48 protein-coding genes (1 of these 48 running past the window's edge) are annotated in these 57671 nt (G+C 33.3%); 38 read left to right on the forward strand and 10 right to left on the reverse strand.

The features are described 5' to 3' along the window. The coding region (locus tag LY01_RS12410) for a transposase (protein WP_146080433.1) at positions 1 to 258 on the forward strand (258 nt) is incomplete at its 5' end. 418 nt (positions 259 to 676) lie between these two features. Here the strand turns inward: LY01_RS12410 and glyA are convergent. Continuing rightward, positions 677 to 1948: a serine hydroxymethyltransferase gene (gene glyA, locus LY01_RS12415; protein WP_104516182.1), complete on the reverse strand. Its 1272-nt coding sequence runs from the start codon at positions 1946 to 1948 to the stop codon at positions 677 to 679. Between the two features lie 98 nt (positions 1949 to 2046). Between glyA and fahA the strand changes: the two genes are divergently transcribed. The 7 genes from fahA (at position 2047) to LY01_RS12450 (ending at position 10778) form a co-directional block, all read left to right on the forward strand. Continuing rightward, positions 2047 to 3336: a fumarylacetoacetase gene (gene fahA, locus LY01_RS12420; RefSeq protein WP_104516183.1), complete on the forward strand. Its 1290-nt coding sequence runs from the start codon at positions 2047 to 2049 to the stop codon at positions 3334 to 3336. Then, positions 3337 to 4521 (forward strand): hypothetical protein, encoded by a 1185-nt coding sequence (locus LY01_RS12425; protein ID WP_104516184.1) that lies wholly within the window; start codon positions 3337 to 3339, stop codon positions 4519 to 4521. A gap of 112 nt (positions 4522 to 4633) precedes the next feature. Beyond that, positions 4634 to 6232 carry a bacillithiol biosynthesis cysteine-adding enzyme BshC gene (bshC, locus tag LY01_RS12430; protein ID WP_104516185.1) on the forward strand — a complete coding sequence of 533 codons (1599 nt, stop codon included), beginning with the start codon at positions 4634 to 4636 and terminating at the stop codon, positions 6230 to 6232. Positions 6233 to 6335: 103 nt separating this feature from the next. Continuing rightward, positions 6336 to 7868 carry a glutamine-hydrolyzing GMP synthase gene (gene guaA, locus LY01_RS12435; protein ID WP_104516186.1) on the forward strand — a complete coding sequence of 511 codons (1533 nt, stop codon included), beginning with the start codon at positions 6336 to 6338 and terminating at the stop codon, positions 7866 to 7868. A gap of 7 nt (positions 7869 to 7875) precedes the next feature. Then, positions 7876 to 9834, forward strand: coding sequence for a LysM peptidoglycan-binding domain-containing protein (locus tag LY01_RS12440; protein ID WP_245890725.1), 1959 nt, complete (start codon positions 7876 to 7878; stop codon positions 9832 to 9834). A gap of 2 nt (positions 9835 to 9836) precedes the next feature. Continuing rightward, a complete protein-coding gene (locus LY01_RS12445; protein WP_104516188.1) occupies positions 9837 to 10238 on the forward strand; it encodes an OsmC family protein in 402 nt (133 codons plus the stop codon). After that, a complete protein-coding gene (locus LY01_RS12450) occupies positions 10239 to 10778 on the forward strand; it encodes a DUF922 domain-containing protein (RefSeq protein WP_104516189.1) in 540 nt (179 codons plus the stop codon). Between the two features lie 5 nt (positions 10779 to 10783). Here the strand turns inward: LY01_RS12450 and LY01_RS12455 are convergent, their stop codons facing one another. Next, complete coding sequence (locus LY01_RS12455) at positions 10784 to 11299, reverse strand: hypothetical protein (RefSeq protein ID WP_104516190.1); 516 nt, start codon at positions 11297 to 11299, stop codon at positions 10784 to 10786. 151 nt (positions 11300 to 11450) lie between these two features. Here LY01_RS12455 and LY01_RS12460 point away from each other — a divergent pair, with 151 nt between their 5' ends. From LY01_RS12460 to yidC, 3 genes are all read left to right on the forward strand, one after another. Beyond that, entirely contained in the window at positions 11451 to 14180 is a 2730-nt protein-coding gene (locus LY01_RS12460; RefSeq protein WP_104516191.1) for a zinc-dependent metalloprotease, read from the forward strand. A 148-nt stretch (positions 14181 to 14328) separates the two neighbouring features. Continuing rightward, positions 14329 to 15951, forward strand: a complete 1623-nt coding sequence (locus tag LY01_RS12465; protein ID WP_104516192.1) for a CTP synthase — start codon at positions 14329 to 14331, stop codon at positions 15949 to 15951. Positions 15952 to 16026: 75 nt separating this feature from the next. Then, positions 16027 to 17841, forward strand: coding sequence for a membrane protein insertase YidC (yidC, locus tag LY01_RS12470; protein ID WP_104516193.1), 1815 nt, complete (start codon positions 16027 to 16029; stop codon positions 17839 to 17841). 241 nt (positions 17842 to 18082) lie between these two features. Here yidC and uvrA read toward each other — a convergent pair whose 3' ends face one another. After that, positions 18083 to 20914: an excinuclease ABC subunit UvrA gene (gene uvrA / locus LY01_RS12475; protein WP_104516194.1), complete on the reverse strand. Its 2832-nt coding sequence runs from the start codon at positions 20912 to 20914 to the stop codon at positions 18083 to 18085. 296 nt (positions 20915 to 21210) lie between these two features. On the opposite strand from uvrA, the gene LY01_RS12480 reads away from it, so the two are divergent. The 3 genes from LY01_RS12480 to LY01_RS12490 are packed head-to-tail and all read left to right on the forward strand — an operon-like array spanning position 21211 to position 22291. Continuing rightward, entirely contained in the window at positions 21211 to 21657 is a 447-nt protein-coding gene (locus tag LY01_RS12480) for a hypothetical protein (RefSeq protein ID WP_104516195.1), read from the forward strand. Next, on the forward strand, positions 21657 to 22091 hold the full coding sequence (locus tag LY01_RS12485) for a hypothetical protein (RefSeq protein WP_104516196.1): 435 nt from the start codon (positions 21657 to 21659) through the stop codon (positions 22089 to 22091). The genes LY01_RS12480 and LY01_RS12485 overlap by 1 nt, the downstream gene beginning before the upstream one ends. After that, a complete protein-coding gene (locus LY01_RS12490; protein ID WP_170034640.1) occupies positions 22091 to 22291 on the forward strand; it encodes a helix-turn-helix transcriptional regulator in 201 nt (66 codons plus the stop codon). The genes LY01_RS12485 and LY01_RS12490 overlap by 1 nt, the downstream gene beginning before the upstream one ends. Positions 22292 to 22819: 528 nt before the next feature. Here LY01_RS12490 and LY01_RS12495 read toward each other — a convergent pair. Beyond that, positions 22820 to 23527, reverse strand: coding sequence for a hypothetical protein (locus tag LY01_RS12495; RefSeq protein WP_245890726.1), 708 nt, complete (start codon positions 23525 to 23527; stop codon positions 22820 to 22822). A 64-nt stretch (positions 23528 to 23591) separates the two neighbouring features. Here LY01_RS12495 and LY01_RS12500 point away from each other — a divergent pair, with 64 nt between their 5' ends. Further along, the gene (locus LY01_RS12500) at positions 23592 to 24116 is read left to right on the forward strand and encodes a hypothetical protein (protein WP_104516197.1); all 525 of its coding nucleotides are present in this window, start codon (positions 23592 to 23594) and stop codon (positions 24114 to 24116) included. Between the two features lie 207 nt (positions 24117 to 24323). On the opposite strand, the gene LY01_RS12505 is transcribed toward LY01_RS12500, so the two are convergent. Beyond that, positions 24324 to 24863, reverse strand: a complete 540-nt coding sequence (locus tag LY01_RS12505; RefSeq protein ID WP_104516198.1) for an inorganic diphosphatase — start codon at positions 24861 to 24863, stop codon at positions 24324 to 24326. A 199-nt stretch (positions 24864 to 25062) separates the two neighbouring features. Between LY01_RS12505 and LY01_RS12510 the strand changes: the two genes are divergently transcribed. Further along, on the forward strand, positions 25063 to 26220 hold the full coding sequence (locus LY01_RS12510) for a vWA domain-containing protein (RefSeq protein WP_104516199.1): 1158 nt from the start codon (positions 25063 to 25065) through the stop codon (positions 26218 to 26220). A 9-nt stretch (positions 26221 to 26229) separates the two neighbouring features. Here LY01_RS12510 and LY01_RS12515 read toward each other — a convergent pair whose 3' ends face one another. Then, complete coding sequence (locus LY01_RS12515) at positions 26230 to 26565, reverse strand: hypothetical protein (RefSeq protein WP_104516200.1); 336 nt, start codon at positions 26563 to 26565, stop codon at positions 26230 to 26232. Between the two features lie 162 nt (positions 26566 to 26727). Between LY01_RS12515 and LY01_RS12520 the strand changes: the two genes are divergently transcribed. Beyond that, positions 26728 to 27318, forward strand: coding sequence for a porin family protein (locus tag LY01_RS12520; RefSeq protein ID WP_104516201.1), 591 nt, complete (start codon positions 26728 to 26730; stop codon positions 27316 to 27318). A gap of 95 nt (positions 27319 to 27413) precedes the next feature. Next, positions 27414 to 27821: a hypothetical protein gene (locus tag LY01_RS12525; RefSeq protein ID WP_104516202.1), complete on the forward strand. Its 408-nt coding sequence runs from the start codon at positions 27414 to 27416 to the stop codon at positions 27819 to 27821. A gap of 96 nt (positions 27822 to 27917) precedes the next feature. Here the strand turns inward: LY01_RS12525 and LY01_RS12530 are convergent, their stop codons facing one another. Further along, complete coding sequence (locus LY01_RS12530; RefSeq protein WP_104516203.1) at positions 27918 to 28559, reverse strand: hypothetical protein; 642 nt, start codon at positions 28557 to 28559, stop codon at positions 27918 to 27920. 4 nt (positions 28560 to 28563) lie between these two features. After that, a complete protein-coding gene (locus tag LY01_RS12535) occupies positions 28564 to 29058 on the reverse strand; it encodes an RNA polymerase sigma factor (RefSeq protein ID WP_104516204.1) in 495 nt (164 codons plus the stop codon). A gap of 122 nt (positions 29059 to 29180) precedes the next feature. On the opposite strand from LY01_RS12535, the gene LY01_RS12540 reads away from it, so the two are divergent. The 7 genes from LY01_RS12540 to LY01_RS12570 all read left to right on the forward strand — a co-directional run bounded on the left by LY01_RS12540 (position 29181) and on the right by LY01_RS12570 (position 41135). Continuing rightward, positions 29181 to 30476: an NAD(P)/FAD-dependent oxidoreductase gene (locus tag LY01_RS12540; RefSeq protein WP_104516205.1), complete on the forward strand. Its 1296-nt coding sequence runs from the start codon at positions 29181 to 29183 to the stop codon at positions 30474 to 30476. A gap of 160 nt (positions 30477 to 30636) precedes the next feature. Beyond that, positions 30637 to 32037: a dihydrolipoyl dehydrogenase gene (lpdA, locus tag LY01_RS12545; RefSeq protein ID WP_104516206.1), complete on the forward strand. Its 1401-nt coding sequence runs from the start codon at positions 30637 to 30639 to the stop codon at positions 32035 to 32037. Positions 32038 to 32164: 127 nt separating this feature from the next. Then, positions 32165 to 34414 (forward strand): TonB-dependent receptor, encoded by a 2250-nt coding sequence (locus LY01_RS12550; protein ID WP_104516207.1) that lies wholly within the window; start codon positions 32165 to 32167, stop codon positions 34412 to 34414. Positions 34415 to 34503: 89 nt separating this feature from the next. Beyond that, complete coding sequence (locus LY01_RS12555; RefSeq protein WP_104516208.1) at positions 34504 to 35820, forward strand: anthranilate synthase component I family protein; 1317 nt, start codon at positions 34504 to 34506, stop codon at positions 35818 to 35820. Between the two features lie 9 nt (positions 35821 to 35829). After that, entirely contained in the window at positions 35830 to 37158 is a 1329-nt protein-coding gene (tilS, locus tag LY01_RS12560; protein ID WP_104516209.1) for a tRNA lysidine(34) synthetase TilS, read from the forward strand. Further along, positions 37155 to 39230 (forward strand): protein-disulfide reductase DsbD family protein, encoded by a 2076-nt coding sequence (locus tag LY01_RS12565; protein WP_104516210.1) that lies wholly within the window; start codon positions 37155 to 37157, stop codon positions 39228 to 39230. The genes tilS and LY01_RS12565 overlap by 4 nt, the downstream gene beginning before the upstream one ends. Positions 39231 to 39317: 87 nt before the next feature. Continuing rightward, a complete protein-coding gene (locus LY01_RS12570; protein WP_104516211.1) occupies positions 39318 to 41135 on the forward strand; it encodes a DUF885 domain-containing protein in 1818 nt (605 codons plus the stop codon). A gap of 346 nt (positions 41136 to 41481) precedes the next feature. On the opposite strand, the gene LY01_RS15170 is transcribed toward LY01_RS12570, so the two are convergent. Both LY01_RS15170 and LY01_RS12575 read right to left on the reverse strand, forming a co-directional pair. Continuing rightward, entirely contained in the window at positions 41482 to 41622 is a 141-nt protein-coding gene (locus tag LY01_RS15170; RefSeq protein WP_170034637.1) for a hypothetical protein, read from the reverse strand. A 54-nt stretch (positions 41623 to 41676) separates the two neighbouring features. Further along, entirely contained in the window at positions 41677 to 42975 is a 1299-nt protein-coding gene (locus LY01_RS12575; protein ID WP_104516212.1) for an OmpA family protein, read from the reverse strand. Positions 42976 to 43233: 258 nt separating this feature from the next. Here LY01_RS12575 and rfbB point away from each other — a divergent pair, with 258 nt between their 5' ends. The 13 genes from rfbB to LY01_RS12640 all read left to right on the forward strand — a co-directional run. After that, a complete protein-coding gene (gene rfbB, locus LY01_RS12580; RefSeq protein ID WP_104516213.1) occupies positions 43234 to 44277 on the forward strand; it encodes a dTDP-glucose 4,6-dehydratase in 1044 nt (347 codons plus the stop codon). 2 nt (positions 44278 to 44279) lie between these two features. Further along, positions 44280 to 45161 (forward strand): glucose-1-phosphate thymidylyltransferase RfbA, encoded by an 882-nt coding sequence (gene rfbA / locus LY01_RS12585; RefSeq protein WP_104516214.1) that lies wholly within the window; start codon positions 44280 to 44282, stop codon positions 45159 to 45161. Between the two features lie 129 nt (positions 45162 to 45290). Beyond that, positions 45291 to 46685: a nucleotide sugar dehydrogenase gene (locus LY01_RS12590; protein WP_104516359.1), complete on the forward strand. Its 1395-nt coding sequence runs from the start codon at positions 45291 to 45293 to the stop codon at positions 46683 to 46685. A gap of 144 nt (positions 46686 to 46829) precedes the next feature. After that, positions 46830 to 47798, forward strand: a complete 969-nt coding sequence (locus LY01_RS12595; RefSeq protein WP_104516215.1) for an SDR family oxidoreductase — start codon at positions 46830 to 46832, stop codon at positions 47796 to 47798. 43 nt (positions 47799 to 47841) lie between these two features. Continuing rightward, on the forward strand, positions 47842 to 49122 hold the full coding sequence (locus tag LY01_RS12600) for a nucleotide sugar dehydrogenase (protein WP_282957302.1): 1281 nt from the start codon (positions 47842 to 47844) through the stop codon (positions 49120 to 49122). A gap of 36 nt (positions 49123 to 49158) precedes the next feature. Continuing rightward, a complete protein-coding gene (locus LY01_RS12605) occupies positions 49159 to 50568 on the forward strand; it encodes a lipopolysaccharide biosynthesis protein (RefSeq protein ID WP_104516217.1) in 1410 nt (469 codons plus the stop codon). Then, positions 50565 to 51560: a polysaccharide pyruvyl transferase family protein gene (locus LY01_RS12610; RefSeq protein ID WP_104516218.1), complete on the forward strand. Its 996-nt coding sequence runs from the start codon at positions 50565 to 50567 to the stop codon at positions 51558 to 51560. Before LY01_RS12605 ends, LY01_RS12610 begins: the two co-directional genes overlap by 4 nt. Next, positions 51560 to 52582 carry a glycosyltransferase family 2 protein gene (locus LY01_RS12615; protein ID WP_104516219.1) on the forward strand — a complete coding sequence of 341 codons (1023 nt, stop codon included), beginning with the start codon at positions 51560 to 51562 and terminating at the stop codon, positions 52580 to 52582. Before LY01_RS12610 ends, LY01_RS12615 begins: the two co-directional genes overlap by 1 nt. Next, a complete protein-coding gene (locus tag LY01_RS12620) occupies positions 52579 to 53607 on the forward strand; it encodes an EpsG family protein (RefSeq protein ID WP_104516220.1) in 1029 nt (342 codons plus the stop codon). Before LY01_RS12615 ends, LY01_RS12620 begins: the two co-directional genes overlap by 4 nt. 26 nt (positions 53608 to 53633) lie before the next feature. Then, positions 53634 to 54686: a glycosyltransferase family 4 protein gene (locus tag LY01_RS12625; RefSeq protein WP_170034642.1), complete on the forward strand. Its 1053-nt coding sequence runs from the start codon at positions 53634 to 53636 to the stop codon at positions 54684 to 54686. Continuing rightward, on the forward strand, positions 54683 to 55792 hold the full coding sequence (locus tag LY01_RS12630; protein WP_104516222.1) for a right-handed parallel beta-helix repeat-containing protein: 1110 nt from the start codon (positions 54683 to 54685) through the stop codon (positions 55790 to 55792). Before LY01_RS12625 ends, LY01_RS12630 begins: the two co-directional genes overlap by 4 nt. A gap of 283 nt (positions 55793 to 56075) precedes the next feature. After that, positions 56076 to 57212 (forward strand): glycosyltransferase family 4 protein, encoded by a 1137-nt coding sequence (locus tag LY01_RS12635; RefSeq protein WP_104516223.1) that lies wholly within the window; start codon positions 56076 to 56078, stop codon positions 57210 to 57212. Next, positions 57202 to 57671, forward strand: partial view of an NAD-dependent epimerase/dehydratase family protein gene (locus tag LY01_RS12640; protein WP_104516224.1) — the 5' portion only. Its footprint extends 463 nt past the window's final position; the window shows 470 of its 933 coding nt (coding positions 1-470); its start codon is at positions 57202 to 57204; the stop codon falls past the right edge of the window. Before LY01_RS12635 ends, LY01_RS12640 begins: the two co-directional genes overlap by 11 nt.

Below are 57671 nucleotides of genomic sequence, written 5' to 3' on the forward strand. Positions count from 1 at the left end.
GATGAGCTTACCGTGTTCTTTGAGTTCCCAATCGAGATCAGAAAAATCATCTATACAACAAACCTTATCGAAAATCTTAATGGAAAAATACGTAAATACACCAAAAACAAGTTGTCCTTCACGACAGATCAAGCTGTTATGAAATCTGTATATTTGGCAATCAGAGAAGCAACTAAGAAATGGTCTATGCCAGTAAGAAACTGGGGAATCATACTTAATCAGTTCTTAACTATATATGATAAAAGGGTTCAACTCTAAATATTAATTAAAGTCAAACCCAAGTTATTTTAACTTACACACTTTTCAGGATAGTGTCTTTTTTTGGTTACATTACTCATTACTCATTACTCAATTTGATAATAGAAATATTTTGTTTTTTTTGATTTCGTTATTTTGAGTAGATTACTAATCTATTCAAGAAGCTAGGATATTTTATTTCTTATTTAATGTGATTGGCTTTTGCCACTTAAGTTGTTCGGTATTTCACTTTCGCGAAAGCGATATTAAAAATTTAAACTATCAAATATTAATTTGGGGTTTATGGGTTGCTGTTATAGTTTGAGTATATATGAGCATAAAAAAAGCTCAAGTACGCCAGTGACGTTATTGAGCTTTGATTTACTACGATCATAATGCGAGCATTGCTTTTAATAATCGATGGAAAAATATTTTTTTACTAAGCTTTGAATAATGGTAATCCTTCAGTTAGGGTGTATACTTCGTCTTCTAGTTTAGATAAATTATCTGGATTACCTGTTAAACAACGATCTATTAGATCAACGATAGTTTTCATACTATCTTCTTTTAGACCTCTAGTCGTTATTGCTGCTGTACCAATACGAATTCCACTGGTTACAAATGGAGACTCTGTATCAAAAGGAACCATGTTTTTGTTTACAGTGATGTGTATTTGTCCTAGTAATGCCTCAGCTTCTTTACCGTTAATGTTTTTATTTCTTAGGTCTATAAGCATCATGTGATTATCTGTACCACCTGAAATAATATCATAACCTCTAGCAACAAATTCTGCTGCCATAACTTCTGCATTTTTCTTTACTTGAACCATGTAGTGTAAGAAATCTTCTGAAAGTGCCTCTTTAAACGCTACTGCTTTCGCTGCTATAATGTGTTCTAAAGGTCCACCTTGATTACCTGGAAATACCCCACTGTTTAGTAAGCTAGACATTTTCTTTAAGTTTCCATTTTTTAATTTCTGACCGAATGGATTTTCAAAATCTTTACCCATTATAATCATTCCTCCTCTAGGACCTCTCAAAGTTTTATGTGTAGTAGTTGTGCAAATGTGTGCATGAACTACTGCGTCCATCATGATTCCTTTGGCGATAAGACCTGCAGGATGTGCAATGTCTGCCATAAGAATTGCACCTACTTTGTCTGCGATATCTCTAAACCTTTTATAATCTATTTCTCTACTATAAGCTGAAGCACCAGCGATAATTAGTTTAGGCTGTTCTTTTACAGCTATTTCTTCTATTTTATCGTAGTCTAATCTACCAGTTTCTTTTTCAACACCGTAAAAGGCGTTTTTGTAGAGTTTACCTGAAAAGTTAACTGGTGAACCATGTGTTAGGTGACCTCCATGAGATAGATCAAAACCTAGAATTTTATCTCCAGGATTCAAACAGGCATGATATACAGCTGTGTTAGCCTGGCTACCAGAGTGTGGTTGCACATTTATATATTCTGCATTAAATAATTCTTTAGCTCTGTCGATAGCGATATTCTCTATTTCATCGACTACCTCGCATCCTCCATAATATCTTTTTCCAGGATATCCTTCGGCATATTTGTTAGTTAAAATAGAACCTGCAGCAGCAAGTACATCATCACTTACATAGTTTTCACTAGCAATTAATTCGATACCTTTTGTTTGACGGATTCTCTCATCTTCAATCAAGTTAAAGATTTCATTATCGTTGTAAGCCATTTTAAATATTTTGTTACAAAAATAAGCTACATATGCTATCAACCAATTCTTATATAATATATTTGAATACTACTTTTTAACAAGAAATCAAGATACAGATGCCTAATAAAACAAATGACCCAAAGAGAAGTTCATGGATAGGATATAATAGAGATACTCATTTCCCTATTCAAAATATACCATTCGGCGTTTTCCTTACTAGGGATAACGTTATTACTATAGGTACTAGAATAGGCGATTATGCCATAGATCTAGGTGCATTGCAGGAGATGGGTTACTTTGAGAGTGTGCCATTAACTGACGATATGTTTATGCAGGACACACTTAATGATTTTATTTCTGACGGGAAGAAAACGTGGCGTCTTGTGCGCAATAGAATAGGTGATATCTTTGATAAAGAAAATTCTGAATTACGTGATAATAAATCTGATAGAGACCGTATAATCTTTCCTATCGACGAAGTGGAGATGCAGTTACCTGTTTTAATAGGTGATTATACTGATTTCTATAGTAGTAAAGAGCATGCTACAAATGTAGGTACAATGTTTAGAGATCCTGATAATGCTCTTTTACCAAATTGGTTACACATGCCAGTAGCTTATCATGGTAGATCCAGTTCTGTTATACCTTCTAATATTTCTATACACCGACCACAAGGTCAGACTATGCCAGCAGGGTCAGAGCAACCAGTATTTGGTCCATCTAAATTAGTAGACTTTGAATTAGAAATGGCATTCATTACAACAGATGCTAATAATTTAGGACATCCAGTGCCTGTTAATGAGGCAGAGGATTATATTTTTGGTATGGTTATTCTTAACGACTGGAGCGCAAGAGATATTCAAAAGTGGGAATATGTGCCACTAGGACCATTTTTAGCAAAAAACTTTGCGAGTTCTATCTCTCCATGGATTGTAACGTTAGATGCATTAGAGCCTTTTAGAACTAATAGTCCTAAACGCGAGAAACCAGTTTTAGATTATCTAGATTCAAAAGAAGATAGCAGTTTTGATATTAATCTAGAGGTAGATATTACACCACAACAAGGAACACCTACCACAGTCTGTAAATCAAACTTTAAACATCTTTATTGGAATATTTCACAACAACTAGCGCATCATACGGTAAACGGTTGTTCTGTTAATAGTGGTGATTTAATGGGAAGCGGTACTATTTCAGGACCTACTAAGGATTCTTATGGTTCAATGTTAGAATTAAGCTGGAGAGGTGAAAAGCCTATCCAACTTAATGATGGTACAGAGCGTAAATTCATTCAAGATTATGATACCGTTACCATGAGAGGTTACTGTCATAAAGGAGAACTACGTATAGGGTTTGGAGAAGTATCTAATACTCTTCTACCTATTTATGAGCCTAAGAAAAAGTAAATGAAAAAAACTATAATTTACCTTCTGTTTACTGTCTTAATTATCTCGTGTAGTAGTTTAAAAGAAACAGAAACTGCTTTAAACCAAGGTAACTATGACCAAGCGATAGATATCGCTGTTAATAAATTAATAGAAGGTAAAACAGCCAAAAGAAATCAAGAATACATACCTCTTTTAAAGCAAGCCTATATGAAGGCAGTTGCTCAGGACCAAATTTTATTACAAAGGTGGCAGTTAGATAATAATCCTGCTGTACTAGAATCTATATATGAAACCTATGTAGGTATGGATCAACGACAGGATAAGATAAAACCTTTGTTGCCTTTAACCTTGATAAAAGAGAATGAAACAGTTGATTTTGACTTTGAAAATTACAATGCTAATATAATTGCATCTAAAAATGACCTTTCTGATTATTTACTTATTAATTCAAAAACGGCTCTGAGAACTGCAAATACTATAGAAGCAAGAAGTGTCTATAATGATTTGATTTATTTAGAAAAGATCAACCCTAATTTTAAAGATACTCGTGATTTAATGAAAAAAGCCCTAGAGAAAGGAACTCATTACATTATGGTAAATCTTAAAAATCAGTCACAAACAGTATTGCCACAATTGCTAGAAGAAGAATTACTTAATTTTTCTACCTATGGTATTAACGATCAGTGGACTCAATATCATAACAACGAGATAGTAGAGTTGGATTATGATTATGACATAGATATAATTATAGACCGCATTGTGATGTCTCCAGAACAAGTTTCTAAAAAAGAGTTGCATAAAGAAAGACTCGTACAAGATGGCTATATCTATGAATATGATGCTAATGGCAACGTTAAAAAGGACAGTTTAGGTAACGATATAAAAAGAGATAAATTTGTCACCATTAAGGCTAGCGTCGTTCAAAATACGCAATTTAAAGAATCAAACGTTAATGCAGTTGTTCAGTTAATTGATAATAGAACATCGCAAACAGTAGATCGTTTTCCTGTAGCTAGTAACTTTATTTTCACCTATATCTATGGTTCTGTTTATGGGGATAGAAGAGCTCTTGATGCAAATTATCTAGAAACTTTGAATCCTAGATCTGTGAACTTTCCGACAGATGAGCAAATGATTTACGACACCGGTGAAGACCTAAAGTATAAAATAAAACAGATTCTAAATAATCTTAATTATAATTAGATGGTGTGTTTCGCTTTCGCGAAAGCGAAACATGCATTAAGATCCTACTTACTTTAAAATCTTAGGATTTATTTCACAGTTCAACTCCTATATTTGAGGAGACTATAAATCTATGAGTTCAAAACACCAATCTTACACGTCTATTAGATATTTTTCAGATTTAATGTCTGATTATCTCGATCAAAAAGAACATGTAAAACCTTTATATCATCGATTTCCAAAATTAGACAATTTTAGAGATCAGATAGTTGAGAAAAAAAAGGAATGGGATCCACTACAGAATAGAAGAGAAGTCTTGCAAGACGTACTTGTGTCGCAGTACGAGAGTATAGAAGATAAAGATAAAACGCAATTAAACATTAATTTGCTGGGTAAACAACATACGTTTACCGTAACTACTGGGCACCAGCTCAATTTATTTACAGGACCATTATATTTTTTATATAAAATAATATCTACCATTAATTTATGTAAAACACTATCACATAAATATCCAGAGTATAATTTTGTTCCGGTATACTGGATGGCAACTGAAGATCATGATTTTGAAGAGATTCAATATTTTAATTACGGTGATAAAAAGGTAGTTTATAACCGTGATTCTTATGGTGGTGTAGGAAGGCTTTCTACAGATGGTCTAGAAGATGTTCTAGAAGTTTTTAAAAAACTGTTAGGTAAACATGATAATGCTCAAAAAGTAATAAGTCTTTTTGAAAAAGGGTATTTAAATAATTCTAACCTTGCAAATGCGACTAGAGTAATAGCGCATGAATTATTTAAAGAAGATGGCCTCGTAATTCTAGATGCAGATGATAGCAAATTAAAAGCACTTGCAATTCCTTATTTTAAAGAAGAATTAATCTCCCAGACTAGTTTTAAGGAGGTGAGTCATACCTTAGATAGCTGGCCACATGAATATAAAGTACAAGTTAATCCTCGAGAGATTAATTTATTCTACTTAACTGATTTTTATCGCAAACGTATAATAGAAAAAGATGGTTCTTATTCTATAGACGATACAGATATTAGATTTACAAAAGAAGAGATTCTTAAAGAATTACAAGATCATCCAGAAAGATTTTCACCTAATGTTATTATGAGGCCACTTTATCAAGAAGTGGTGCTTCCTAATTTGTGTTATATAGGTGGTGGTGGTGAGATGGCATACTGGTTAGAATTGAAGCAGTATTTTAATTCACAACAAGTAACATTCCCTATACTACTCATGCGCAACTCTGCTTTATTAGTTACCTCGAAGCAATTAGATAAAGTAAACAGGTTAAAATTAGAGATCTGGGATTTATTTAAAGAAGATCATGAGTTAACGACGCTCTTAACTAATAAAATAAGCGACATAGAGATAGATTTTACTACTCAAAAAGAACATCTTAAAAAGCAGTTTGAAGAACTTTTTAAAATTGCAAGTTTAACAGAGCAGTCTTTTGAAAATGCGGTAAAGGCTCAAGAGCATAAGCAAATTAAAGGTCTAGAACATCTAGAGTCTAGACTGCTCAAAGCGCAAAAGAGAAAACTTAAAGATCATTTAGATAGAGCACTGGAGCTTAAAAAAGAGTTGTTTCCTAATGATAGTCTACAAGAAAGGCAAACTAACTTTTCATTATTTTATCAAGAATACGGGCCTTCTTTTATTTCTAAAATTAAAGAAAGTCTAGATCCTCTAGATCAGAGATTTAGTGTCATAGAATTGTGACAGTCTAGAAAGCTAATAAGAGACCTGATTTTTCTTTTGAAAACACGTTAACAAAAGTGTGTCATATCCTTAAACTTTAGATATTAAAAAAGTAAATTTGCTCATGCAACACAACAAGATATTAATATTAGATTTTGGATCGCAATACACACAATTAATTGCGCGCAGAGTAAGAGAATTAAACATCTATTCTGAAATCCACCCTTTCAACAAAGTTCCTACAGATTTAGATCAGTATAAAGCTATCATTCTTTCCGGCAGTCCTATGTCTGTAAGATCGGAAGACGCTTTTCATGTAGATCTTAATGAAATAAGAGGTAAGAAGCCTCTTCTGGGAGTTTGTTATGGCGCGCAGTATTTAGCACATTTTCATGGAGGTGAAGTAGGTGCGTCTAGCACTAGAGAATATGGTCGTGCAAATTTATCTTTTGTAGAAAATGATTTGTTCTTAGAAGGTATAGAAGCTGGTAGTCAAGTATGGATGAGTCATAGTGATACTATTAAGCAATTGCCAGAAAACGGTATGTTACTCGCTAGTACTCATGACGTGAAAAATGCAGCCTATAAAATACAAGGTGAATCTACCTATGCGATACAGTTTCATCCAGAGGTATATCATTCTACAGATGGTAAGCAGCTGTTAGAGAATTTCTTAATAAAGATTGCAAACGTCACACCAGACTGGACTCCAGATAGTTTTGTTGAAGAAACTGTAGATCAATTACAAAAACAAATCGGAGAAGATCGTGTGGTTTTAGGTCTTTCTGGAGGAGTAGATTCTTCGGTTGCAGCGATGTTATTGCACAAAGCGATAGGTAAAAACCTCTACTGTATTTTTGTAAATAATGGATTATTGCGTAAAGATGAGTACACTCAAGTCTTAAAGCAATATGAAGGTATGGGACTTAACGTAAAAGGAGTAGACGCTTCGGCACGATTTATGGTTGCCCTTAAAGGATTAAGTGATCCAGAATTAAAACGTAAAGCAATAGGACGTGTATTTATAGAAGTTTTTGATGATGAGGCACACGAGGTTAAAAATGTAACCTGGCTCGCACAAGGTACTATCTATCCAGATGTGATAGAAAGTGTAAGTGCAACCGGTGGGCCTAGTGCGACTATAAAATCACATCACAATGTTGGTGGATTACCAGACTTCATGAAGCTTAAAATTGTAGAACCTTTAAAAGCACTATTTAAAGATGAAGTACGTAGAGTAGGTAAATCTATGGGTATGGCTGCAGAGCTTTTAGGTAGACATCCATTTCCTGGACCAGGGCTAGCTATTAGAATTCTAGGAGATATCACACCAGAAAAAGTAAGTATACTTCAAGAAGTTGATGCTGTTTTTATAAATAATTTAAAAAAATGGGATTTATACGATAAGGTATGGCAAGCCGGCGCTATTTTATTACCAGTAAATAGTGTAGGAGTAATGGGAGATGAGCGTACTTATGAAAAGTGTGTCGCTTTAAGAGCGGTAGAAAGTACAGACGGTATGACTGCAGACTGGGTAAACTTACCTTATGAGTTTTTGCAGGCAACTAGTAATGAAATAATAAATAAAGTTAAAGGCGTTAATAGAGTGGTGTATGACATCAGTTCAAAGCCGCCAGCAACTATAGAATGGGAATAAAAACAAGATGAAAAATATATTTATAATAATTTGTTTGTGTTTCGCTTTCGCGAAAGCGGATGCCGCATTCATGCAAAATTACAAACAACATACGGTAGAGCAAGGAGAGACTATTTATACCCTTACTCAAAAGTATAAAGTAACTTCTGAGCAATTATTAGAGCTTAATCCTGATTTAAAGTCGGGATTAAAGTATGGTCAGGTACTTTTAATACCAGCTCAAAATACCGTACTTACTCAAAGAAGATTAGAAAAGTATAAAAAGCACAGAGTAAGACGCAAAGAGACGCTTTATAGCCTTTCAAAAAAATATAATATCACAGAGTTAGATATTAAGGAGGCAAATAAAGAGTTGTATTCAAATCCTTTAAGAAAAGGAGATAAAATACAAATACCAATTTTTGAAGAGGTAGAGCTTTCTGTTCAAGATTCAGAACCTAAGGAACCTGTTTTAGACCCTACAAACTTACCAGATGGTAAGTATTTAGTAAAGCCTAGTGAAGGAATGTATGGTATTGCCACAAAACATGGTATCAAGGCTAAGGAGCTTTTAGAGCTTAATCCTGATGTTAAAGATTTACGTCCTGGAATGATTTTAAATGTGCCTAAAGGAATTACTGTTGATGCAGATTCAATGCCGGAACAAGTAATTTCTGATTCTAAAAATGAGCAACCGTTAATGGTAGAGTATACTATACCTAAAAAGATGGGTATGTATTCATTAAAGAAGCTGTCTGGTATAAGTGAGGATTCTTTACTAGCTCTTAATCCACAATTAAAAGATGGACTTAAAGAAGGTATGAAAGTGACTATTCCTAATCCGGATTATGGAAAAGAAGTAGTCGTGAAATCAAGTGTAAATACCACAGCTAGATTGATAGATAGTTTGAGGAATTTTAAAAGACAGCGCATTGCTGTTATGCTACCATTTTCAATTCATAAGACAGACGGAAACGCAAACCGAGATCTTTTAAAAGCAGATAGAACTATGCGCATTGCTTTGGATTTTTACAGCGGTGTAAAAATAGCTGTGGACAGTGCAAATGCGTTAGGTATCCCTGTAGATTATGATGTCTATGATACTCAAAAGAGCCTACAGACTACTAAGAACATTCTTAATGCGACTGATTTTGCTGATTATAATGCAGTTTTAGGACCACTTAGTTCTGATAACGTTGTGGAAACGGCAAAGGAAATAAAGCGTATTGATGTTCCTGTTATATCACCTCTAACTAATACTAATGTAAAACTGTATCGCAATTTATTTCAGGCTAGACCTAGTAATGACATACTCAAACAGCAGTTTAAAGATTTTATAGTAGCGTACTCTAAAGGAAAACATGTAATTATCGTTACAGATAATAATAATCCTAAATTGAGAAATGAATTCACTTCTATATTACCATCAGCAAATGTGTTAGTGCCTAATTCAAAAAAGAATTACATTTTCAGCATTAACTATATTAAAGAACTTCAAGCAGATGTTGAGAATGTAGTTATACTGGCAGTAGATAATGTTGGTTTTATTACTGATGCCATCACAAATTATTCGGCAAAAGCAGAATCGCATAAGATAACGATGTTCGGTTTAGATAATTTTGAAGAAATGGATTTGCCTAATGCAAAGTTGGCACAATTAAACTTTGTGTATCCTAGTATGTATAAAGAAAGTGAAGAGGATAATTCTTTTATAAAAAAGTATTATTCTACACATAGTATCACGCCTAATTCTTATGCGGTAAGAGGTTTTGATGTTACTCTGGATCTTATTTTAAGACAGGCTAGCTCTTCAGACCTTTATGAAAGCGCAATGAGAAATGGAAGAACTGTTATGACAGAGAATAAGTTTGATTATTCTAAAAAGTCATCTTCTGGTTTTTATAATGAGGCGATGTATATCTTGCAGTATCAAGAAGATCTAAGCATCAAAGAATTAGATATTAATACTATTACTAATAAAGAGTAACTATGACTTCTACTGTAGAGTATAAAGGTAATTTAAGATGTGAATCTACACATCTTAAAAGTGGTAATTCATTCTTAACAGATGCGCCTGTAGATAATCAAGGTAAAGGAGAGGCTTTCTCTCCTACAGATACAGTTGCTACTGGTCTAGCTAGTTGTATGCTTACTGTAATGGGCATTAAAGCTGCTGATATGGGGATAGAACTTTCTGGTAGTAAAGCACAGGTTACTAAGATCATGGATGCTAATCCACGACGTATTTCTCAAATAGATGTAGTGCTAGATATGAAGGGTGGTTGTGATAAAAGAGCGCAATTAATTCTTGAACGCGTCGGGAATACTTGCCCAGTGCACAATAGTCTACATCCAGATATTGTTAAGAATATTACTTTTAACTGGAGCTAAATGAAGATTTTGTTCTCTTGTATCCTCCTTATATTATCATTTAATTTTAATGATGATCCAAGAGAACGATTTTCTTATCAAGAACACTCTCAATTAACTTGGCAAGATTTTAAAGGAGTACCGCCTCAGGGAGCTCATCATTTTGCGAGTGTTAATTGTGGTATGGGATATAGTTTTTCTTCTAAAAGTATAGATGGTGATTTAAAGGTAGATGTACAGGTTACTAGTTATTTTTATCCTCAATTAAGTTGGAAAAAAAACATCAATGAAAGTAACGCTGCATTACTTGCCCATGAGCAATTGCACTGGGATATATCAGAGTTATATGCGCGTAAATTAAGAGCGGCTTTTACAAAATACGTTCCTCAAAAAAATCCTAAAAAGGAAATTGATTTCATTTTTAGGAAGTTTGAAAAAGATCGTCAGCAACTACAGTCTAAATATGATGGAGAGACTAACCATGGATTAATAAAAGATGCTCAAGAAATCTGGTCCATAAAAATTAAGGAAGAACTCTTTAAAACTAGTGCAGAGTCTTAGGTTTCTTATAGTTCAAAAGATTCCTTAATAGAAGTGACTACTTGCGGCACTTCTTCTACCATAAAGTCTAAAGCCAATTCATATTTTTTATCGTCTTTAGAAATTTTAAGATGACCCTTTTTTACTTTATAAATTCCTGTTGCTCCTCTACAAAAGCATAGTCTGTTATAACTGACTTTGGCGTTACCTAAGAACTGATCTGTTAGATCTAAATCTGTAATATTCTCGTCTATTTCTATAAAAACTATTTCAGAATAATTATCATCACTAATTTCAGGATTTGTATTTCTCTTGTATTCATATTTTAAAACCACTTTACCATCTGCAGGTTTTAATTCGTGGTAAGTGTTTTTAAACTCATCTTCTAGAATTAAAAGCTCTTTATTTTTAAGTACTTCAAAAGAACAGGTTCCGTCAATAGGGCATGATATTTTTTGATCAGATTTTGTGGTGATTTGCTGATTAGATTTACAGGATGAAATCAATAATATCATTGCAATTAGAAGCGTGTATTTATACATGTAAGATGTTTTTAATAAAGTTTAAAAATAGATAATTATTTTTTGTTTAGTTACGCTTTCGCGAAAGCATAATTATAAATTAATAGTTAGACTGTTGGTAACACAAAATTGTGATCATTTTCCCTTATTATTGTTTCTTAAAATTCAAAGCATGTTTAAAAATTACAAGTTATGGATGACAGCACTTCTATTTATAATTGGTGCAATGTTACCATCAACAGCTCAAAAAAGCAAAAGTACTTGGTCACAAGTAACTGAATCTGATCTCGCATCAGAGGTACAGTGGACTAGAAAAACAGATCCAACAGTAGCCTCTTATTATAGAATTGATCTTTCAGCCCTTAAAGCTCAATTACAAAACGCACCACAAAGAGGTGTAGATTCAAACCTGTCTACGGTAATTATAGAATATCCTACCACTAATGGAATAGAGTTTTTTAGAGTAAAAGAGGCAAGTGTAATGGCTCCTGAGTTACAGGCTGAGTATGCAGATTTTAGATCTTATGTAGGTCAAAGTGTAAAAGATGCAGATAGTCAAGTTAGATTTTCTATTACCTCTCAGGGTTTTCATGGAATGATGTTTTCTCCTAGATTAGGTACTCAATTTGTAGATTCCTATTCTTTTGATAATTCATCTGTTGTAGTTTATAAGAAAAGTGATTTAATTAATCATGGTGATCACTGGGAATGTCATGTTGAGGACACATATGACCTGAATCAAAGATTTATTGGTCCAGAGCATACTTTTGATGTTAAAAATGCAAACGATGGTTTGTTAAGAGATTTTAGATTAGCTATCTCTACCACTGTAGAGTATTCTCAATTTCATTGGCTTAGAGCTGGTGTGGTATCAACCGACCCTATTCTAGCTAAAAGAAATGCTGTTGTAGCGGCTATTATAGTTACTATGACTCGTAATAACTTTATTTATGAGAGAGATTTAAGTGTAACGATGACTCTTGTTGCGAATAATACGGCGTTAATTTCGATAGATTCAGATAATTTCTCAAATAGTTCTCCAGGTGCCATTTTAGGAGAAAATCAAGCTGCTATAGATGCTATTATCGGTTTTGGTAATTATGATATAGGTCATATTTTCTCTACAGGTGGTGGTGGGCTAGCTTCACTAGCGTCTCCATGTACGAATAGAAAAGCGCAAGGTGTAACAGGTAGTGCTGCACCTGTGGGTGATCCTTTTGATATTGATTTTGTAGCTCATGAATTAGGTCATCAAATGGGTGCTCCACATTCATTTAACGGTGATGCAGCAAATTGTGCTGGAGGAAATAGATCTGCAAATAATGCTTTTGAACCAGGTAGTGGTTCTACAATAATGGCATACGCTGGTATCTGTCCACCGCAGAACATTCAAAACAATAGTGATGCATATTTTCATCAAGGTAGTTTGAATAGTATTTTTAATAATATATCGTCTGGTTTAGGTACTTGTGCTCAGACAACTTTAACAGGTAATTCAGCTCCTGTTGCTATAGCAGACAGTGATTATGTGATTCCTAGAAGTACTCCATATAAATTAGTTGGTAATTCTACTGATGCAGACGGTACTTCTACACATACTTATACATGGGAACAAAATGATTTAAGTACTATTACTGGTTTACCTCAAGAAACAAATGCAACAGGCCCTATGGTGAGATCATTTGAAGGTACTTCTGATAAAGTAAGATATATCCCTAGATTAGAAGAGTTGCTAGTTAATGGAGGAAGTTCTACAGTATGGGAGAAACTATCCTCTGTTAGTCGCGTGCAAACATTTGATTTAACGGTTAGAGATAATGATACTCGAGGTGGTCAGACAAATAGCGATGAAATGATAGTACAAGTAGATGCAAATGCAGGACCTTTCCGTGTTACTTCTCAAAATTTAGGAGGCATTGTTTGGTTACCTAATACAGTTGAAAATATTACATGGGATGTAGCTGGTACAGATGCAAATACTATCAATACTGCAAATGTCAATATACTTCTTTCTACTGATGGAGGTTTAAATTTTGATACAGTACTAGCATCAAATGTGCCTAATACAGGTTCTTATGCGTTAACTGTACCTTCAGGAATCGTTTCTCCAAGTTGTAGAATAATGATAGAGGGCGCTGGTAGTATTTTCTTTGCTTTAAATACTAGAGAGTTTAATATAAATGCAGATGTTCAAATTACTTGTACAACTTACCAATCAGGAAGTTTGAATTCTGCAATTCCAGATAATAATAGAGTAGGTGTATTGTCTACTTTAAATGTTCCTCTTACAGATAATATAGAAAGTATAAAGTTAGGTGTTGATATTTCACATACTTACATACAAGATTTGATTTTTTCAATTACAGACCCTTCAGGTCGTAATCAAGCTGTTGCATGGAATAGAGAGTGTGCTAATCAAAATGATGTAGCTGCTACATTTGAAGATGGTGGAGCGACTATACTTTGTAGACAGCCTACTGTAGGTAATTTTGCTCCTTCTGAATCTTTTTCAGTATTTAATGGAGTTGCAGCAAATGGAGATTGGACATTGCGTGTATCTGATAACGGAGATGCAGATTTAGGTACATTGAACAGTTGGTCCTTAGAAGTATGTGTGCAAAACATTACTCCATTGAGTAATGAGTCATTTGAATTAGATAATTTGTCTATATACCCTAACCCTAATAATGGTAACTTTAATGTATTGTTTGATAACGCATCAAGTAATAATGTAGGTGTTACCGTATTTGATTTAAGTGGTAGATCTGTATTTAAAAGATCTTATGAGACTTCAAATAGTTTCAATCAAAATATTAATTTAGGTGCTGTATCTGCTGGTATGTATTTAGTAAACATAGTAGATGGAAATCGTACAGTTACTCAAAAGATAGTAGTAGATTAATCTCTATTAATTTTATATAATAAAAAGCCAGCAAGTAATTGCTGGTTTTTGTTGTTTTAAGCTTTTCAATTTAAGATTAAAAGTTCTCGTTTCTCTTCTTCAAAATACCTACTTTTGCAGCTGTTTTTAAAACTCTTAAAACATAACTATGGCACACGCAAAGTATATATTTGTAACAGGTGGAGTAACCTCTTCTTTAGGAAAGGGAATAATCGCAGCTTCATTAGCAAAATTACTGCAAGCTAGAGGTTTAAGGGTTACTATACAAAAGTTAGATCCGTATATAAATGTAGATCCAGGGACACTTAATCCCTACGAGCATGGAGAATGCTACGTAACAGAAGACGGTGCAGAAACTGATCTTGATTTAGGACATTACGAGCGTTTTCTTAACGTTAATACTTCTCAGGCTAATAATGTTACCACTGGTAGAATTTACCAAAGTGTTATTCAGAAAGAAAGAAGAGGTGAGTTTTTAGGTAAAACGGTGCAAGTTATACCTCATATTACAGACGAGATTAAACAACGTATACAGATTCTTGGTAAATCTGGTGATTATGATGTTGTTATCACAGAGATAGGTGGCACCGTAGGAGATATAGAATCATTACCTTATATAGAAAGTGTAAGACAGTTACAGTGGGAGCTAGGAGAACGCAATTCTCTAGTGATACACTTAACTTTAATACCATATTTAAGTGCTGCAGGTGAGTTAAAAACTAAACCTACTCAACATAGCGTTAAGACTCTTATGGAGAGTGGTGTACAAGCAGATATTCTTGTATGTCGTACAGAGCATGAATTATCTGACGAGATACGTACCAAGCTTGCACGTTTCTGTAATGTAAAGCAAGAAGCAGTAATCCAGTCTATCGATGTAGAAACCATTTATGACGTTCCTAATAAAATGTTATTAGAAGGACTAGATCGTGTTGTCATTAAAAATCTAGATATAGATACAAAAGATCAGCCAGATTTAAGAAGCTGGAATGAATTTGTACAAAGACATAAAAATCCTAAAAGTACCGTTACCATAGGACTGATAGGTAAATATGTAGAGTTACAAGATTCTTATAAATCTATTTTAGAGGCATTTATACACGCCGGTGCTGCAAACGAGATTAAAGTAAAAATAGAATCTATACATAGTGAATATCTAGAAGTAGATAACGTAGAGAAAAAACTATCTCATCTAGACGCCGTACTAGTTGCTCCTGGTTTTGGAGAGCGCGGTATAGAAGGTAAGATAGAGGCAGTACGCTATGCAAGAGAGAATAAATTACCATTTTTTGGAATTTGTTTAGGAATGCAAATGGCAGTTATTGAATATTCTCGTAACGTTTTAGGAATTAAAGACTCTAACTCTATAGAGATGGATGAGAAAACTGCAAATCCAGTTATATCACTCATGGAAGATCAAAAGAATATTATGAACATGGGTGGTACCATGCGTCTAGGAGCTTGGGATTGTGAGCTAATAGGTGGTAAAATAAAAAATATTTACGGTTCTAAAATGATAAGCGAGCGTCATAGACACCGTTATGAATATAATAATGATTATAGAGAGCAATTAGAAAACGCTGGACTTAAGACCACAGGAGTAAATCCTAAATCTAACCTGGTAGAAACGGTAGAGGTAGAAGATCATCCTTGGTTTATAGGGGTTCAATACCATCCAGAATATAAAAGTACAGTGGCACAACCGCACCCATTATTTACATCATTTGTAAAAGCCGCTGGAGAGTTTAAATTAAAGAAAAATAAGATATAAGTTTCGCTTTCGCGAAAGCGAGAACAATATCCATTTTAAATACCAAGTAAATTAATCGCCCTAACGGGCAAAAGTATGGAAGAGAAAAAGACGGACTGGAAAAGTATGCTAGGATTAGCCCTAATTTTTGGGATAGTTGTATTTATGCTTTTCAGAAACCAAGAAGACCAGCAAGAAACAGAAGATGCATCACAAACGAGTGAAGTTGTTTCAAATTCAAACCAGCCAGTTACATTAAATGATACAGCGCTAACACCAGGAGGTTCTAAAGGTGAAGTGCTAGAGTTTAATAACAATTTAGTTGATTTTAAAATCAATACTAAAGGAGCTTTAATTGATGAAGCATTATTAAAAAGTTTCAAAACTTATGACTCTTTACCGGTATACCTAGTTAAAGGCGGTGATCATCAATTTGATCTAGAATTCATGACTAAAGATGGACGTAAAGTACATACTAAGGACATGGTTTTTACACCTAAAACTTCACAAAATGGAGCAAATAAGGTTTTAAGTCTTACAGCTAGTCCAGCAAGTGGTGCATTTATAGAATTTAGATATGAGTTACAGCCAGACGATTATATGATGGATTTCAACATCCGTTCTCAAGGTCTAGCGCAAGTAGCAAATACATCTGAAGAAGTTGCTCTTAACTGGGAATTACAAGCATACCGTCGTTCAAAAAGTATTACTACAGAGAGTCGTTATACAGAGATTAAATTTGAATACGATGGAGGTAGTGATGACTATACTGGTCAAGGAGAAAATGCTGATGAAGAGGCAGAAGATATTACCTACATCGCTTACAAAGAACATTTCTTTTCTTCTATATTGTTAACAGACACTCCATTTAAAAGTGGTGTTTTAGAATCTTATAACAATACCAGTGAAGATGACGAGCAAAATGAGCTAACTAAGAAATTTACTTCTAAAGTACAGTTAGATTATTCTGGTGGTGAGCTAGCTTACAATATGGACTGGTATTTTGGTCCTACAGATTTTGAAATCTTAGATGGATATGATCGCAATCTTGACGAAGTAGTAGATCTAGGATGGGGAATTTTTGGTTTTATTAATGAATGGGCGATAAGACCGTTATTTACATTCTTAAGTAGTTCTGATGGATTAGGTATTCCTTATGGACTTGCTATTATACTACTTACTATTTGTGTAAGACTGGTATTATCTCCAGTATTATATAAGAGTTATTTAACTCAGGCAAAGATGAAAATTCTACGTCCAGAATTAAATAGAATTGCAGAAAAGTACAAGGATAATGCAATGAAAAAGCAGCAGGAAACCATGAAGGTTCAAAGTGAGGCAGGTGCCAGCCCATTGAGTGGTTGTTTACCAGCATTGTTACAAATGCCTGTATTCTTTGCACTCTTTAAGTTTTTCCCTACAGCATTTGAATTAAGACAGAAAAGTTTCCTTTGGGCAGATGATTTATCTAGTTATGATGTTATCTATCAATTCCCAGAAGGTTTTAAAATACCATTCTACGGTGATCACGTGAGTCTATTTCCTATTCTTGCTTCTATTTCTATCTTCTTCTATATGAAGATGACTACTGGGCAAAATATGCAAGCAGCACAACAACCAGGTATGCCTAACATGAAGTTTATCATGTATCTATCTCCATTGTTCATGCTGGTATTCTTTAATAAATATGCAAGTGGACTATCATTGTATTACTTTATCTCTAACTTAATTACCATCGGTATTATGTTAGTGATTAAGCATGTAATCATTGATAAGGATAAAGTTCTTGCTAAAATTGAAAAAGCAAAAGCTAAGCCTAAGAAAAAGAAAGGTCGTTTTGCAAGTAAGATGTCAGAGATTATGGAGCAAGCACAAGCACAACAAGAAGAACAGAAGAAAGGTAAGAAGTAATTCTTATAAAATTATATTTTAAAAACCTCCATCTTTTAGATGGAGGTTTTTTTATGATTATAAAATTATGTTTGATTTATTAAACTGCAGCTTTGAGTTATTCTAATACTTATTATTGCTTTATGATTCAGGTTGTTATAGTTTTATCTTAAAAGAATCCATTGAGTAAAAACTCCTTTTAAATAAGAAATCCCTTAACGTAGAGCGTTAAGGGATTTCTTATTTTTAATATCTAATAAATTTAAACGAGCTCCTTCTTCAAGAACCTAGCAGTATGACTCGTTTTATGTTTAGCAACTTGTTCTGGTGTACCTTTTGCAACTATGGTACCACCGCCACGACCGCCTTCTGGACCTACATCTATTAGGTAATCACATATTTTAATAACGTCCATGTTGTGCTCTATCACTAGGACTGTATTTCCTTTTTCAACTAACTCGTTAAGCACACCCATAAGTACACGCACGTCTTCAAAATGAAGTCCTGTAGTAGGTTCGTCCAGTATGTAAAATGTGTTACCAGTATCTCTTTTAGAAAGCTCGCTGGCTAGTTTAATACGTTGTGCTTCACCACCAGATAGGGTAGTAGATTGTTGTCCTAAAGTAATGTAACCTAAACCTACATCTTTTATAGTCTTTACCTTTCGGTATATTTTAGGAATAGCCTCAAAGAAATCAGTAGCCTCTGTAATGGTCATGTTAAGAACATCGCTTATAGATTTACCTTTGTAGCGTATTTCTAGAGTTTCTCTATTAAAACGTTTTCCTTGACAGGTTTCACAAGTTACATAAACGTCGGGAAGAAAATTCATCTCAATGACTCTTAAACCACCACCTTTACAGGTTTCACAACGTCCACCGGTTACATTAAAACTAAAACGACCAGGTTTATAACCTCGTATTAAGGATTCAGGTGTTTTAGCAAATAAAGACCTTATCTCGTCAAAGGTTTTAGTATACGTCGCAGGATTAGATCGTGGTGTTCTACCTATAGGGCTTTGATTAATATCAATCACTTTATCACAATTATCTAGTCCCTTGATGCTTTTATAAGGCATCGGTACTTTAACTCCATTAAAGAAATGCGCATTCATAATAGGATATAGCGTCTCATTTATAAGAGTAGATTTACCACTTCCTGAAACACCAGTTACACCTATCATCTGGCCTAGAGGTAGGTCTATAGAAACATCTTTTAGGTTATTTCCAGTACAACCTTTAAGCGATATTTTTTTACCATTTCCTTTACGACGTTTTTTAGGTACGGCTATTTCTCTTTTACCGTTGAGATATTGAGCTGTTAACGTGTCGTGTTTTAAAATCTCCTGCGGTGAGCCTTCACTTATAATTTCACCACCATATTTTCCTGCTCGAGGACCTATATCTATGACATGATCTGCTCGTTCGATCATATCCTTATCATGTTCTACCACGATAACAGAATTTCCTGTATCTCGCAGGGCAACTAGAGAATTAATAAGTTTCTCATTATCACGCTGGTGCAATCCTATACTCGGCTCATCTAGAATGTATAAAACTCCTACTAACTGAGAACCTATTTGAGTGGCCAGTCGTATACGTTGTGCTTCACCACCAGAAAGTGTTTTGGCACTTCTGTTTAGTGATAAATAATCGAGACCTACATCTAGTAAAAACTGTAATCGTTCTCTTATTTCTTTAAGTAATTCAGTAGCTATTTGTTCTTGCTTTCGCGAAAGCGTGCCATTTAAAGATTCAAACCATTCTACCAGCTGGACGATATCCATTTGAGCCAGTTGAGCAATATTCTTCTCGTTAACACGGAAATAAAGACTTTCTTTACGCAATCTTGATCCTTCACAATTAGGGCAGGTCACGTTATCCATGAATTCTTTTGCCCAACGTTGTAAACTAGTACTGTCGTTATTGTTATAGGTTTGCTCTATGAAGTTTGCAAGCCCTTCAAAATCTATTTTATAACTGCGTTTAACACCTAAGTTCTTGCTATCTACCTCTAGACTTTCTTTGCCACCATAAAGAATCATTTCTATGGCTGCTGCAGGTATTTTATCTAGCGGATCTGTTAGTTTAAAATCAAACTTTTGGGCAATTAATTCTAGCTGTTTATAAATCCAGTTCTTTTTATTGTCAGGATATGGGGCAAGACCACCTTTAGTAATAGAAAGACTGCGGTCTGGTATGATTTTGTTTTCATTTACCTGATAGAGTGTACCTATACCATTACATTTAGGACAGGCACCTTTAGGACTGTTAAAAGAAAAGTTATTAGGTTCTGGCTCAGGATATGAGATTCCAGTCTCTGGGCACATTAATGTACGAGAGAAAAAACGACCTTCTTTTTCACCATGTGGTACAATCATCGTGATGTCGTTACCATGGTACATCGCAGTTTTAATAGACTCGTCTAGCCTTTTAATATCTTCTTCAGTGTCGCCTACTTGTAATCTATCGATTACTATTTCAATGTCGTGGACCTTATAACGGTCCAGTTTCATACCCTTAGTAATATCTACTATGACATTATCACATCGTACTTTTACAAACCCTTGTTTTGCTATTTGTTCAAAGAGTTCTCTATAGTGACCTTTTCTACCTCTTATGGTAGGTGCAAGTATGTTAATGCGCTGGCCTTTATATTCTTCTATAATAAGATCGCGTATTTGCTCATCGCTATAACTTACCATTTTCTTACCTGTGTTGTAAGAATAGGCGTCGCTAGCACGAGCATATAGTAATCTTAAAAAATCATAGATCTCTGTAATAGTACCGACTGTACTTCGTGGACTTTTACTCGTTGTCTTTTGTTCTATGGCTATAACAGGAGAGAGTCCATCTATTTTATCTACATCGGGACGTTCTAGACCGCCTAGAAACTGTCTCGCATATGCGCTGAAGGTTTCTATGTAACGTCGTTGACCTTCGGCATAGATAGTGTCAAAAGCTAGCGATGATTTACCAGAACCAGAGAGACCAGTTATAACCACAAGTTTCTCTCTAGGAATATTTACATCGATGTCCTTTAAATTATGAACACGAGCTCCTTTTACTTCAATAATTTCGTCAGTGTACGCCATAGTATATTGCAATCTTGCGAAGTTAATTCTAATGCATCAGAAATAGAATTAAAGCTTACTTAAAATGCTGTGGAGAGTTGGGTTTTTATACTTCTCTAATTTAAGACTATTTATTTATTCATATCCATTTGAATAGAGACACTTGACCTTTATTCAATTCCGATAAGTTTAGTTTTAGAGTAGGTTGCGTGTTTTTTATGTTATGAAATCATTCTTATAAAAATAATATAGATAAAATAAGTGTATTTCACTAAATGTAAAGTATATTTGTCATTATAATAAAAATACTTTACGTTATGAGGAATTCTGTTTTGAATAAATTTTGTGAATTTGAAAAGAAAGGCGGCGTATTTCCTTTGCTGCCTACTTCTTTTAAATGGATAGGAGTAGGTATTTCAATTAGCGCAATCATTGGTATGTTGATAGTCTATTATCAAGGCGGTGAGTTGAGATTGTTTTATAAAGACCTGTGTATGCATCTTGTTCTAATTGGCTTGTTCATTTTAGCACTGTCTCGAGATAAACATGAAGATGAGCGTACAAATCAGTTACGTTATAGAGCATTTGCATTTGCCTTTGTGTTGGGTACGGGAATGTTATTGATACTGCCTTTTATTAATATTATACTAAACAGTTTTTATAAGGATATTCTAGAATGGGAATATCAAAGTTTCTTTTTTATCATGTCGTCCTATTTATTTTATTATTTGATGTATTTCAACATTTTTAAAAAGCAATTGTAATGAACGATAAACAATTAGATAAAGTAAGAAAAGGAGATTTTTTATTATTACCGCATTACATGAAATGGGTAGCAGTATTTCCTGTTTTATGTGGAATAGTATTATTCTTTTTCAAAGAATACCAACACTTTCTAAATGAAGAAGTTGCAACCGGTATGGCTGGCCATTTAATTCTTTTAGGTTTTCTATTCATTATAATTAGTAGAGATAAATTTCCAGATGAGCGATTGCTCAATTTACGTCACAAAGCAATGGCTTATGCTTTTATGTATGGTATGATTCTAGTTATTGTCACACCATTTTTAAACTTTTTGTTAAGTAGTTTATTTCGTTCTGGATCTCAGCTAGATTTTATGGATTATGGGATGCTTTCTATTTTTCTTTTCCAGATCATGTATTTGATAAATTACTGGCGTTTTAAACAAGAATTATAATGAAAAACACCATCCATGTGCAGCGCGCCATCCATAAAATGACCCAAGCAGATCTTTCTGAAGCAATAGGAGTTTCTAGACAGACTATAAATTCTATAGAAAAAAATCGATACGTGCCATCTACTGTATTGGCATTAAAAATTGCGAGAACGTTTAAGGTTTCTGTAGAAGAGTTATTTGAGTTAGAAGAACAGGATTAATTCTTAGTTATGGAATTATCTCTCTAAGCCTCAACTCTTAATCTTCCCTCAAGGGAACATGGTAAAATCAGAGTTTTATGATCTTTTTGTTGAAAATCAATAAATTGGTTTTTCCTTAAGTGAAATGTACGCGATTGTTTAGGGTTAAAAAACGAGATGAATAAATAAATCAAAAATCAGATATCGTTAATTTCTAATCGTTAATTAATTTTTCATTTAGGGAAATGTCTACAAGTCAATGGCTATTTTATTAGGCTGAAAAAACAAGTAAAATGAGATGATTAAATAAATCAAAAATCAGATATCGTTAATTTCTAATCGTTAATTAATTTTTCATCTAAGGAAATGTCCACAAGTCAGTGTCTGTTTGTATAGAATTTAAGAAACGAATGAAACGAGAGGAGTAAATAAATCAAAAATTAGATATCGTTAATTTCCAATCGTTGATCAATTTTTCCTTGAAGTAAATCTCCACACGATAAAGGGTGTTTTGCACATGAGTTGATTTTTTTATTAGTAATTAACAAATCAAGGAATCACCTTTATATCTGTAACAGGTATTGTAATTCCTAAAATACTACGCTTTTGTGCTAGAGGAAAATCACCAGCTGTCATTTCCCAATCACTCCATTTTGCTTCTAGACCATCTAGAGGCAGGATGCTTACCCACATTTTAAACGATGTAGGGCGATAGTTTTCATCTACTTCCCATAAATAAGCATCTCCAGGAGTAGTACCTCCCGAATTGTATGTTACTAATAGTTTTTCCTTACCATCTTCAGTTATAAGCTGTCTAGTTGTACCTATATCTAAAATTTTATGTGGTGCCACTACCCAAAAACTATCATTATTAAAGTTTTTTGCTGCATATGCTATAGCATTATCTTTTTCTTGTCCTTCAATACGTTTACCGTCTTTAAATGCAAAACTAATTTTAGGATATTGCGTTTGATATGAAACTCTATAATCATCCCAGTAAACATCTACTAGATTTTGCTGTACTTTCCATTCATATCTATTCACTCCTCTAAAAGTCCAGTGAATTTCACGAGCTTCTGTAAACTGTTTATGGTCTATGGCATCAAGAATTTTAAAAGCTAGATCATCAGCCGGTTTGCCTGATGTTCCTTGAGGTACATCTTCATTATAAATAAGTTTGAGCGTTATAACGGCAATAAGTACGATTGCTAGAATAGCTAAAATACTTTTTAATAAAAAACGAAATATCTTTTTCAAATCGGGATTAATTTATCAATTTAGGGCAAAGATAAACTTAGAAAAACTTAGATAAATATATTATATGAAATTATTAGGAATAGGATCAAGAATCAATCATGCCGTGTATGGCTTTGGAGTAGTGACTAACGTTACTGCGACTATGTATTGGGTAACCTTTCAGAAAGATGGATTAGAAACCATACCTCTAGATACAGATTTTGAGGTGATAGAAGCTTGTGAGGACGACGTTGATACCGTAAGTTTCTATGATGTTGAGAAGTCACTACGTGAAATCCTAGAAAGATTCAGCGATGTGAGTCAGGTAGTAGCACTAGCTGATAAATATAAAAATGGTACTATGATTCTAAGACCTGCAGATTCTAATCTCGCAGACAAAGAAATACCTATCAATACCTTTTGGCACAAGATAGTTATGTTGCGCGACCGTTTAAGAGTTATGGAGCAAAAGATAAATAGTTCTAAAGATCTGGACGACCAGCTTAAGATAGATTTACAGCAATACATTACTCGTATTTATGGTAGCCTTACTACTTTTAACGTGCTATTTGCTAGCAAAGACCAGCAGTTTAAAGGTAGCGGTAAGTAATATCACAGAAATTTGCGTTAGCAAATTATCAGGTATCTGCCAGTATTTTTACTAAAATTATTTAAATAGTCTCTGTCTCTAATAATAGTTAGGAATTTCAGTTCTACACTGCGATTAGAGATGTTAATTCAAAATTCTCTAAACTAAAAATCCTCAATGAAAACAAAGTTTTCATTGAGGATTTTTTTAAATTCAATTAGTAACTAATTACTTAGTACCGAATTTTTTCTTGTAATCTTCAATAGACTGGTTTACTATTTCTAGTGCCTTTTCACGGCCTTGAAATTCGTCTACGCTTACTTCTTTGTTTTCTAATTTTTTATAGTCTTGGAAGAAATTGCGCATTTCTTTTTTCCAAAATTCAGGAAGTTCCTCGATGTCATTAAAGTGAGCAACAGACATATCGTTTGCAGCAACAGCGATAATTTTATCATCCATTTCACCACCGTCTAGCATTTGCATAACACCTATAACTTTACATTCTACAAGACACATAGGTACAATCTCGATTTGAGAAAGAACTAATATATCTAGTGGGTCGTTATCATCACAATAAGTTTGTGGAATAAAACCGTAGTTAGTAGGATAATACATAGAAGAGTAGATCACACGGTCTAGAATTAACATTCCAGATTCCTTATCTAACTCATATTTTGCTCTTGTATTCTTAGGGATTTCTATAATTCCAGTTACATTTCCTGGTGCATCTGCTCCGTAACTTACGTCGTGCCAAGCGTGTTTAGTCATTTTCTTGTTTTTTGAACGGCTGCAAAAATAGTGTTCGTTACGCTTTCGCGAAAGCGAAAACACATTAACTTATCGTAAAATACGTACTTTTAAGTAAGTAAAGTCTAAAATTGTTCCTCAAATCGTGTATTTAACACAAACCAATGTTAAATACAGATAGATTATTCGGTTTTATCTGTTTGTACTTTACTTTTAAAAAATGGCACAAGAAAGACTAGGTTTTAAATTTGAATTCTATAATGAAAAGGAAAAAGATCCTTTTGATAAGTTATTCGGTATCTTTAAAGAGTTAATAACTCATACATCTGGAGATTTTGATGAGGCGATAGAATGGTTAAGAGAGCTGGATAAAGAATACAAGCTTACCACACCAGAATATACGATTGAAGATTTTATAGAAGATCTTAAAGCACGCGGTTACATCAAAGAAGAATTTGACCCTAACGACGAAAATAGAGAAGGAGAAGAAGAAGAAGGTGATGGTGATAGACCAGGACGTTTTTCTATTACTGCAAAGACAGAACAGTTATTGCGTAAACATGCGCTAGACCAGATCTTTGGTAATATGCGTAAAGGTGCTAGCGGTAACCATAAATCTGGTAAGCTAGGACAAGGCGATGAGCACAGTGGTGATTACCGTCCTTATAGATTTGGTGATGGTCTGGATAGTATATCTATGACAGAGAGTTTGCGCAACGCACAGATCAACCATGGGATGGGTAATTTTAATCTGACAGAAGATGATCTAGTTGTAGAAGACTCGCAGTTTAAAGCACAAATGAGTACGGTGCTTATGATTGATATCTCGCATTCTATGATTCTTTATGGAGAAGATAGAATCACACCTGCAAAAAAGGTAGCCATGGCACTGGCAGAGTTAATAACGACTAGATACCCTAAGGACACGCTCGATATTATTGTTTTTGGTAACGATTCATGGCCTATTAAAATAGCAGATCTTCCTTATCTTAAAGTAGGACCTTATCATACCAATACGGTGGCAGGTTTACAACTAGCCATGGATATTTTAAGAAGAAAACGTAATACGAATAAACAGATCTTTATGATTACAGATGGTAAGCCTAGTTGCTTGCGATTAAAAGATGGTACGTATTATAAAAACTCAAATGGACTAGATGAATACATTGTAGAGAAATGTTATACCATGGCGGCGCAAGCGAGAAGGTTGCATATTCCTATAACTACGTTCATGATTGCAAATGATCCTTACTTACAGAGATTTGTAGATCAATTTACAGAGGCTAATCAAGGAAAAGCATTCTTCACAGGATTACAAGGTCTAGGTGAGATGATTTTTACCGATTATGAAGCTAATAGAAAAAAGAGGTTGCGATAGTTTTAAATGTTAATAATAAGAACTACAATAATGTGTGAATCTATATTCTAATTCAGAATAAGGTGATGTAGCATAATAAATGCCGAAAGAATATCCGAGATAAGTTTTTGCTTTAGATGCTCTCCATCGTTCTTCATTATATTCAATATCATTTCCTTCTGAATCAGTAATCATTATTTTGTTTTGATATTTTCCATCTAGATATACTTCTGGATCTACTATTGATTGCCTACATTGAGTACCGTTAGCCTGATTGTAACTGCTGAGACCTGCAGCTAGCTCTGCACAAGAATTAGAAAGAATAAGAATAAAGATAGAGAATGAATAAATAATAAAACGTTTCATATATAATATAGTAAAATTAGGTAATGTAAAATTAGATAATAGTATATTATCATATTATACCCTTTATAGGGTATTTTTATTCTAAATCATTATATTTTAATAAAAAGGTGATAAACAAAAGCATTTTTATATATTTGAACTAATCATTCCAAAAACTAACAAATGAAATCTATTTATTTTTCTTTAATCGCTTTGTTTCTAGCAACTTTTACAGCAACAGCCCAAGATGTAACCTATGGTGTTATAGGTGGTGTGAATTTTTCAAAAATAGACAACCTAGGTGGTAGTGGTTTTGAAGATAATAGAACTGGTTTTCATATAGGTGGAGTAGTAGAGCTACCATTTGCAGATAAATGGTCTTATGAAGGTAGTTTACTTTATTCTGTAGAAGGTGAAGAATTTCCAAACAGCTTAGGTACTGATACTGATGTAAAATTACAATACATCAACGTACCATTACAGTTCAAATATTATGCATTTAATAACTTTAGTGTTCATTTTGGTCCACAAATAGGTTTCCTTCTTAAAGGAGAGGCTACTATAGATGACGGTGATGCAGTAGAATTAGAAGATACAGTTAATACTAACTTTGCTGGTACAGCAGGTTTCGGTTATGACTTAAAAGAATACAACCTTTACTTTAAAGGTACTTTTACTTACGGATTTTCTGACATATTTGATAATGAGTCAGACGGTAGTGATAGAAGTCAGTTACCAGGAACTGTACATTTATCTGTAGGATATAAATTCTAGAATATTTGATTAACATATTAGAGTAAAAAAAAATGCGGCCATAGGCCGCATTTTTTTGCTTTATCGTAAATAGTAGCAACTAATAAAACCACATCATGAAGAAATTCTTATTACTATTAATAGCCATTCCATTTTTATCCCTAACCACTATCAATGATAGAGATCAGTTTATAGGTAAGTGGATAGATGAAAAAGAAAAGGGTTTTATAGAATTTGATAAAGAGGGTTATGTGATGCTAGGTAGTCTCGATGATCCTTATGGAGGTAAAGATTTTGTAATAAATGGAAAAAGAGTAAGCATGACTTACCAGATTTTTGAAGAGACCACTCCTATACAATTAGACATTATATTAACTGAATTTGAATCAGGAAAACAAAAAAAGATGCTCTGTATTGCTCAATTTATTAGTGATGATAAGATGAGACTACAAATGGATGTGACTGGTAATAGACCAACAGAGTTCAATGAGGAAAAACAAGTTTACTTTAATAGAGAATTGTAAATAGTGTAGGTAGCTAGAAAGGTTATTAAATTAATAAAGCTCGTTTCTAAGTAATAGATAAACGAGCTTTACTGTTTTTCAGAACTTAATGATGGGTTATACCTCCATACGTTTCAACTCATTATAATTGCGTTTTAACTTACGTAATAATATTCCATAAATTAATTGATAAATAAGATACATAATGACACACATTACTAAAAACATAACAAATGTTAGACCTAAGAAAGTGGCATAAAAGGCAGTTTCATGACCTATGAAATTAGGCGAATTTAATACTTCGGATATCCTAGGGTCGTTAGGAATAATCAGCACCGCGCCTATCATTCCTACTACCATCATATAAACCAGGTTGTACCATATGTACCACTTCATAGTGCGCCTGGTCTTGAGTATTCTATTCATTAAACTTCTAGTAGGCTGCGATGTAGAGATGTTTTTATAATTTTTATAAAATAGAAATATAAAAAATACAATCACTACATAGTGGACTATCATAGAACCATAGTAAAACGGTTTTCCTATTAATTCTACAGTATTGTTCTCTTCATTTCCAAAATGGGAGAATAGGCCTAAGACTATAAATAGCGCAAACTCAATTATAGCGATAATAAACAACCATTTTACAATACTGCTTGATTTTCTAGCTAATAAACCACCTAATTGTTCTTTAGAAAATTGAGGGGCATTACCGGTTTGCGACTGCCAGTTTTGTTTAAGTATATCTAGTTGATCCATGATTTTATGGATTTATAATGTTAGTTAATTTCGTTTTAATCCTGTTCATCTTCACCCTTGCATTTACTTCAGAGATTCCCATTGTTTCGGCTATTTCTCTGTAATTTTTATCTTCTAGATATAGAAAAACCAGTGCTTTTTCTATATCATTTAATTGTTTTACCGCGCCGTACAGTAAAGTAAGTTGCTCCATTTGCTCATCATCTTCTGGTCTGTCAGCGATTTTAAATTGGACAGAATCATAATCCTGTGTCTTCACCCTACGTGTAGACTTGCGATATAATGTTATAGCTGTGTTCAACGCAACTCTATACATCCAGGTGCTGAATTTAGCATCACCTCTAAATTTAGGATAGGCACGCCACAGCTGTATGGTTACTTCCTGAAACAGGTCGTTGTGCGCATCTTGATCATTAGTATATAGTCTACATATTTTGTGGACTATATTCTGATTCTCTTCTAGCTGTTTAACAAATTCTTCTTCGAGTTTTTTACTCACTTTTAATTGGCTTGGTTACTTAATAAGTCCTTTCTTTTTTTAAAACGTTACAATTATAGAAAAGAATGTTAATCAAAGGATAAATCACTCTTTCTAAATTATCTTTGTTAAAACTTCATAAGATGAATATTCCACAGTCAGATTTACCACGAGTAATTGTTGTGGGCGGTGGTTTTGGTGGTGTTACGCTTTCGCGAAAGCTAACCAAACAAAATTTTCAAGTCGTACTTATAGACCGTCATAATTATCACAATTTTCAACCATTAATGTATCAGGTGGCCACTAGTGGTTTAGAACCTGATTCTATAGCATTCCCATTGCGAGGGCTGGTGGAGGATAGGAAGAATTTCTTATTTAGATTAGGTGAAGTAAATTCCATAGATCCTGATAAGAAAATAGTATGCAGTTCTATAGGTGATGTAAGTTATGATTACCTGGTAATTGCAACTGGAACAAAAACAAATTTCTTTGGTAATAAAGATCTAGAAGAAGCTTCTTTACAAATGAAGAGTGTGCCACAAGCGCTCAACATAAGAAGTTATATGCTGCAAAATCTAGAAAAAGCAACATTAACTAATGATGTAGAAGAGCAAAAGAAATTAATGCGCATCGTGCTTTCTGGTGCAGGACCTACTGGTGTAGAACTAGCTGGTGCTTTTGCAGAATTTAAGAAAGGAGTACTCAAGAATGATTATCCAGACCTCAATCCAGAGTTAATGGAAATTCATTTGTTAGATGGCTCAGATCGTGTGCTAGCCAGTATGAGTAAAAAAGCATCGCAAAAAGCTGAGAAATACCTAAGAAAGTTAGGAGTGCAAATTCATCTCAATGTATTGGTTAAGAATTATGAAAATGAAACCGTTCTTACTAATACAGATCTTCAAATAGTTGCATATACTTTTATATGGAGCGCTGGAGTAATAGGTAATCCTATTAAAGGACTGCGAGAAGAAAGCGTGGATGAGCGTTCACAACGTTTTCTAGTAGATAAAATGAATCGAGTAGAAGGTTATGAAGGTATTTTTGCAATAGGAGATATTGCATTAATGAAAACCGAAGAATTCCCTAAAGGACATCCACAAGTTGCGCAACCAGCAATACAACAAGGTAAATTGCTAGTAAAAAACTTTAAACGCTTAATAAATAACCAGCCATTAAAGGAGTTTTCTTACCTCGATAAAGGTAGCATGGCAACCATAGGTAGAAATAAAGCCGTGGCAGACGTGAAAAACTTTACCCTAGGCGGTTTTCTTGCATGGATTACTTGGTTAGGAGTTCACTTATACTTCTTAGTAGGTGTAAGAAATAGGTTAGTAGTGTTTCTCAATTGGATTTATAACTATTTCAATTTTGATAGAGCTGCAAGAGTAATAATAAGACCTTACCAAAAGAAAAAAATAAATAGTAAACTGAAGTAATAGTCACTGATAGATGTACATTATCTTTTCATAGTCACTTTTTGTATTTATATCAACTTTTGAATGATAAAGGTGGTACATTAATACAAAAACACACCTTGTTTAAGCCTTGTTTTTGGTATCTTTGATATACTTTAATGTATAATAAAACCCAACTCTTATGAGTACGTACGATGTAGCAATAATAGGTTCTGGACCTGGTGGCTATGTAGCCGCAATACGCTGTGCACAACTAGGCATGAAAACTGCCATTATAGAAAAGTATAATACCTTAGGTGGTACATGTCTTAATGTAGGTTGTATCCCTTCAAAGGCACTTCTAGATTCTTCTCACCATTATGACGATGCTATGAAGCATTTTTCTGACCATGGTATCGAGATTCCTGGAGATATAAAGATCAACTTTGAGAAGATGATCGCTCGTAAAAAGAAAGTTGTAGACCAGACATGTGATGGTGTACAATTCTTGATGAAGAAAAACGAGATCGATGTGTTTACAGGTATGGGATCTTTTGTAGATGCTACACACATAAAAATAGATGGTGAGACGTCACAGACGATAGAAGCAAAACATACTATTATCGCTACAGGTTCAAAACCTGCGACATTACCATTTATCACACTAGATAAAGAAAGAGTAATCACTTCTACAGAAGCGCTAGTTCTTAAAGAAATTCCTAAACACATGATCGTAATAGGTGGTGGTGTTATAGGTCTAGAATTAGGACAGGTTTATAAAAGACTAGGTGCTGCGGTTACTGTTATAGAATATGCAGACCGTATCACACCAGCGATGGATAAAGTGCTTTCTAAAGAATTAATGAAGGTTCTTAAAAAGCAAAAAATTAAATTCAATTTATCTCATGCGGTTAATAAAGTAGAGCGCAATGGCGATACAGTTACTGTAACTGCAAAAAACAAAAAAGGAGAAGAAGTTACCTTTGAAGGTGATTACTGTCTAGTTTCTGTAGGTAGACGTCCTTATACTGATAAATTAAACGCTACTGCTGCAGGAGTTAAAATTAACGGGCGTGGACAGGTAGAAGTAAATGAGCATTTACAGACTAACGTTTCTAACATTTATGCTATAGGTGACGTAGTGCGTGGTACCATGTTAGCTCATAAAGCTGAAGAAGAAGGAACTTTTGTAGCAGAAACTATTGCAGGTCAAAAACCACACATTAACTATAACTTAATTCCTAATGTAGTTTATACATGGCCAGAAGTAGCTAGTGTAGGTAAAACAGAAGAAGAATTAAAAGAAGCTGGTGTAGAATATAAAGCAGGATCATTCCCTATGCGTGCATTAGGTAGATCTCGTGCCTCTGGAGATATCGACGGATTAGTAAAAATCCTTGCAGATAAAACTACAGACGAAGTTCTAGGAGTACACATGATAGGTGCAAGAGCGGCAGATTTAATTGCCGAAGGAGTTACTGCAATGGAATTTAGAGCCAGTGCCGAAGATATAGCTAGAATGTCACATGCACATCCTACTTATTCTGAAGCTGTTAAGGAAGCAGCGCTTGCTGCAACTGACGATAGAGCTCTACACATGTAGATTTAAAAACATTGTTTTTATTTAAGCCGGTTCTTTATGAATCGGCTTTTTTTTGGTCTATTAACATTTCATTAGCAAACTCTTTAAGATCTAGTTACGTATTTAGTACAACTAACTTAACAGATTTATGAAAATTATTTTTTCTTATTCCGCTTTCGCGAAAGCGGTATTATTTATTGCCTTTTTCTTTTCTACACAGTTTATTGCTGCCCATACAATTACTGGTTTTATTAAAGATATTAATGGACAACCATTAAAAGATGTTTATGTTTTAAATGTAAAATCTGGTACACACACACATTCAAATGCCAAAGGCTTTTTTACCATAGACAATGTGGAGCAGGAAGAAGAGCTGAGATTTTCTCATATAGGTTATGAGGCGAGTTCTATCGTGGTAACTAACCATAAAGATATTTTACAAATTACATTGAGTCCATCTTCTTTAAATCTAGATGCGATTACTATAAGTAACGATGTAGAGACACTTAATGTACTAGCAAATGTAGATTTACAAATCAATCCTGTAACGTCTTCTCAAGAAATCCTGAGAACAGTTCCTGGACTATTTATAGGACAACATGCTGGTGGTGGTAAAGCAGAGCAAATTTTTCTAAGAGGTTTTGATATAGATCACGGTACAGATATCGCTATTAATGTAGATGGTATGCCGGTAAATATGGTGTCTCATGCACATGGACAAGGATATGCAGACCTTCATTTTCTTATACCAGAAACTATCAATAACATTTCTTATGGAGTAGGTAATTATGATGAGAGCGTAGGTAACTTTGCTACCGCAGGACACGTAGATTTTAAAACTAAAAGTTATCTAGACGAGAGCAAAATAAGTGTAGAGATAGGTGATTTTAACCACCAGCGTTATTTAGGTCTGGTACAATTGGTTGATAATGCTCATACGACAGCTTATGTTGCTACAGAGTATTTAACCTTTGATGGACCGTATGATAGCCCACAAAATTTTGATAGAATCAACCTATTTGGAAAATTACACCATACTACAGATTCAGGAAATAGACTAAGTTTAAGTTTATCTCATTTTGATAGTGAGTGGGACGCGAGTGGACAGATACCACAACGTGCTGTAGATAGTGGTTTAATAGACCGTTTTGGTTCTATAGACGACACAGAAGGTGGTTCTACATCTAGAACTAACGTGGTACTTAATTATGACATGGACATAAGTGATAAAGAACAGTTAGAAACTACCATGTTTTATTCTCATTATGATTTTCTATTGTATTCAAATTTTACATTCTTCTTAGAAGATCCTATAAATGGAGATCAGATACAGCAGCAAGAATCTCGTGACTTAGCTGGTTTTAAAACTAAATATTCTTATGAAACTCAACTAGGTGCAAATGACCTAAGTCTTATAGCAGGTTTTGGTTTAAGAAATGATAGAACTGATGCATCAGGATTATCAAGAACTTTAAATAGAAGAACAACGCTTGAAAATATACAATTAGGTGATATCAATGAAACCAATTCTTCACTCTTTGTGGGTGCAGAATTATCGGTAAATAAATTGTTAATAGATGCAGGATTAAGATTAGAGCGATTCAAATTTGTCTATAAAGATGCTTTAACAGAAACTTTTGATACACAGTCACAAACTGCTACAGCATTATTGCCTAAATTGAATTTTAATTATGAGGTAAGTGATAATGTAAAAGTTTACTTGCACAATGGGGTAGGAATGCACAGTAATGATACTAGAGTAGTATTAGAAAATGGAGCAGATGATATTTTACCTAAATCATATGGATCTGATCTAGGTACTGTATGGAAAGCTAGTGATAACCTAGTGGTTAATGGAGCGTTGTGGTACCTGTTTTTAGAACAAGAATTTGTCTATGTAGGTGATGCAGGTATTGTAGAGCCTAGTGGTGAGACAGAGCGTTATGGTTTTGACCTAGGTGTAAAATACCAGCTTACAGACTTCTTGTTTTTAGATACTAATCTTAATTATGCACACGCTAGGGCGATTAATGAGCCAGACGGCGCAGATTATATACCACTAGCACCAGAATTTACTTCTACAGGTGGTATCAGTCTTAAAGATTATAAAAGATTTAATGCTGGATTGCGTTATCGTTATATAGGTGATAGAGCAGCAAATGAAGATAACAGCATCGTTGCAGAGGGCTATTTTGTAGCAGACTTTAATGTCAACTATGACCTTACTGATAACCTAAGACTAGGTATGGCTGTACAGAATCTATTTGATGTAGAGTGGAATGAAACACAGTTTGCAACAGAATCTAGACTTGCTAGCGAGGCACAATCTGTAGAAGAGATTCATTTCACACCAGGAACACCTTTCTTTTTAAGGGGTAGTATACAATATCGTTTCTAAGAATATCTAAAATATTTCAAATTAAGTAAAAGCTATTTCTGTAAGAAATAGCTTTTTGCTTTCTCTACAACTCTTACCTTTGTTAGATCATGAAACAAAGAGAACTCCATCGTTTTGCCTTAGAAGATGCTGCTATTTTTAAAAAGAAATTGCTGTCGTTTTTTAAATCAGAAAAACACCTCGTTTATCTAGAAAGCAATCAGGGTAATCTTAAACATGATACTTATGAAACACTTATAGGTGTAGGTGCTATAGATAGTATAACTTGTAAAACAGGAAAGGCATTTGAACAGTTAGCTGCTTTTAAGAGAGAATATAAAGACTGGATGTTCGGTTTTCTAGGTTATGACCTTAAAAATGAATTAGAATATCTGAAAACAGAAAAACAAGACCTTCTAGAGTTTCCAGATTTAAGCTTTTTTGTACCAGAATTAGTTTTTGAGATTTCTCCAAATGAGCTAAAATTACATTCTTTTATTACCTCACAACCTGCGGCGCAAAAACTAATCTCAAAGATAGAAACTCATTCACTTACTTCGTTTAAAAAAGTAATAAGACCAGTGCCTTTAAAAGCTAGAGATACTAAAGAAGATTATTTAAATAAAGCGCATACTTTTTTAGATCACATACGTAGAGGTGATATTTATGAAGCAAATTTTTGCACTCAGTTTTATGCACAAGAGGTAGAGCTAGATACTCAAAAAGCATTTCATGAATTAAATCAAATAAGCGAGCCACCATTTGCTGTTTATGCTAGATTTAATGAGCACTATGCGATATGTGCCAGCCCAGAACGTTATTTAAAGAAAACAGATAGGCAGTTGGTTTCTCAACCCATTAAAGGGACCGCAAGAAGGTCTGCTCATCTTGTTGAAGATGAAAAGCTAAAGGAATTGCTTTTTCACGATCCTAAAGAACGATCAGAAAATGTAATGATCGTAGATCTAGTACGCAATGATCTTTCTAAAACTGCTGTAAAAGGCAGTGTGCAAGTAGAAGAGCTTTTTGGAATGTACGCCTTTAAGCAAGTACATCAAATGATAAGTACAGTAGTGTCGCAACTAGATAGTAAATATGATTCTATAGATGCTATAACCAGTACATTTCCCATGGGTAGTATGACCGGAGCGCCTAAAATAAGTGCTATGGAAATCATTGAACAAAATGAATCTTTTAAACGAGGACTGTACAGTGGCGCAATAGGCTACTTTACACCTCAAGACGATTTTGATTTTAACGTGGTTATACGCACTATTTTATATAATGAAAAATCCAAATCATTATCCTTTTCTGTAGGCAGCGCCATAACAGCAGCTGCAGTACCAGAAAAAGAATATGAAGAATGTTTTTTAAAAGCCAAAGCATTAATAGAAGTACTAGCGCTACAAGGCGTGTACTTTGATTAAATTTGTACCATGCTAGCAGCGTTTAAAAATCATATACAAATCCATTTTCCAGAATTTTTTACAACATCTATTGCCGTTGCAATAAGTGGTGGAAAAGACAGTACGGTTTTAGCTCATTTGCTACATCAATTGGACTTAAATTTTGAACTCATTCACTGTAATTTCCATTTAAGAGATTCAGAAAGTGATGGAGATCAGTTTTTTGTAGAAGAAATGGCTGCAAATTTGGAGCGTAAACTACATGTGTTACATTTTAATACATCGCAAGTAGCTCAAGATAGAAATATATCTATTCAAATGGCTGCTAGAGACTTAAGGTACGATGCTTTTGATAAAATCGCTGTAGATAAGAAGTTCCAGCATATTCTAGTGGCACACCATCTAGATGATCAATTAGAGACATTTTTAATTAATCTAGGACGCGGCGCGGGACTGCATGGACTTACAGGGATAAGAGAGCGCAATGGTTTTATCTCTAGACCTTTATTGCCTTTTTCTAGAGAGCAGATAAATGATTATGCTACACATAACCGTATAGCGTGGCGTGAGGACAGTAGTAATAGCTCTACTAAATATTTACGCAATAAATTAAGACACGATGTAATTCCTTTACTTCATGATGCGTTACCACATCTCGAGGGTAATTTTTCTAGTACTTTGAGCTATCTAAAAAACTCAGAAATGATGCAAGATGTTGAGGTGGCACGCTTTCGCGAAAGTGGAACTAAAACAGTCTCAGGTAACCTAGAAATTAATATCGAGTTATTAAAAGAGACTTTAAAACCAGATGCTTATCTTTTTGAACTTCTAAAAGACTATCGTTTTAATATACAGGACGCGGTAAAACTCTTAGATTCAGAGAATGGGAAAACGATTAAATCTGGTGAGATGAGGTTGGTAAAAGATCGTGATGTTTTAATTCTTTCTGAGGCAAATGATATCAATGAAGTGTACATAGAAATTGATGAAACAACTACAGCTGTTACGATCACGGAGGTCTGTTTAGAAATAAAGCATATAGAGAATGACGATTTACTTACTTATGTGAAGAATAATAGTAGTAAGAATAAATTATTTATAGACACTAGTAAGTTAATAATGCCGTTAATATTAAGAACATGGCAGCACGGAGACCGCATGCAGCCATATGGAATGAAAGGAAGTAAGTTAATAAGTGATTTATTAACGGATAGTAAAATCTCTTCTTTAAAACGAGAAAAAGCCTTAGTATTGACAAGTGGTAACGACCTTATATGGCTGGTAGGAAAAAGAGCCAGTCAACACCATACGATAACGAGTAGAACACAATCCATTATAGAAATAACAATAAAACTATGAGAAAACTTCTCTTTGCTTTAATAGCTTTAGTTTCTTTACAATTAACGGCCCAAGAAGATCCTGTTTCATGGTCTGGTGAGGTAATAAAGTTGACAGATAATGAATATGAATTAATTACAACTGCCACCATGGAACCTGGCTGGCACATTAATTCTCAAGTTATATTGCCAGAAGAGAATTCTGGTCCTATACCTACCAGCATTAGTTTCTATGATGTAGAAGGTAAAATAGAATTGATAGGAGAGAATAAAGAAACAGGATCTTACACTGCTTATTCTGATATATGGGAATTTAATGTATATGAATTTACTGATATAGCTGTTTTTAAACAGAAGATAAAGGTTTTAGATTCAGATCTAGAATATATAATTGCAAGTGCTTTTTATCAAACTTGTGATGATGAGATGTGTTTGCGTCCTACAGATAAAGGCGTGAGTTTTAAAATAAAACCTGATGCAGTAATACCTGCAGGAGCATTTGATATTATAGAAAAATATCTTGATGATGATAAAGAACCTATAGTTGCTGGTGCGCCAGACGCATCTTCTATTAAGGAGAAAAAAAATCATGAAAATCTTGCGACAGATACTGAAAAGGTAAAAGAAGAAGAAACTAAAAAAAAAAATAACGAAGAATTAAAAGATGATACTCAGGGAGAAGATGAAGACCGTAGTCTTTGGGGTATTTTTATAGTTGCATTTCTTTCTGGCTTTGCAGCGCTTCTTACACCGTGCGTGTTTCCTATGATACCGCTTACGGTTAGTTTCTTTACTAAACAAAGTGCTAATAGAGCAAAAGGGATTTCAAATGCTATTTTATACGGCATTTTTATAATCGTTATTTACGTTTTGTTGGGTACCGTGGTGACAGCTATTTTTGGTTCAGAGTCCCTGAATCAATTAAGTACTAATGTGTATTTTAACATCGCATTTTTTTTGATTTTAGTGGTGTTTGCAGCTTCTTTCCTAGGAGCTTTTGAAATTACATTACCACAGTCTTGGGCTAATAAGGCAGATGAGAAAGCTAGCAAGGGTGGGATAGCTGGTATCTTTTTCATGGCTCTAGCTTTAGCAATCGTATCTTTTTCTTGTACAGGACCTATTGTAGGTTCTCTAATTGTTGAAGCAGCTTCTAAAGGTGGATTAGCTCCTGTAATAGGAATGTTCGGTTTTTCACTTGCGATAGCCTTACCGTTTGCATTATTCGCTATTTTTCCAGGATGGATGAATTCCTTGCCTAAATCAGGCGGCTGGTTAAATACGGTAAAAGTTGTTTTAGGATTTTTAGAATTAGCATTAGCATTTAAATTTTTATCTGCTGCTGATTTAGTTTTTCAAACTCACATTATTGAGCGTGAAGTCTTCTTAGCGGTATGGATAGCGATTTTTGGAGGTCTTTCTTTATATCTTTTAGGTAAAATAAGAATGCCGCATGATGGTCCAGATAGTAGTATATCTGTAGGTAGATTGTTTTTAGGACTGGTTGTTATGACTTTTACAATTTATTTAATTCCTGGTTTATGGGGAGCACCATTAAAATTAATTTCAGGATTCCCGCCACCACTAAATTATGCTGAATCTCCATATGGAGTAGGCTATACAAAGCTAGAGACAAATGAAGAAGTGCCTGAAGGTGCGCATCTAGCTGTTCATGATATTATTGCATTCCATGATTATAACGAAGGTCTAGCTTATTCAAAAAAGGTAAATAAACCTATTTTGGTTGATTTTACAGGTTGGGCTTGTGTGAACTGTCGTAAGATGGAGGAGCGAGTGTGGAGTGATCCATTAATACTTAATATGCTCAAAAATGATTTTATTTTGATTTCCTTATATGTAGATGATAAAAATAAATTACCTGAAGAGGAGCAATACATTTCTGAAATTACTGGTAAGAAAGTTAGAACGATAGGCGACAAATGGATGGAATTTCAAAAGAATAACTATGAAACTGCTGCACAACCGTTATATGTTTTAAAAGATAAAGATGGTAATGATATAGATAAGCCCATCGCATATACCCCAGATGTTGAAGAATATGCAGCGTGGTTAAAGAAAGGCTTAAAAAAATAATTTAATAACCTTAAAAAAATCTTAAAAACCGATTCAATTTTGAATCGGTTTTTTTGTTAGAGTATCTTTATGGTTCAATATATATTTATGAAACAAATAATAGTTATAGTAGCGCTGGTGCTGCTTATTTCTTGTAAAGAAGGAGGAAAAGATACCGCTTTTGTAAAAGCAAATAGTACAGAAAAAGCTGCCCAATTTAATGACTGGCTAGCGGTTCAATTTCAGGAAGATTTATCTCGTGATCCACAGATGCAAACTTCTATGGGAAGCAAAGAGAATTATGGAAAGTGGACAGATATATCATCAGACCACGAGCTAGAATCTAAGAAGATAGCAGAAAGAAGGTTAGCTTATTTAAGAGATTCTATTCATAAAGAAGGACTTACCGGCCAGGATCGATTGAGTTATGATTTATATTATCAAAAGCAGAAACAAGGAATCGCAAACTTTGATTACAGATTATATACTTATCCAGTAAATCAAATGCACGGAATGCAGTCTGAAATCCCTGCGTTTTTAATAAATCAACACAGAATAGATAACGTTTCGGATGCTAAGGCGTATATATCTAGATTAAAAGGAATCCAGCCACTTTTTGAGCAACTATCTGAGAACTTAAAGTTAAGAGAGTATAATGGTATTATGATGCCACGCTTTGTGTTTCATCATGTACTAAAGGACAGTAGAAATGTTATAGATGGCTATCCGTTTAACGATAGTAAAAATAACAGCACGTTAATGGAAGATTTTTTAAATAAGATTTCTAAATTAAAGCTGTCTTCAGAAGAGAGAAAACAACTAGAAGAAGAAGCTGTACTGGCACTTCAAAACGAAGTAGAATCAGGTTATAAAACATTAATAGCGACTTTAGAAAATCAGCAACAAAGAGCAACTTTGGAAGATGGTGTATGGAAATTTCCTAAAGGTGATGAGTTTTATGAATATGCTTTACAACAAACTACGACCACTGATATGACAGCAGATGAAATTCATAAATTAGGTCTTTCTGAAGTGGCGCGTATACATGGAGAAATGGAAGAAATTATGAAGAAAGTGAATTTTGATGGTTCCCTTCATGATTTTTTCAAGTTTATGAGAGAAGATGAGCAGTTTTATTATAGTGATGATGCTTCTGGAAAAGCAGAGTATCTTAAAGAAGCTACTGCTATCATAGAAGATATGAAAGGAGATCTGGACCAGTTGTTTATTACGAAGCCCAAAGCAGATATTAAGGTAAAAGCTGTAGAGGCTTTCCGTGAGGCAAGTGCAGGAAAAGCATTCTATCAACAGCCAGCTATCGATGGAAGTAGGCCAGGAACTTATTATGCTAATTTATATAAAATGAAAGCAATGCCTAGTTATCAGATGGAAGCTTTAGCTTACCATGAAGGTATACCAGGGCATCACATGCAAATTGCTATTGCGCAAGAATTAGAAGGAATACCAGATTTTAGAAAACATAGTTTCTATACGGCTTATGTAGAAGGTTGGGGGCTTTATTCTGAATTGATACCTAAGGAAATAGGAAAGTATGAAGATCCTTATAGTGATTTTGGTAGATTAGCTATGGAGTTGTGGAGGGCTTGTAGACTTGTTGTCGACACAGGAATCCATACCAAAAAATGGAGTAGGGATGATGGGATTAAATATTATGTAATTAATACTCCTAATGCAGAGATAGATGCTGTGAAGATGGTGGAACGCCATATAGTTATGCCGTCTCAGGCGACTGCTTATAAAGTTGGTATGAATAAGATTTTAGACTTAAGAAAAATGGCGAAGGCTGAGCTGGGTGATGATTTTGACATCAAGGAGTTTCATGATGTAATTCTTACTAGTGGAGCATTACCATTAACTGTATTAGAAAAACAAGTAAAAGCATACATACAGAGTAAAAAGCAGTAATGGCTTTTGTATAGATTACATGGTTAAAAGGTTATCGTTTGCTCGGTAACCTTTTTTTATATGTTAAATATAGGTTGTTAAATTCTTATTTAAAGAAGGTAAATATGAGAAGTTGATAATCTGCTTGGTACCGAGTTAACTGGTTCAATGAGAAGAATAGCTTGATAGACTTATAATTTATCCTTATGAAGTGATGACAAGATGCCTTGATAAGATGATTTGTGTAGCTATTTGAATTCGATAGATAGGTAGATAGGTAGGTAGATGATATATCTTATTCTAGTTTAAGAATTGGTATTGGCTATGTTGATGTTATGGGGTGTCTGTTATAGCTATGTTTAACATATTAATCAGTAAGTAAGTAAGTAAGTAAGTAAGTAAGTAAGTAAGTAAGTAAGTAAGTAAGTAAGTAAGTAAGTAAGTAAGTAGATTGATATTTAGCTATATAGAACCTTGATAATTCAATGGCTATTTTAAAATTAGACATAAAAAAAGAGCCGCAATTTGCGGCTCTTTTAAATTTAATATGACTTGAGTGATATTAGTTAACTCTAAAAGTAACTCTTCTTACTAATTGTCTAGCTTCAGCACTGTTCTTATCAACAGATGCATCTTCACCGTCACCATTATGGCTTAAACGACTTGCGTCGATACCAGCAGCAGTTAATACATCGTTAACCATCTTAGCACGACGCTCAGATAGGTTTTTGTTATAAGCAGGACTTCCTATCTCATCAGCAAAACCTGTAAGAGTAGCAGTTGCACTTGGGTTATCTTTCATGTATTGAACGATAGTATTAATAGCTCCTAAAGAGAAAGTAGCTGGCTTAGTACTATTAAACTTGAAATATACATTTACATAACCTTCATTGATTAATTGCTTCACAAGGTTCTTATTGTTACCATTAGCACCGTTGTTACCAGCGATTGCAGTTTGTAAGTCAGAAGGTGTAGCAAAACGAGAATCTAAAGCGCTTTCCATATCATCTGGAATACCGTTTTTGTTCAAGTCAATTGCACGACCCTTACTGTCTACACGTACACCACTTTCAGTATTGTTGTCTCTATCTAAATAGTTTGGTACACCATCTTGGTCATCATCACCATTTTCTTGAGCCATTTTCTCCATTTTAGCAGCGATGTCTTCAACTTTAGCGTTGATTGGGCTTTCAGCAAAATCAGCTGGAGTATCTCCAGATCCTAAGTATAAAGTAATACCAACAGATGCGTTAACAAGAAAACCGTCAAAACCTCTTAACGTACCTCTATCAACACCATCAAATGTTAAGTCTTGTCTTACGTGACCTAAAATAGAAAGATCTCCGAATAATGCTAAACTATTAGTTAACTTAATTTGTGGAGTAACACCTGCTTGAAAGTTAAGCATGTGATCCGTGCCAGTTTCTACAGGCTCTGAACCTTTAAGGAAAGAAACTCCCATACCACCATGCAGTAATAAACCAAAACGTTGTGTCCATTCTCTTGCTCCTAACACCTCTGCAGCATTAACAACACCTTCTAGTGTAAATCTGTAATAGTCAGATTGGAAATCTACACTTTCCTTATCTCCTTCTATATTGTCATAACCAAAGTCAGCATTTATACCAAATTTGTTATTGAACATATATCTAACACCTAAGTCTACTTGATAAAGAGACGGTGTATTAGTAAATACACCACTAGATACTGGTCTAACTGGCTTGTTAACACCAGCTCCGAAGTCTATCGCCCAATGTTTAAGGTCTGGTCCGTTTGATACAGATTCTACTTCTTCTGTAGTCTGAGCAGTAGAGGTTAAAAACCCTAGTGCTATAAATGATAATGTAACTAATTTTTTCATAAGTATTTTAACTTGCTTTCAAATGCAAATATATAAATATATTGAAAACACCATTGGTTTAAAGTTTTAAATTTTTGTAAAATTAAAGTATTTTTTAAATGAGGTTGATTGTGTTGACTACACTATCGAGTAATTATGATGTGTTTTAATTGTGTATGGATATATTACTATTCGTTAAAAGATGTTTGTAGATTTGTTGTTTATGTTGATTTTGCTTTCGCGAAAACGAAACTGTTATAAGATTATACTTTAAATTATATGGGTGAAAAAATATTGATTACTGGTGGTGCTGGGTTTATAGGGTCGCATGTGGCACGTTTATTTGTAAATAAATATCCTCAATATGAGGTTTATAATCTTGATGCGCTTACCTATGCTGGGAATCTGGAAAGTCTTACAGATTTAGAAGAAGCTGCTAATTATCATTTTCTTAAACTTGATATAACGCACGAGGTGGAGTTGGATAAAGTTTTTGAAGAATTAAGATTTGATAGTGTTATTCATCTAGCTGCAGAGTCTCATGTAGATCGTTCTATTAAAGATCCTTTATCCTTTGCAAAAACTAATATAATAGGAACTCTTAATTTACTAGAGTCCTACAAAAAGCACAAAACAGATTCTGATGGTGTTTTTTATCACATAAGCACCGATGAAGTATATGGTTCTCTCGGTGCAACTGGTTTGTTTACTGAAGAAACTTCTTACGATCCTAATTCTCCATATTCTGCCTCAAAGGCTAGTTCAGATCATTTTGTTCGAGCTTATGGAGAGACCTATAAATTACCTATTGTCATCTCTAATTGTTCTAATAATTACGGTTCTTTTCAGTTTCCTGAAAAATTAATTCCTTTATTCATAAACAATATCATAGAAGAAAAGCCTTTACCTGTTTATGGAGATGGTAATTACACTAGGGATTGGCTGTTTGTAGAAGATCATGCCAGAGCTATTGATGTTATTTTTCATAATGGTAAAAAAGGCGAGACTTATAATATAGGAGGTCATAACGAATGGAAAAATATTGATTTAGTAAAGTTGCTTTGTAAGAAGATGGACGAGGCTTTGAGCAACGAGGTGGGTGAAAGTGAAAAGCTTATTACTTTTGTAAAGGATAGGCCGGGACATGATTTGCGCTATGCTATAGATGCGACTAAAATAAGTAAAGAACTCAATTGGGTGCCATCACTTGATTTTGAAGAAGGATTAGAACGCACCATTAACTGGTATCTAAATAACGATAAGTGGTTAAAGAACATCACGACTGGAGCATATCAAGATTATTATAAAAACCAATACCAATAATTATGAAAGGAATTATTCTAGCAGGTGGATCTGGTACACGATTGCATCCATTAACCCTAGTGGTCAGTAAACAATTGTTACCTATTTATGATAAGCCTATGGTGTACTATCCACTGTCTGTTCTTATGCAGGCAGGGATTAAGGAAGTTCTATTAATTTCTACCCCTAGTGATATTCATAATTTTGAACGCTTATTAGGTGATGGTAGTAAGTTTGGTATACGAATAGAATATAAGGTACAGCCTAGTCCTGATGGACTTGCACAAGCTTTTATATTAGGAGCAGATTTTATAGGTGATGATTCTGTAGCACTAGTGCTAGGAGATAATATTTTTCATGGTGCCGGTTTTTCTGATTTATTAGAACGCGCAGTTCAAAAAGTAGAGAAGGATCATGTGGCAGTTGTTTTTGGTAACTATGTAAAAGATCCTGAGCGTTATGGTGTAGCGACCTTTAATAAGCAAGGAAATGTAAGGAGTATCGAGGAGAAACCAGAGAACCCCAACTCTAACTATGCAGTTGTCGGACTTTATTTTTATCCTAATTCAGTTATAAAAATAGCTAAAGGACTTCAGCCATCTAAAAGAGGAGAGCTAGAGATCACTGCCGTAAATCAGTATTACTTAAAAGAAGAATGTCTTGATATGCAAATTTTAAGCCGTGGTTTTGCTTGGTTAGATACTGGTACTCATGAGGCTTTGACAGAAGCGACAGAGTTTGTTAAAGCTGTAGAAAAAAGAACAGGGCTCAAAATTTCTTGCTTAGAAGAAATAGCGTTAATGCAAAAATGGATATCCCCAGAAGAATTGCAATTGCAGGTTAAAGATTTGAAAGGAGATTACTATGATTATATAAAGCAAGTGGTTTTACGTATTAAAAAATAGAATAAGTGTCATATTTCTATGATCTATCCGATAGGAGTAATAAAAACAAATTACTTTTGTTTATCGGTTGTAGGTTTAGGAGATGGAAATCGATTTTTGACAAAAGATCCTTAAGTAAAGAAAATGATTATGAAAGTAAGTAATATATGTTGTATTGGGGCTGGTTATGTAGGAGGTCCTACTATGACTATGATAGCCGCAAAGTGTCCTCATATAAAAGTAAACGTAGTAGATATTAATCAAAAGAGAATTGATTCTTGGAACGATCCTGATGTTAATAATATTCCTATTTATGAACCTGGATTATCAGACCTTGTTAAAAAGACTCGTGGTGAGAATTTATTCTTTACTACAGATGTAAATCAAGCAATTCTTGATGCAGATATGATATTTATCTCTGTGAATACTCCCACAAAAACATATGGTGTAGGAAAAGGGATGGCTGCAGATTTGAAATACATCGAGTTGTGTGCTAGGCAAATTGCCGAGGTAGCGACTTCAGATAAAATAATAGTTGAAAAATCTACTTTGCCTGTTAGAACAGCTGAAGCATTGAGAAGTATTCTAGATAATACAGGTAATGGGGTTCATTTTGATATATTGTCTAATCCTGAGTTTCTTGCAGAGGGAACCGCGGTGAGTGATTTATTGAATCCAGACAGAGTTCTTATAGGGGCTGAGAATACAGAGAAAGGTAAGAAAGCACAACAGGCTTTGGTTGATGTGTATTCAAATTGGGTGTCTCAAGAAAGAATATTGACAACAAACGTATGGTCTTCAGAATTATCTAAGCTTACTGCAAATGCTTTTTTAGCTCAACGTGTCAGTAGTATAAATGCACTGTCCGAATTATGCGAAGTAACTGAGGCGGATGTTAATGAAGTCGCTCGTGCTATTGGGACAGATTCCCGTATAGGTGCTAAATTCTTGCAATCTTCTGTAGGTTTTGGAGGTTCTTGCTTTCAGAAAGACATTTTAAATTTAGTTTATATCGCTCAAACTTATGGACTGCAAGAGGTTGCAGATTATTGGGAACAAGTGATAATAATGAATGATCATCAAAAAAGGCGATTTGCAAAGAAAATTGTTAAGACGCTTTTTAATACAGTTTCAGGAAAAAAGATCACTCTTTTAGGGTGGGCGTTCAAAAAAGATACAAATGATACTCGTGAGTCTGCCGCTATCTATGTTGCAGATTATTTATTGAATGAGCAGGCTGAAGTTACGGTTTATGATCCTAAGGTGACCAGCGAGCAAATTTACAGCGACCTTAATTATTTAGGGACTAGAAGCGATGAGGAGAATAGAAGGTTGCTTAAAGTAGAGAGCGGCCCTATGAAAGCTGTGGAAAACGCTCACGCAACAGCTGTTTTAACAGAATGGGACGAGTTTGTGCAATATGATTGGAAAGATATTTATGAGCGCATGCTTAAGCCAGCATTTTTGTTTGATGGCCGTATGCTTCTAGATCATGAAAAAATGAAGCAAATAGGTTTTGATGTTTATACTATAGGAAAAGGTTAAGGTTAAAGTGTTTAGTTTGAAAATGTGATATGGTAACACTATCTTAAAGGTCGTAGCATATTTCTCTTGAAAAACTTAGTATATTTGCAAATTGAAAAAAAATAACATTAATTTCTTTAAAAGAGATTAAAATAAGGGGTTTACATGAAATTTAAAATACTAATTACTGGTGCTGCAGGGTTTATAGGTAGTAATCTTTGTGAATATTTTGTTGGGAAAGGACACGATGTGTTAGGTCTTGATAACCTTGCTACAGGTCATATGAGTAATATAGAACCTCTTCAAGAAAAAGATAATTTTTCTTTTTTAAAAGGAGATATACGTGATCTAGACACTTGTCATAAGGCAGTTTCAGGTAGAGATTATGTATTACACCAAGCAGCTTTAGGTAGTGTACCTAGATCGATTAAAGACCCTGTAACTTCTAATGATGTTAATGTAGGCGGCTTTTTAAATATGCTGGTAGCTTGTAAAGATGCAGGTGTCAAAAAAATGGTTTATGCTGCGAGTTCTTCTACTTATGGAGACTCTAAAAGTATGCCTAAGGTAGAAGAAGTGATAGGAAAACCATTATCTCCCTATGCAATCACAAAATATGTGAATGAGCTCTATGCAGATGTATTTTATAAAACCTACGGTTTAAATACTATAGGTTTAAGGTATTTTAATGTCTTTGGTCGCAAACAAGATCCTAATGGTGCTTATGCTGCTGTGATTCCCCTTTTTACTAAGCAATTAATGAATAAACAATCTCCTACAATTAATGGAGATGGCACCTATTCTAGAGACTTTACGTACATTGATAATGTAATTCAAGCAAATGAAAAAGCGATGCTTGCAGATCATCCTGAAGCGGTAAATACCGTTTTTAACGTTGCTTATGGGGATCGTACTGATCTTAATATGTTGATCGATTTATTAAAACAGTCGTTATCTAAGCATGACAAAACTATTTTAGACGTAGATACTATTTATGGTCCTTTAAGAGCAGGAGATGTACCTCATTCTTTGGCTTCTATTGATAAAGCAAAAAGATTATTAGGTTATCAACCTCAATTTAATTTGAAGGCTGGACTAGATGAAGCAGTAGAATGGTACTGGTCTAATCTGTAATTATTAATACCGCTTTCGCGAAAGCAAAACAATCAACCAAGTTATCATGAGAAAAAAAATAACTATAATAGGTTTAGGATATGTAGGTTTACCTCTAGCTAGACTTTTTGCAACTAAATATAATGTAATAGGTTTTGATATCAATAAACCAAGAGTTGCAGAGTTAAATACTGGTGTAGACAGCACACTAGAAGTAGAAAATGAAGTACTTACCGCAGTACTTAAAAAAGATAAAAGCGATGAGAATGGCTTGTATTGTACTGCAAATAGTGAAGATATAGCTGACTCAAATGTGTATATAGTTACGGTGCCTACACCTGTAGATAAGAATAACCGTCCTATACTTACACCGCTTTATAAAGCAAGTGAAACAGTAGGTAGAGTCTTAAAAAAAGGAGACATAGTAGTATATGAATCTACCGTTTATCCTGGTGCGACAGAGGAAGAATGTGTGCCGGTTCTAGAAAAAGTAAGTGGCCTTAAATTCAATGTAGACTTTTTTGTAGGGTATTCTCCAGAGCGTATTAATCCAGGCGATAAGAAGCATACCGTAGAAAAAATTCTAAAAGTAACTTCTGGTAGCAATCCAGAAATAGGAGTTGAAGTAGATGCGCTTTACAAAGATGTTATTACTGCAGGAACACATCTTGCACCTACCATTAAGGTAGCTGAAGCTGCTAAAGTGATTGAAAACTCTCAAAGAGATATTAATATCGCTTTTGTAAACGAACTAGCAAAAATATTTAATCGTTTAGAAATTAATACAAGTGATGTTCTTGCTGCTGCAAGCACAAAATGGAATTTCCTTCCTTTTTCACCAGGTTTAGTAGGTGGTCATTGTATAGGTGTAGATCCCTATTACCTAGCTCAAAAAGCACAAGAAGTAGGCTATCACCCAGAAATTATTCTTGCAGGTAGAAGAATGAATGACGGTATGGGGAGTTATGTTGCTGGTGAGGTAGTTAAATTGATGCTTTCTAAGGATATTAAAGTAAAGAATGCTAAAGCATTAGTATTAGGAATTACATTCAAAGAAAACTGCCCAGATGTAAGAAATACAAAGGTTATTGATGTGATATCTAACCTTAAAGAATATGGTATAGATGTGACTATTTATGATCCACTAGCAAACCCTGACGAAGTAGAGCGTGAATATGGGGTGCGTAATTTGACATCATTAGACGATACAACCTATGATTCTATCATCCTTGCAGTTGCTCATAAAGAGTTTTTAGAACTTCCTTTAGATAGTTTGTCAAAAGAAGTTGCCGCTATTTACGATGTGAAAGGTATATTAGGAGATAAGGCAGATAAGAGATTGTAAGTGTATTTTTTATTTTAATCTATTCAATTACTCATTTTGCCACAAAACGACTCAAAACCTAAAGTTAATTTATTAACAAATACCTTAGTTTATTCTATTGGTAATTTTGGTTCTAAAATACTTTCTTTTCTTTTAATTCCTTTTTTCTCTTTCTTCCTTACAAAAGAAGAATTAGGAACATATGACTTATTACTTACAACGATTTTTCTATTAGTACCTATTTCTACATTTCAAATTTCTGATGCTTTATATAGGTGGCTTATTGGTAATGATAAAAATATTAATAAGAGAAAATACATAGGTAATGCTATAGGTCTTCTAGTATTTTCTCTTGGTAGTATTATCTCTTTAATTTATATAACAAATATTTTCATAAATGTATATTACATACATTTATTTGTGACAATGCTAATATTATCTTGTGTATATCCGTTTTATCAACAAATTTTAAGAGGTATAGGTAACATTAAGGCTTATGCCTTTTCAGGTATACTTCATAGTTTTTTTTTAGTGCTATTTAACGTAGCGAGTATATTCATTTTTGATGATAAAATATTTGGTATACTATCCTCTTCAATTTTAGCTTATGTTCTAGTAATTGCTTTGTTGCAATTTAAATTTAATGTGATTTCTTTCCAATATTTTCAATTAAAATGGAATTTAGAAAAAAAAGAAATGCTTATTTATAGCTTACCTTTAATGTTAAATGCCTTAAGTTGGTGGGTTATTAATGCTTCAGATAGATATTTGATATTAAAGTATTTGAGTCTGTCTGAGAATGGTATCTATGCTATTTCGTCTAGATTTCCAGCTATTGTAATTTTATTGAATAGCATATTCATGCTAGCATGGCAAGATAAAGCGTTGAGTACTGATGAGAGTGAGGTTGTTGATTATCAGAAGATTTTTAAGAATTTTTTAATCTTTGAATTGAGTCTTGTTGCTTTTCTAATTAGTATTTCACCTTTGTTGATAAGTTTGGTTGTAGATGAAGCTTTTGAGTCTTCTTGGAGATATATGATTGTCTTGTATGTAGCTACTATTTTCTCTGCCTTATCCGCATTTATCGGAGCAGGCTATTTAAGACAAAAAAAAACTAATCGAGTCTTCTTCACAAGTTTGATTGGTGCCGTTTTTAATATATTTGTAATTATCTTGACTATTGAAAATTTAGGCTTGTATGCACCAGCACTTGGCTCTTTTATAGGTTTTCTAGTTATATTTATAATTAGATTTTATGATATGAAAAAAGAATTTAAATTGAATTTTAAGGTTGTAATATTTTTCTTTTTAAGCGTCTATTTTCTATCAACTATTTTAATAACGTTGTTTTTAGAAAATAGCTACGTAAATTTTTCTATGATATTTATTTCGGCTTCAATATTTTTGATTTTGAATAAAAAAATTATTTTTAAAACATTAAACTTTGTAAAATCTAAAATATGAATGATAATATTTCTTTTATTAACAATCAAAAAAAACTTTTAAATGATACTCTTTCAAATATCATTAATAATGATTTCATCCTGTTAGATGTACCTAATCATAGGAATATCGGTGATACTTTAATATGGCAAGGTGAGTTAATCTTTTTTAAAAACTTAAAGTATAAGTTACTTGATCAATATAATCGAAATACTTTTAATAATCGTAAAATTAAATCTGATAAAGATGTAATTATTCTTCACGGCGGAGGTAACTTCGGTGATATTTATCATAGCAGTCAAGGGTTTAAATTAGATATTATAAATAAATTCAAGAATAATAGGATTGTTATAATGCCGCAAACTGTTTTTTATAATGATAATAAAAATTTAATCTCAGATATGAAGCAAATGTCTCAACATAAAGATTTACATATTTGTGTAAGAGATCAAGTTTCTTTTGATTTACTAAGTAAACTTTTTGATGTTAATAGAATTTACTTATTACCTGACATGGCGTTTTTTATAAATTTAGATGAATTTATCTCAAATAATAAAAAAGGCAAAAATCTAGTTTTAAATAGAACCGATGCAGAATCAACGAGTATAGATCACAAAGAGTTACCTTTTACCAAGATTGAAAACGAAGTTGTCTATTCTGATTGGCCTACATACAATAGTAAAAATAAGACAATAAACACTATGTCTAATTATGTAGAAGCTTTTGAAGGTAAGGTTACGAAGGTGTTAAAGAATGTTCCGGGGTCAAGTATTATAATGGATAATGCTTTTGGATTAAAATCGACGAAAAATATAGACAAGTATATCAATTCTGGAATTACTTTTTTGAATGAGTTTGACGAGATTGCCACCACGAGATTGCATGGTGCTATTTTAAGTATTTTACTAAATAAAAAAGTATTTTTATTTGATAATTTTTATGGTAAAAACAAGAATTATTATAATACTTGGTTAAAAGAATATAAAAATGTAATTCTAACTACTGATAACTAATGAGTTTAATATCAGTGATTTTACCTGCTTATAATGCAGAAAAGTACTTAGCTCAGGCAATAGATAGTATTCTTAATCAGACATGTTTATATTTCGAACTTATAATAATTAATGATGGTTCGACGGATCGAACTGAAATGATCATTCAATCTTATTCTGATAATAGAATAAAGTATTATAATAATGAAATTAACTTAGGTCTCATAGGTACTCTTAACCGAGGATTAGAATTGGCAAAAGGAAAGTATATAGCGAGAATGGATGCTGATGATATCTCGTTTTTAGATAGATTTCATAAACAATTTGATTTTTTGGAAAATAATGAAGATTATGTAATTTGTAGTTCTTCTAGAATTGAGTTTTATCAAGACAATACTAAAAAACACATAACATTTCTACCAGAAACGAATGAAGAGATTACTATAGCTAAGCATTTTAGTACACCTTTTACTCATCCTGCCGTTATGATGAGAAATAGTGTAATTAAATTATATAAACTACAATATCTAAACGATTATAAATATTCTGAAGATTATGAATTCTGGATAAGACTTTTAGAATACGGCAAAGGTTATAATTTTGTCAAGCCTTTAATAAGTTATAGAATAGTTCAGGAAGGTCAAACTTCTACTGGCGTTAAGAATAAAGTTCAGAGAGAATTGATTATTAAAGCAATTCAAAAAAAAGCTTTGCTGCTTTCAAATATTGATTTAATGGATAAGGATTTGGATTTTTTGTTCCAATTATCATTGTCTGATAGAATTAAAAAAATTGATTTAGATTACTTTGATTTTGGTTTTATTATTTCTTTTTTTAGAAATATACAAATTGAATTTAAGGACAAATTATATATTGAATCATCAATTGTAAATTATGTTTTAGGTTTACGGTATCTTAAAATAATTATTTTTAATAGAAGAAGGCTTAAATTCTTTATAATGGTCAGATTAATTTTTGACAAATTATTTATTTATGGAATACTTTCCATTATTCGTAATTATTATAATTATTATAAAAGATGATTTTCTTTATACTGTTTGCCGCCATAATTTTACTGTTTTCACAACATAGATCTATTTTATTTTTATTTTTATTTTTTGTTATATTATTCTTATTAGCTGGCTATAGAGATGTAACTGTTGGTACAGATACGTTTAGATATTTAGAACATTATCAACGCATACAAAATGAGTTGAATGTATGGAGGTTAGAGTATTTATGGATTAAGGTCATGGAATTAGTATCTTTCTTTAATGGTACATTTGCAAACCTATTGCTGGTAACACATTTGATTATACTAATACCATTGTTTTTTGTTTTTGTCAAAGCTAGTAGATACCCCATACTTAGTTTGTTTTTCTATGTAACATTTTACTATTATTTCTATTCTCTAAATATAATGCGACAATCGGTTGCGGTTTCTTTGATTCTTCTGGCGTTTTATGTATTTTATTCTAATTTTAAATTGAAGTGGCTTTACACTGTTTTAATAGTTACGGGAGCTGTTTTATTTCATAATTCTGCGTTAATTTTTATTCTAGCAATTTTTATGAAATACTTTCTTGAGAAGTATGAGGGTTATTTGATTACTATTCTTGTAGGAAGCATTTTATTAGGATTAGTTTTTTTTAATAGTTTTTTAAATTATTTATCTTTGGATAAATATGAATATGTATCAAATGAGTCTGAGGCGTTTTCAATATCAGTAGTATCTATTTTAAGCAGCTTAGTTATTAATGTTATAGTTATTTTAATTAGAAACATTATCGTAAAGAAAACATATTGGTATTATTTATTTATTGCTTCGGTAGTTTTATCAAATCTATTGATCATAACGCCTTATGGTAATAGATTAGTAATGTTTTTAGGAATTACTAAACTTATATTATTTGCAAATCTAATTGATAATAATAATTTAATAAAGAAACAAAGGTCTTTATGGATGGTATCTATGGTTGCTTATTCATTATTTTATTTTATTTTAGTTCTAGGAAATGGTGGGGTTTTACCGTATTCTAGTAGTTTTTTAAATCTTTATTTTAGCTGATGAAAGTACTTCATGTAATTAATTCTATGACTAAGGCCGGAGCAGAAATGCTTCTAGTTTCTAGTCTTTCTTGGTATGGTATTAAAAACAAAGTTGAAGTAGATGTGCTTATTCTTACGTCGTCAGACAATAGATTAGAGAAATTGATTGAAAGTTTTCCTAATGTGAAATTGATTAAAAATAAAGATTATTCTCTATATAATCCGATGTTGATTTTATATTTAAGAAGATATTGCAAAAGATATGATGTTGTTCATGCACATTTATTTCCTACTCTTTATTGGGTAGTGTTAGCAAATTATTTTAATAAAGTTAAAATTGTTTTTACAGAGCACAGTACTGATAATACAAGAAGAAAATACTTTCTATTAAAAATTATTGATAGATTTATTTACGGTAGGCTCAATAAAATAATTTGTATCTCTAACGCTGTTTTCAAAAATCTTATTAAACATCTAGGGGCAAAATTTAAAGCTAAAACATCAATTATCTTCAATGGTGTTGATGTAGAAAAAATAGTTGATTATGAAACTGCAACTAGAAATGAATTAGGGTTAGATAAAGAAGCAGTAATACTTGTTCAAATAGCTAATTTTCGAAAGGCAAAAAACCAACAAGTATTACTGGAAGCACTTTGTTTGTTGCCGAAAAAGTTTAATGTTATTTTTATAGGAGAAGGTCCACGTCTAGAAATTTTAAGACAAGAATCCAAAAGATTAGGTGTAGAGCAACAAGTTTTGTTCCTAGGTGCACTAGATAATCCTATACCTATATTAAAGTTAGCTGATATTAAAATTGTAGCTTCTAATTATGAAGGTTTTGGAATTGCGGCCGTAGAAGCTATGGCTAACGGCATTCCAGTGATTGCATCAAATGTAGATGGGTTAAATGAAGTGGTTTCTGATTCTGGATTGTTGTTTGATAATACATCTCAAGATCTAACGGCTTGTATAAATAAAATAATTGATGATAGATCATTGTATGACTTACTAGTAAAGCGTGGATTGGATAGAGCTAAATTTTTTAGTATTAAAAATATGGTAGAGTCTAATAAAAAAATTTATTTTGAGATAGTATGATGAAGGTTTTGGTTGTTTTTTTTCTAATATTTTTTATTTCTTCTTGTAATCGGGAATTTTCTAAAGATTTGCAGATGCCAATGCATTTTGATGAAATAAGAGATAATTGGAATAATAGAGAATTTGAAAATATTGTTAAAGAGTATAATCCAGTTGAAGTCTCCGATTATTTGCCAATTGGTCACCTTAAAGATGGGTCAGTTGATTACACAGAGTTTGTTAATAGAGCATTAAAGTTAAATAGTTCTGTAATCTTTCCTGATTTTCCTATTCTAATTAATCATACTGGCTGCAAATTGAAAAGCAATCAAAATTTAATTTTCAGGAAAGAAAGTTTGTTGATCCTTTCACCCAATAATAAAAAAGCGTACGCTATTCTTGACTTAAAAAATATTGAGAATGTTAATATCTTTAACCCATCACTTCAAGGAGATAGATTTCAACATTCAGGTGCTGGAGAATGGGGTATGGGAATAAGTATTAAATCTGCAAAAAATATTCTTATTTCAAATCCAACTATTAGAGACTGCTGGGGCGATGGTATTTATGTAGGCACTTACAATGGTGGTAATAGTTCTCAAAATATACAAATCAAAAATGGAGTGATAGATAGAAATAGACGCAACGGTATTTCTGTAATTAATATAGATGGACTCAATATTCAAGGTACTTTAATTAAAAACACATATGGAATAGCACCTCAATCTGCAATTCAAATTGAACCTAACAACAACAACGACAAGTTAAAAAATATTAAAATCAAGGATGTTATTACTGTGGATAACAAATTTGCAGGAATATTTATAAATACAACTAGACTTCAGGGAGCCGTTGACTCAATTGGAATTGAAATTTTTGATTTTAAAAATTATAATTCAAAATTTGGTATAGGTTATGTGTCATTGGATAAAATTTCAACAAAAGGATTAAAGGGAGTTTTGGGTATAGATGGATTTGTAAATACGAATTCAACACAAGCGTTTCATAGTTCAAAAATAGCTAATAATGATATCGTTCAAATCCATATTAAAGTTTCCGATTCCGTAACCTTACAGAGTGTGAGCGCTTTAGAAAGTATCGAAAACTTAAGAATTAATACTAATTAATTATAGGAATAGGTTTATTAACTTTTATTAGTTCTTTTGTAAAACCTAGAAGATCACTTCGTTTTAATCTTATTTTTGGAATGAATACATGAAGTATTGATTATTCAAGTTCTAATTAATAAAGAACCTCCATATAGATTTATATTTACAATTTTAAGAAATAGTTTTTAAGTAATCCATGAAAATTATTTAACAATAAATAAGCATATTATAATTTTACTACTGATTTATTTTTTAATAATAATAAAGTAGTTTATAGAACTTAATATTTTAAGAAAATTTGATGAACACAAAACCTAAAATACTCTATGTTGTGAACGTAGACTGGTTCTTTATATCTCACCGACTATGTATTGCTGAACAAGCTATTCAAAATGGTTGGGATGTTATCGTTGCAGCAGAAGATAGTGGTAGGAGTAAAGAAATTACCGCAAGTGGAATTGAATTTATACCTTTTCCATTCTCTAGGTCTGGAACAAACCCTTTGGTAGAGTTGCAGTTACTAATGAGATTTAGAAAGCTGTATAAGAATGTAGCACCTGACGTAGTACATCACATTACTTTAAAACCAGTTATTTATGGCTCTCTCGCAGCTAAGTTCACCAAAATCCCAGCGGTAGTTAACGCTGTCAGTGGTTTAGGTTATAATTTTACTGGAGATAATCAAGGAGCAGTAGCTAAGATTATGCTCAAACTTATGAAGGTTGGTTTTAAACATAAAAACATAGGTTTTATCTTTCAAAATAAAGACGATCGTTCAGAACTTAGAGATTTAGGAGTTTTGAATGAAAAAAATAAAATATTCTACATTAAGGGTTCTGGAGTGAATTTAAAGAAATTCAATCATACAGCACTGCCTGTAGGAGATAGGGTTATTATCTTATTTCCTGTAAGAATGTTATGGGATAAAGGAGTTGCAGAGCTTAGAGCAGCAACTGATTTGTTGAAAGAAAAATATAGTAATAAAATTCAATTTATTTTATCTGGTCTCGCAGATAATGATAACAAAGCTGGAGTAAGCTCTACCTATCTTAAAGATTGGGAAGATGGTGAGTATGTTAAGTGGATAGGATATCAAAAGGATATGGTGGCTGTCTATAAAAATAGTCATGTTGTAATTTTACCTTCTTATAGAGAAGGAATGCCTAAAACTTTGATTGAAGCTTGCGCCATAGGAAGAGCAATTGTTACAACAGATGCTATAGGTTGTAGAGAGTGTGTTGACGAGGCTGTTAATGGATTTAAGGTACCTGTCAAATCTACTAAGGAATTAGCAAATGCTATCGAAAGACTTATCCTTAACCCAGAATTAATGACGCAAATGGGAATTGCTTCAAGAAAAAAAGCCGAATTAGAATTTGATCAATTAAATGTGATTAAAAAACACTTTGAAATCTATCAAGAACTTCATGAATCATAAAATTATTATATCTGGCGCAACAGGTTTCGTAGGTAAAAATTTAGTTCCCTTTTTAGAGAATAAAAACTGGTCTGTTACTCCGCTTTCGCGAAAGCGAGAACAGAATAATACATCATTGAACTATGAGAATTTAACTGTAGATGATTTTAATGCTGCCTATGCATTCATTCACCTTGCGGGAAAAGCACATGATTTAAAGAAAACTTCTCTAGATGATGAATATTACGAAGTAAATACAGAGCTTACTAAGAGCTTATTTGACTTATTTTTACAGTCCGACTCTAAAGTGTTTATATATTTTAGCTCGGTAAAAGCAGTTGCAGATGAAGTAAAAGGAACCTTAAAAGAGGATCATCCTTATGAGCCAGGAACCGTTTACGGTAAATCAAAAGCACTCGCTGAACAGTATTTATTGAGTAAGACCATACCGTCAGATAAAAAATTATACATCCTTAGGCC

This window comes from Nonlabens xylanidelens, assembly GCF_002934445.1.
GTDB classification, from domain to species: Bacteria; Bacteroidota; Bacteroidia; order Flavobacteriales; family Flavobacteriaceae; genus Nonlabens; species Nonlabens xylanidelens.

Coding starts and splice junctions, on each gene's coding strand:
- glyA (WP_104516182.1), bottom strand. CDS start 1,948: ATGGCTTACAACGATAATGAAATCTTTAACTTGATTGAAGATGAGAGA.
- fahA (WP_104516183.1), top strand. CDS start 2,047: ATGCCTAATAAAACAAATGACCCAAAGAGAAGTTCATGGATAGGATAT.
- LY01_RS12425 (WP_104516184.1), top strand. CDS start 3,337: ATGAAAAAAACTATAATTTACCTTCTGTTTACTGTCTTAATTATCTCG.
- bshC (WP_104516185.1), top strand. CDS start 4,634: ATGAGTTCAAAACACCAATCTTACACGTCTATTAGATATTTTTCAGAT.
- guaA (WP_104516186.1), top strand. CDS start 6,336: ATGCAACACAACAAGATATTAATATTAGATTTTGGATCGCAATACACA.
- LY01_RS12440 (WP_245890725.1), top strand. CDS start 7,876: ATGAAAAATATATTTATAATAATTTGTTTGTGTTTCGCTTTCGCGAAA.
- LY01_RS12445 (WP_104516188.1), top strand. CDS start 9,837: ATGACTTCTACTGTAGAGTATAAAGGTAATTTAAGATGTGAATCTACA.
- LY01_RS12450 (WP_104516189.1), top strand. CDS start 10,239: ATGAAGATTTTGTTCTCTTGTATCCTCCTTATATTATCATTTAATTTT.
- LY01_RS12455 (WP_104516190.1), bottom strand. CDS start 11,299: ATGTATAAATACACGCTTCTAATTGCAATGATATTATTGATTTCATCC.
- LY01_RS12460 (WP_104516191.1), top strand. CDS start 11,451: ATGTTTAAAAATTACAAGTTATGGATGACAGCACTTCTATTTATAATT.
- LY01_RS12465 (WP_104516192.1), top strand. CDS start 14,329: ATGGCACACGCAAAGTATATATTTGTAACAGGTGGAGTAACCTCTTCT.
- yidC (WP_104516193.1), top strand. CDS start 16,027: ATGGAAGAGAAAAAGACGGACTGGAAAAGTATGCTAGGATTAGCCCTA.
- uvrA (WP_104516194.1), bottom strand. CDS start 20,914: ATGGCGTACACTGACGAAATTATTGAAGTAAAAGGAGCTCGTGTTCAT.
- LY01_RS12480 (WP_104516195.1), top strand. CDS start 21,211: ATGAGGAATTCTGTTTTGAATAAATTTTGTGAATTTGAAAAGAAAGGC.
- LY01_RS12485 (WP_104516196.1), top strand. CDS start 21,657: ATGAACGATAAACAATTAGATAAAGTAAGAAAAGGAGATTTTTTATTA.
- LY01_RS12490 (WP_170034640.1), top strand. CDS start 22,091: ATGAAAAACACCATCCATGTGCAGCGCGCCATCCATAAAATGACCCAA.
- LY01_RS12500 (WP_104516197.1), top strand. CDS start 23,592: ATGAAATTATTAGGAATAGGATCAAGAATCAATCATGCCGTGTATGGC.
- LY01_RS12505 (WP_104516198.1), bottom strand. CDS start 24,863: ATGACTAAACACGCTTGGCACGACGTAAGTTACGGAGCAGATGCACCA.
- LY01_RS12510 (WP_104516199.1), top strand. CDS start 25,063: ATGGCACAAGAAAGACTAGGTTTTAAATTTGAATTCTATAATGAAAAG.
- LY01_RS12515 (WP_104516200.1), bottom strand. CDS start 26,565: ATGAAACGTTTTATTATTTATTCATTCTCTATCTTTATTCTTATTCTT.
- LY01_RS12520 (WP_104516201.1), top strand. CDS start 26,728: ATGAAATCTATTTATTTTTCTTTAATCGCTTTGTTTCTAGCAACTTTT.
- LY01_RS12525 (WP_104516202.1), top strand. CDS start 27,414: ATGAAGAAATTCTTATTACTATTAATAGCCATTCCATTTTTATCCCTA.
- LY01_RS12530 (WP_104516203.1), bottom strand. CDS start 28,559: ATGGATCAACTAGATATACTTAAACAAAACTGGCAGTCGCAAACCGGT.
- LY01_RS12540 (WP_104516205.1), top strand. CDS start 29,181: ATGAATATTCCACAGTCAGATTTACCACGAGTAATTGTTGTGGGCGGT.
- lpdA (WP_104516206.1), top strand. CDS start 30,637: ATGAGTACGTACGATGTAGCAATAATAGGTTCTGGACCTGGTGGCTAT.
- LY01_RS12550 (WP_104516207.1), top strand. CDS start 32,165: ATGAAAATTATTTTTTCTTATTCCGCTTTCGCGAAAGCGGTATTATTT.
- LY01_RS12555 (WP_104516208.1), top strand. CDS start 34,504: ATGAAACAAAGAGAACTCCATCGTTTTGCCTTAGAAGATGCTGCTATT.
- tilS (WP_104516209.1), top strand. CDS start 35,830: ATGCTAGCAGCGTTTAAAAATCATATACAAATCCATTTTCCAGAATTT.
- LY01_RS12565 (WP_104516210.1), top strand. CDS start 37,155: ATGAGAAAACTTCTCTTTGCTTTAATAGCTTTAGTTTCTTTACAATTA.
- LY01_RS12570 (WP_104516211.1), top strand. CDS start 39,318: ATGAAACAAATAATAGTTATAGTAGCGCTGGTGCTGCTTATTTCTTGT.
- LY01_RS15170 (WP_170034637.1), bottom strand. CDS start 41,622: ATGTCTAATTTTAAAATAGCCATTGAATTATCAAGGTTCTATATAGCT.
- LY01_RS12575 (WP_104516212.1), bottom strand. CDS start 42,975: ATGAAAAAATTAGTTACATTATCATTTATAGCACTAGGGTTTTTAACC.
- rfbB (WP_104516213.1), top strand. CDS start 43,234: ATGGGTGAAAAAATATTGATTACTGGTGGTGCTGGGTTTATAGGGTCG.
- rfbA (WP_104516214.1), top strand. CDS start 44,280: ATGAAAGGAATTATTCTAGCAGGTGGATCTGGTACACGATTGCATCCA.
- LY01_RS12590 (WP_104516359.1), top strand. CDS start 45,291: ATGAAAGTAAGTAATATATGTTGTATTGGGGCTGGTTATGTAGGAGGT.
- LY01_RS12595 (WP_104516215.1), top strand. CDS start 46,830: ATGAAATTTAAAATACTAATTACTGGTGCTGCAGGGTTTATAGGTAGT.
- LY01_RS12610 (WP_104516218.1), top strand. CDS start 50,565: ATGAATGATAATATTTCTTTTATTAACAATCAAAAAAAACTTTTAAAT.
- LY01_RS12615 (WP_104516219.1), top strand. CDS start 51,560: ATGAGTTTAATATCAGTGATTTTACCTGCTTATAATGCAGAAAAGTAC.
- LY01_RS12620 (WP_104516220.1), top strand. CDS start 52,579: ATGATTTTCTTTATACTGTTTGCCGCCATAATTTTACTGTTTTCACAA.
- LY01_RS12625 (WP_170034642.1), top strand. CDS start 53,634: ATGACTAAGGCCGGAGCAGAAATGCTTCTAGTTTCTAGTCTTTCTTGG.
- LY01_RS12630 (WP_104516222.1), top strand. CDS start 54,683: ATGATGAAGGTTTTGGTTGTTTTTTTTCTAATATTTTTTATTTCTTCT.
- LY01_RS12635 (WP_104516223.1), top strand. CDS start 56,076: ATGAACACAAAACCTAAAATACTCTATGTTGTGAACGTAGACTGGTTC.